This is a genomic window from Nostoc sp., assembly GCF_036917465.1.
Lineage (GTDB): Bacteria > Cyanobacteriota > Cyanobacteriia > Cyanobacteriales > Nostocaceae > Nostoc.
The window spans coordinates 1-57,671 of record NZ_JBALDL010000015.1 but is presented as its reverse complement, the minus strand read 5'-3'; the positions used below and the strand labels follow the sequence as shown (position 1 = coordinate 57,671).

General features: G+C 40.9%; 47 protein-coding genes, 1 tRNA gene and 1 pseudogene (1 of these 49 running past the window's edge). 27 read left to right on the top strand and 22 right to left on the bottom strand.

Translation table 11 applies throughout. The annotated features are described in order from the left end of the window. Both truB and V7K38_RS03140 read left to right on the top strand, forming a co-directional pair. Window positions 1–487: the 3' portion of a tRNA pseudouridine(55) synthase TruB gene (truB, locus tag V7K38_RS03145; RefSeq protein ID WP_334855367.1), read on the top strand. 398 nt of this gene lie to the left of the window's left edge; only the last 487 of its 885 coding nucleotides appear in the window; its start codon lies off the left edge, out of view; the stop codon is at window positions 485–487. Window positions 488–595: 108 nt separating this feature from the next. Continuing rightward, on the top strand, window positions 596–1,444 hold the full coding sequence (locus tag V7K38_RS03140) for an alpha/beta fold hydrolase (RefSeq protein ID WP_334855366.1): 849 nt from the start codon (window positions 596–598) through the stop codon (window positions 1,442–1,444). 298 nt (window positions 1,445–1,742) lie between these two features. On the opposite strand, the gene V7K38_RS03135 is transcribed toward V7K38_RS03140, so the two are convergent. The 5 genes from V7K38_RS03135 to carA all read right to left on the bottom strand — a co-directional run bounded on the left by V7K38_RS03135 (window position 1,743) and on the right by carA (window position 6,112). Then, window positions 1,743–2,045 (bottom strand): DUF1816 domain-containing protein, encoded by a 303-nt coding sequence (locus tag V7K38_RS03135; RefSeq protein WP_334855365.1) that lies wholly within the window; start codon window positions 2,043–2,045, stop codon window positions 1,743–1,745. Window positions 2,046–2,131: 86 nt separating this feature from the next. Then, on the bottom strand, window positions 2,132–3,268 hold the full coding sequence (rlmB, locus tag V7K38_RS03130; RefSeq protein WP_334855363.1) for a 23S rRNA (guanosine(2251)-2'-O)-methyltransferase RlmB: 1,137 nt from the start codon (window positions 3,266–3,268) through the stop codon (window positions 2,132–2,134). 95 nt (window positions 3,269–3,363) lie between these two features. Further along, window positions 3,364–3,879 (bottom strand): Mini-ribonuclease 3, encoded by a 516-nt coding sequence (locus V7K38_RS03125; RefSeq protein WP_334855361.1) that lies wholly within the window; start codon window positions 3,877–3,879, stop codon window positions 3,364–3,366. Window positions 3,880–4,423: 544 nt separating this feature from the next. Beyond that, window positions 4,424–4,789 carry an STAS domain-containing protein gene (locus V7K38_RS03120; RefSeq protein ID WP_334855375.1) on the bottom strand — a complete coding sequence of 122 codons (366 nt, stop codon included), beginning with the start codon at window positions 4,787–4,789 and terminating at the stop codon, window positions 4,424–4,426. A gap of 156 nt (window positions 4,790–4,945) precedes the next feature. Next, window positions 4,946–6,112, bottom strand: coding sequence for a glutamine-hydrolyzing carbamoyl-phosphate synthase small subunit (gene carA, locus V7K38_RS03115; protein WP_334855360.1), 1,167 nt, complete (start codon window positions 6,110–6,112; stop codon window positions 4,946–4,948). Between the two features lie 234 nt (window positions 6,113–6,346). On the opposite strand from carA, the gene V7K38_RS03110 reads away from it, so the two are divergent. Beyond that, window positions 6,347–7,387: a retropepsin-like aspartic protease family protein gene (locus V7K38_RS03110; RefSeq protein WP_334855374.1), complete on the top strand. Its 1,041-nt coding sequence runs from the start codon at window positions 6,347–6,349 to the stop codon at window positions 7,385–7,387. On the opposite strand, the gene trpD is transcribed toward V7K38_RS03110, so the two are convergent. The 3 genes from trpD to V7K38_RS03095 all read right to left on the bottom strand — a co-directional run bounded on the left by trpD (window position 7,317) and on the right by V7K38_RS03095 (window position 9,644). After that, window positions 7,317–8,411, bottom strand: coding sequence for an anthranilate phosphoribosyltransferase (gene trpD, locus V7K38_RS03105; RefSeq protein WP_334855358.1), 1,095 nt, complete (start codon window positions 8,409–8,411; stop codon window positions 7,317–7,319). The genes V7K38_RS03110 and trpD overlap by 71 nt on opposite strands. 83 nt (window positions 8,412–8,494) lie before the next feature. Next, entirely contained in the window at window positions 8,495–9,382 is an 888-nt protein-coding gene (locus V7K38_RS03100; protein ID WP_334855356.1) for a DNA adenine methylase, read from the bottom strand. 13 nt (window positions 9,383–9,395) lie between these two features. Beyond that, on the bottom strand, window positions 9,396–9,644 hold the full coding sequence (locus tag V7K38_RS03095; protein ID WP_334855372.1) for a restriction endonuclease: 249 nt from the start codon (window positions 9,642–9,644) through the stop codon (window positions 9,396–9,398). A 223-nt stretch (window positions 9,645–9,867) separates the two neighbouring features. On the opposite strand from V7K38_RS03095, the gene V7K38_RS03090 reads away from it, so the two are divergent. Further along, window positions 9,868–10,047 carry a high light inducible protein gene (locus tag V7K38_RS03090; RefSeq protein WP_334855354.1) on the top strand — a complete coding sequence of 60 codons (180 nt, stop codon included), beginning with the start codon at window positions 9,868–9,870 and terminating at the stop codon, window positions 10,045–10,047. An 83-nt stretch (window positions 10,048–10,130) separates the two neighbouring features. On the opposite strand, the gene V7K38_RS03085 is transcribed toward V7K38_RS03090, so the two are convergent. The 4 genes and pseudogenes from V7K38_RS03085 to V7K38_RS03070 form a co-directional block, all read right to left on the bottom strand. After that, complete coding sequence (locus V7K38_RS03085) at window positions 10,131–11,222, bottom strand: hypothetical protein (protein ID WP_334855352.1); 1,092 nt, start codon at window positions 11,220–11,222, stop codon at window positions 10,131–10,133. 159 nt (window positions 11,223–11,381) lie between these two features. Further along, window positions 11,382–14,357, bottom strand: a complete 2,976-nt coding sequence (locus V7K38_RS03080) for a molecular chaperone (RefSeq protein ID WP_334855350.1) — start codon at window positions 14,355–14,357, stop codon at window positions 11,382–11,384. Between the two features lie 417 nt (window positions 14,358–14,774). Beyond that, window positions 14,775–15,243, bottom strand: a pseudogene (locus tag V7K38_RS03075) (DUF2887 domain-containing protein). 56 nt (window positions 15,244–15,299) lie between these two features. Continuing rightward, window positions 15,300–17,837: a proteasome protein gene (locus tag V7K38_RS03070; protein WP_334855348.1), complete on the bottom strand. Its 2,538-nt coding sequence runs from the start codon at window positions 17,835–17,837 to the stop codon at window positions 15,300–15,302. Window positions 17,838–18,797: 960 nt separating this feature from the next. On the opposite strand from V7K38_RS03070, the gene V7K38_RS03065 reads away from it, so the two are divergent. From V7K38_RS03065 to V7K38_RS03055, 3 genes are all read left to right on the top strand, one after another. Then, window positions 18,798–22,067 (top strand): PAS domain S-box protein, encoded by a 3,270-nt coding sequence (locus V7K38_RS03065; RefSeq protein WP_442940742.1) that lies wholly within the window; start codon window positions 18,798–18,800, stop codon window positions 22,065–22,067. 268 nt (window positions 22,068–22,335) lie between these two features. Next, window positions 22,336–23,058: a cyclase family protein gene (locus V7K38_RS03060; RefSeq protein ID WP_334855345.1), complete on the top strand. Its 723-nt coding sequence runs from the start codon at window positions 22,336–22,338 to the stop codon at window positions 23,056–23,058. A 300-nt stretch (window positions 23,059–23,358) separates the two neighbouring features. After that, window positions 23,359–24,855: an aldehyde dehydrogenase family protein gene (locus V7K38_RS03055; RefSeq protein WP_334855371.1), complete on the top strand. Its 1,497-nt coding sequence runs from the start codon at window positions 23,359–23,361 to the stop codon at window positions 24,853–24,855. Window positions 24,856–25,300: 445 nt separating this feature from the next. On the opposite strand, the gene V7K38_RS03050 is transcribed toward V7K38_RS03055, so the two are convergent. Next, window positions 25,301–25,441: a hypothetical protein gene (locus V7K38_RS03050; protein ID WP_334712787.1), complete on the bottom strand. Its 141-nt coding sequence runs from the start codon at window positions 25,439–25,441 to the stop codon at window positions 25,301–25,303. Window positions 25,442–25,534: 93 nt separating this feature from the next. On the opposite strand from V7K38_RS03050, the gene V7K38_RS03045 reads away from it, so the two are divergent. From V7K38_RS03045 to V7K38_RS03005, 9 genes are all read left to right on the top strand, one after another. Then, entirely contained in the window at window positions 25,535–25,735 is a 201-nt protein-coding gene (locus V7K38_RS03045) for a hypothetical protein (RefSeq protein ID WP_334855344.1), read from the top strand. Window positions 25,736–26,001: 266 nt separating this feature from the next. Beyond that, window positions 26,002–26,160: a hypothetical protein gene (locus V7K38_RS03040; RefSeq protein WP_334855376.1), complete on the top strand. Its 159-nt coding sequence runs from the start codon at window positions 26,002–26,004 to the stop codon at window positions 26,158–26,160. A gap of 245 nt (window positions 26,161–26,405) precedes the next feature. Next, window positions 26,406–26,849: a hypothetical protein gene (locus V7K38_RS03035; RefSeq protein ID WP_334855343.1), complete on the top strand. Its 444-nt coding sequence runs from the start codon at window positions 26,406–26,408 to the stop codon at window positions 26,847–26,849. A gap of 32 nt (window positions 26,850–26,881) precedes the next feature. Further along, window positions 26,882–26,955: transfer RNA gene (locus V7K38_RS03030), tRNA-Leu, on the top strand. A gap of 392 nt (window positions 26,956–27,347) precedes the next feature. After that, entirely contained in the window at window positions 27,348–28,781 is a 1,434-nt protein-coding gene (locus V7K38_RS03025; RefSeq protein ID WP_334855341.1) for a vWA domain-containing protein, read from the top strand. 122 nt (window positions 28,782–28,903) lie between these two features. Continuing rightward, window positions 28,904–29,392, top strand: coding sequence for a hypothetical protein (locus V7K38_RS03020; RefSeq protein ID WP_334855339.1), 489 nt, complete (start codon window positions 28,904–28,906; stop codon window positions 29,390–29,392). A gap of 158 nt (window positions 29,393–29,550) precedes the next feature. Further along, entirely contained in the window at window positions 29,551–30,288 is a 738-nt protein-coding gene (locus V7K38_RS03015; protein WP_334855337.1) for a hypothetical protein, read from the top strand. Window positions 30,289–30,364: 76 nt separating this feature from the next. Beyond that, a complete protein-coding gene (locus V7K38_RS03010; RefSeq protein WP_334855335.1) occupies window positions 30,365–31,195 on the top strand; it encodes a hypothetical protein in 831 nt (276 codons plus the stop codon). 8 nt (window positions 31,196–31,203) lie between these two features. Next, window positions 31,204–31,842 (top strand): HesA/MoeB/ThiF family protein, encoded by a 639-nt coding sequence (locus V7K38_RS03005; RefSeq protein ID WP_334855333.1) that lies wholly within the window; start codon window positions 31,204–31,206, stop codon window positions 31,840–31,842. 50 nt (window positions 31,843–31,892) lie between these two features. Here the strand turns inward: V7K38_RS03005 and V7K38_RS03000 are convergent, their stop codons facing one another. From V7K38_RS03000 to V7K38_RS02990, 3 genes are all read right to left on the bottom strand, one after another. Continuing rightward, window positions 31,893–32,912, bottom strand: coding sequence for an aldo/keto reductase (locus V7K38_RS03000; RefSeq protein ID WP_334855331.1), 1,020 nt, complete (start codon window positions 32,910–32,912; stop codon window positions 31,893–31,895). A gap of 175 nt (window positions 32,913–33,087) precedes the next feature. Beyond that, window positions 33,088–33,423 (bottom strand): cytochrome c6 PetJ, encoded by a 336-nt coding sequence (petJ, locus tag V7K38_RS02995; protein ID WP_334855329.1) that lies wholly within the window; start codon window positions 33,421–33,423, stop codon window positions 33,088–33,090. Window positions 33,424–33,477: 54 nt separating this feature from the next. Then, a complete protein-coding gene (locus V7K38_RS02990; RefSeq protein WP_334855328.1) occupies window positions 33,478–33,702 on the bottom strand; it encodes a hypothetical protein in 225 nt (74 codons plus the stop codon). 194 nt (window positions 33,703–33,896) lie between these two features. Between V7K38_RS02990 and V7K38_RS02985 the strand changes: the two genes are divergently transcribed. From V7K38_RS02985 to V7K38_RS02955, 7 genes are all read left to right on the top strand, one after another. Next, window positions 33,897–34,697, top strand: a complete 801-nt coding sequence (locus tag V7K38_RS02985) for a histidine kinase (RefSeq protein ID WP_334855327.1) — start codon at window positions 33,897–33,899, stop codon at window positions 34,695–34,697. 615 nt (window positions 34,698–35,312) lie between these two features. Further along, window positions 35,313–36,746, top strand: a complete 1,434-nt coding sequence (locus V7K38_RS02980; RefSeq protein WP_334855326.1) for a carotenoid oxygenase family protein — start codon at window positions 35,313–35,315, stop codon at window positions 36,744–36,746. Between the two features lie 76 nt (window positions 36,747–36,822). Next, on the top strand, window positions 36,823–36,999 hold the full coding sequence (locus V7K38_RS02975) for a hypothetical protein (RefSeq protein ID WP_334855323.1): 177 nt from the start codon (window positions 36,823–36,825) through the stop codon (window positions 36,997–36,999). A gap of 92 nt (window positions 37,000–37,091) precedes the next feature. After that, complete coding sequence (locus tag V7K38_RS02970; protein ID WP_334855321.1) at window positions 37,092–37,280, top strand: hypothetical protein; 189 nt, start codon at window positions 37,092–37,094, stop codon at window positions 37,278–37,280. Window positions 37,281–37,503: 223 nt separating this feature from the next. Then, window positions 37,504–38,154, top strand: a complete 651-nt coding sequence (locus tag V7K38_RS02965) for a response regulator transcription factor (protein ID WP_334855320.1) — start codon at window positions 37,504–37,506, stop codon at window positions 38,152–38,154. 46 nt (window positions 38,155–38,200) lie between these two features. Beyond that, window positions 38,201–40,108, top strand: a complete 1,908-nt coding sequence (locus V7K38_RS02960; RefSeq protein WP_334855318.1) for a sensor histidine kinase — start codon at window positions 38,201–38,203, stop codon at window positions 40,106–40,108. A gap of 53 nt (window positions 40,109–40,161) precedes the next feature. After that, window positions 40,162–40,899, top strand: a complete 738-nt coding sequence (locus tag V7K38_RS02955; RefSeq protein WP_334855316.1) for a DUF928 domain-containing protein — start codon at window positions 40,162–40,164, stop codon at window positions 40,897–40,899. Between the two features lie 151 nt (window positions 40,900–41,050). On the opposite strand, the gene V7K38_RS02950 is transcribed toward V7K38_RS02955, so the two are convergent. From V7K38_RS02950 to V7K38_RS02935, 4 genes are all read right to left on the bottom strand, one after another. Beyond that, window positions 41,051–43,747 carry a CHAT domain-containing tetratricopeptide repeat protein gene (locus V7K38_RS02950; RefSeq protein ID WP_334855313.1) on the bottom strand — a complete coding sequence of 899 codons (2,697 nt, stop codon included), beginning with the start codon at window positions 43,745–43,747 and terminating at the stop codon, window positions 41,051–41,053. A 202-nt stretch (window positions 43,748–43,949) separates the two neighbouring features. Continuing rightward, the gene (gene glgB, locus V7K38_RS02945) at window positions 43,950–46,241 is read right to left on the bottom strand and encodes a 1,4-alpha-glucan branching enzyme (protein WP_334855311.1); all 2,292 of its coding nucleotides are present in this window, start codon (window positions 46,239–46,241) and stop codon (window positions 43,950–43,952) included. Between the two features lie 156 nt (window positions 46,242–46,397). Further along, window positions 46,398–46,730, bottom strand: coding sequence for a hypothetical protein (locus V7K38_RS02940; RefSeq protein ID WP_334855309.1), 333 nt, complete (start codon window positions 46,728–46,730; stop codon window positions 46,398–46,400). A 507-nt stretch (window positions 46,731–47,237) separates the two neighbouring features. Further along, entirely contained in the window at window positions 47,238–47,459 is a 222-nt protein-coding gene (locus tag V7K38_RS02935; protein WP_334855308.1) for a hypothetical protein, read from the bottom strand. Between the two features lie 481 nt (window positions 47,460–47,940). Here V7K38_RS02935 and V7K38_RS02930 point away from each other — a divergent pair, with 481 nt between their 5' ends. The 4 genes from V7K38_RS02930 to V7K38_RS02915 all read left to right on the top strand — a co-directional run bounded on the left by V7K38_RS02930 (window position 47,941) and on the right by V7K38_RS02915 (window position 52,970). Next, window positions 47,941–48,615, top strand: coding sequence for a hypothetical protein (locus V7K38_RS02930; RefSeq protein ID WP_334855307.1), 675 nt, complete (start codon window positions 47,941–47,943; stop codon window positions 48,613–48,615). Window positions 48,616–48,982: 367 nt separating this feature from the next. Further along, window positions 48,983–50,656, top strand: coding sequence for a peptidoglycan D,D-transpeptidase FtsI family protein (locus tag V7K38_RS02925; protein ID WP_334855306.1), 1,674 nt, complete (start codon window positions 48,983–48,985; stop codon window positions 50,654–50,656). Between the two features lie 303 nt (window positions 50,657–50,959). After that, window positions 50,960–52,075: an iron-containing redox enzyme family protein gene (locus tag V7K38_RS02920; protein ID WP_334855370.1), complete on the top strand. Its 1,116-nt coding sequence runs from the start codon at window positions 50,960–50,962 to the stop codon at window positions 52,073–52,075. A gap of 199 nt (window positions 52,076–52,274) precedes the next feature. Then, window positions 52,275–52,970: an SAM-dependent methyltransferase gene (locus V7K38_RS02915; RefSeq protein ID WP_334855304.1), complete on the top strand. Its 696-nt coding sequence runs from the start codon at window positions 52,275–52,277 to the stop codon at window positions 52,968–52,970. A 135-nt stretch (window positions 52,971–53,105) separates the two neighbouring features. Here V7K38_RS02915 and V7K38_RS02910 read toward each other — a convergent pair whose 3' ends face one another. Then, complete coding sequence (locus V7K38_RS02910) at window positions 53,106–56,828, bottom strand: PAS domain S-box protein (protein WP_334855302.1); 3,723 nt, start codon at window positions 56,826–56,828, stop codon at window positions 53,106–53,108. Between the two features lies 1 nt (window position 56,829). Further along, the gene (locus V7K38_RS02905; protein WP_334855301.1) at window positions 56,830–57,150 is read right to left on the bottom strand and encodes a helix-turn-helix domain-containing protein; all 321 of its coding nucleotides are present in this window, start codon (window positions 57,148–57,150) and stop codon (window positions 56,830–56,832) included. Window positions 57,151–57,671: the final 521 nt, after the last annotated feature.

The window sequence follows — 57,671 nt, the reverse complement described above, 5'->3', positions numbered from 1 at the left end:
CCAAGGGAAAACGGTGGAAGTTCCAGTGCGAACAGTGGAAGTTTTTCGGATAGATATTTTAGACTGGAGAGAAGGGGATTTTCCTGAATTGGATGTGGCGATCGCTTGTGGTTCTGGTACATATATAAGAGCGATCGCTCGTGACTTAGGTGCAATCTTAGAAACTGGTGGCACTCTTGCGGCTTTAATCCGCACTGAAAGTAGTGGTTTCAATTTAACCGATAGTCTCACCTTGACTGATTTAGAAGCACAGCTACAAGCTGAAACATTTCAACCCGTTTGCCCAAATGCAGCTTTACAACATTTATCATCTGTTACTTTACCAGTAACATCTGCTCAAAAGTGGTGTCAAGGTCAGCGAATTTCTCTAAATTTCGATGTTCCTGAAATAGTGCGAGTTTATGATGAAGAAACTCGCTTTTTAGGTATTGGACAATTACAAGACGAAGTGTTGATCCCCCAAATGGTTTTTGAACCGATTTTTTAACATTGTGGTGAATTTAAGATTTGAATTTGAATACAGAGTTTGGGCTGAAGCTATCGCAGCTAATAGAGTTGCGATCGCTATATTCACTAAACAGGAGAACGGCAACTAATGAGCGATCGCCATCCTACCACTGCTACACGTCTCAATGTTTACATCCAAGGTCAAGGATTCCCCATTCTGGGCTTACATGGTCATCCTGGTTCTGGTCGTAGTCTTTCTGTATTTACCAATCATTTATCAAAACGCTATCAAACTATTGCCCCCGATTTACGCGGATACGGCAAAAGTCGGTGGAATGGCAATTTTGAGATGAATGACCATTTAACTGATTTAGAAGCGCTGCTAGACCGCTTAAATATTGAAAAATGCCTAGTACTAGGATGGTCACTTGGGGGCATTCTGGCAATGGAATTGGCATTGCGTTTACCAAAACGCATTACAGGGCTGATTTTGGTGGCGACAGCCGCAAAACCCCGTGGTAGCCATCCGACCATCACTTGGCAAGATAATTTATATACTGGCGTTGCTGGCTTATTAAACTATATAAAACCGAGTTGGCAATGGAATATTGAAACTTTTGGCAAGCGATCGCTTTTCCGCTACTTAGTTCAACAACATACATCCACAACTTACAACTATATCGCCAAAGAAGCAGTACCAGCTTATCTACAAACCTCTCCTGCTGCTACTCGCGCCCTTTATAGTGCCATTCAATCGGGATACAATCGGCTTTCAGACCTGCCACAAATCCAATGTCCTAGTTTGGTACTTGCTGGCGAGCAAGATCGCCACATCACATCCGATTCCAGCTTACAAACTGCTCAAAACCTCCAAAATTCTCAGTGGCGGTGTTATTCAAACACCGCCCATCTTTTCCCTTGGGAAGTCCCGCAGGAGGTGCTGAATGACATTGACCATTGGCTGGAAGAACATCCGCAGGTAATTCGTAATTCGTAATCAAAAATCGGGTTAGATTAAAAAACAAACATCTATTGGTCAACTACTTATGGTTGGAATCTAAATACCCATCCATAACGTAATTACTAATTGTTAATAATTCGAGGGCTTTTAACTTTTAACCAGATAATTCGTAATTCCAACTCGAAATTACGAATTACGTTAGCGCAGCGTCTCGTAGAGAAGCGCTAGTGAGTCATCTCCCTTGGCGCTAGCCTTCTCCCAAAGGGAGAAGGGGAGACGCCAAAGGCGAACGAGCGTCATTACGAATTACGAATTATCCTGATTTTCGCCTAACTTAAATCTGACCGCCAAAGGCAGGCTGTACTTTGCGGTCAAATCTTTCCCCCAGGTCTTCAGCAATTGTTAAGGTATTAGGTTTACAACGCTTGACACGCACGGTAATTCCCATAGCTCCTTCGACTTCCAAATCTTCTATATATCCAATGCTTGACAATTTTGCATCAGAAGAAGTCAGAAATGGCCCAAAGTAGTAAGTACACCGGGGATTTTGCGTCACAATCTCTACCCACCAAGCCAGTCCGATGGAGTCGAATGTGTTAATCAACACTTCCTTGAGGTTATGCCAAAGGGTTTTCATGATTTTCGTCGATTTATAAACGTCTACAGGGTGTTAAACGATATGGTGCTTTATTATCTTTTACATTTCTTTATACTCTGTTACTGTTATTTTTTCAAAGAAATTTTTTGTAACTTATCTAAATAATGCGTATTTAGCGATCGCTGGCGATAAACTTCATAAAGCGCCATTCCTGCTGCTACGGAGGCATTCAGGCTGGGAGTCTTACCTTGCAGAGGAATCGATACCAAAAAATCACAGGAACGTTGCGTCAACATACCCAGACCTTCGCCTTCTGAGCCAATTACCAAAACGATTGGGCCTTTGAAGTTTACAGTATGCAAGGGTTCGCTTCCACTTGCAGCAGTGCCGTAAATCCAAAAGCCAGCTTCTTTTAATTCTTCTAAAGCGCGGCTGAGGTTGACAACTCTAGATACAGCAAAGTTTTCTAATGCACCTGATGACACTTTCATCACAGTAGAAGTGATCCCAGATGCCCTTCTTTGGGGAATTACCAATCCTTGAGCGCCTATTGCTTCGGCGGTGCGAATTATGGCTCCTAAGTTTTGGGGATCAGTAATTCCGTCAGCAACTATAATAACGGGATCGGTTACAGATTTAGATTGTTCAATAAGATCGGGCAATTCGATATAGCCGTAGGGAGCAGTTTGTGCTGCCACACCTTGATGATTAGCCCCATTGGTGAGATAGTCTAAGCGCTTGGGTTCAACCTCATCAATAACTGTGCCATTTTCCTTAGCTTGCAGGAGAAAATGGTGAAAGCTGGGATCGTAGCGCAGACGGGTAGTAATCCAAATGCGGTTGAGGTTGCGCTGTTTTTGTAACGCAGTCAATACTGGATGGCGACCGTAGATGAGATCGTTATCTTCTTCTGTGGGTTCTGTAGATACAGGCGACTGGGAGAAGTTGGTATTTCGTTGTCGGAAATTGCCAGAAATGTGGTTACTATCGAATTTCCGGGGATTGCGAGTCGGATTTTCCGCAGAAATAGGATTGCTATCAAATTTCCGGGGATTGCGAGTCGGATTTTCCGCAGAAATAGGGTTGCTATCGAATTTCCGGGGATTGCGAGTCGGATTTTCCGCAGAAGTAGGGTTGCTATCTATTTTCCGGGGATTGCGAGTCGGATTACTAATAACACGCTTACCCTTAATTTTTATGGGTTTCCCACGATTGGCTTCGCTAGTAGAAGTGTTGATGATTTTTCTCGGTTTATTCTGCATTTGATTTATGGATATAGCTTATGGTTGAACATACCGATTACCGTAATTTATGGAACTTCATCTACTGCTGTACCTATTGTTGTGAAATTGAGTTTTCACTCTTTTGCTACATGAAGCATTTGCAACAGTTCGGTTAGACGCTGGTAATCGGTGAGATATAAGTAGCCTATTAGAGTTTCTAGACTAGTTGCCTGTTGATAAATTTCGGGATTAAGTCGCTTAGGGCGGCCTGTAGCGGCATTTCTACCCCGTCGGACAATTTCTAATTCGATGTCCCTCAGAAGAGGAGTTAGCGATCGCAAATGTAGCGCTTGTGTTTCTGCCCTTACCTGCTCCACTACCAGACTATGGTAAATTCCTGACCGCTGCAATGGCAGCAGATAGAACATTCTAACATACAACTCATAAATTGCATCCCCCAAATATGCTAAAGCAGTAGGAGAAATTTGTTGCACTTGTGAGAGGGAAATCTGTTGGAATGGCTCTGTGGTTGCCAAGAGTGCTTGAGTCCAAGATAAACCCTGCTTAGGAGTTCCATCTTGTCCATCTAATAGTTCCTCCTGTGACTTCACAAATAAATCATTCCTTAACGGGCTAGATTTGGCAGGCATTCTTCGCAAAGACTGATTTTTAGGAAGTATGCCATGATAGTATACTTAGCATAATCAATACTATCAAAATTACTTCCTAATTTCATCTTTTTGATTGAGAGTTGGCATTTAAAATCACCCTGAAGTTAACGCCTATGAACCGAGTTTTGCCTACTTGTGATTGTAGTCGGTGTCTAATATCGGGTAGAATTTGAACATCAAATTAACCCTGTTAAGCGATCGCATTGTCATACTTACTTAGTAAGCGACAATTTTTAATTATATAGGATCAAGTCAAGTTTATATATACAAATATGTTAACTTTGTATTTTTTATAACTTTTTCAGACTTGATTATTTATCCGATGTTCTAGCCAAAAATTATGTACTCAACGATTGAGTGTCTAGATATCTAGTTATTGCTCAACTTTAAACATAATTATAGCTCAACTGGCTTTTTGCCTCTCCCACAAGAAGAGAGGTAAAAAACCAGAAGTTTTAAAAATTAAGCTACCCGATGTTGAATCTGGATAGCCAAATTTATCTCTCGATTCCAGCAATCAAGACTACTTGACGTTTTCTAGAGCTTCTTCAACTGATTTTTGCAGGGAGAGAAACTTCTCTAGACGAACAAGCTTGACCGTTTGAGTCACGCGGGCATTCGTGACAATTTGCAAAGTACCCTCAGCAGTTTGAGCCTGCTTGGCCAGCTGCACCAGAGCGCCCAAGCCAGAGCTATCAATAAAGTCGATTTGTGAGAGATCCAAAATAATGTGCTTAGGGCCCTCTTCAATCTTACTGCCAAGCACTTTGCGAAATGTAGGCTCAGAAAAGGCATCTAACAAACCTGTAAGGCGGAATAGCTGGCACTTATCCCGGACTTCACGAGTACCCCTCAGGCTAACGGTTAGATTCAGTGGTTCAGCAATAATTCCCTCCTCATGAGTTAAAGTGAACGCTCAAGTATAGATGGTTTTTGAGCAAGTTGTCTACAATCTTTTGGGGCATTGGAAATTGGGGATTGGGCATTGGGCATTGGGAAAACACCTAGTCCCCAGTTCCTAGTCCCCAGTCCCCAGTCCCCATTTTTACCTCACCTCGGCTGTCGCGGCTTGACGTGCTGTTCGCATGGCTTGAACAAATTGCTCAAACAGGTAATCAGCATCGTGTGGGCCAGGACTGGCTTCTGGATGATACTGTACAGAGAATACAGGTAGAGATTTGTGACGTACCCCGGCAATGGTGCGATCGTTTAGGTTGAGATGGCTGACTTCTAAAACTGCTGTAGGTAAAGAATCTGGATCAATAGCAAAACTATGGTTTTGGCTAGTAATTTCTACCCGTTGTTGTAAACCCGCAGGCTGATTTAAACCACGATGACCAAATTTTAGTTTATAGGTTTCTGCCCCTAATGCATGACCTAAGATTTGATGCCCCATACAAATACCAAAGATCGGCTTTTGACTTAACAAAAGCGCTTTAGCAGTTGCAATCCCTCCAGTGACGGCAGCAGGATCGCCTGGCCCATTAGAAAGAAACACACCATCTGGATTGTAATTGAGGATTTCTTCTGGTGAGGTATCAGCAGGCACAACAATTACCCGACAGCCGTAACTTACTAAGCGTCGCAAAATATTGCGTTTTATGCCAAAGTCAAGAGCTACAACAGTAAAGGCTTCCCCAGGATTTTCCGCAGCCTCAGAGTTGAATTCCCAAGCTGGAATTGTGGGATCAGACCATTCATAAGCTGTTGAGGTGGTGACTTCCCGAACCAGATTTAATCCCGCCATGTTAGGAGCCGCCTGTACCTGCTCTAGCAATTCCGCCTCATCAAGAATGGTTGTGGAAATACCACCGTTCATGGCTCCAAACATCCGAATTTTGCGGGTGAGGGCGCGGGTATCGATGCCGTATATCCCTGGTACTTGGTTTTGTTTGAGGTAGTCTGGTAAGGATTGCGTCGATCGCCAGTTACTTGGTCTGTGACAAATATTTCGGGCGATCGCACCCCGCACCTGGAGGCCATTTGATTCCTCATCTTCAAGATTAATACCAGTATTGCCTAATTCAGGATAGGTAAAAATGATAATCTGACCGCAGTAACTGGGGTCGGTTAGGACTTCTTGGTAGCCGGTCATACCAGTGTTGAACACAACTTCTCCGATCGCGGTTCCCGTAGCACCGAAAGACCAACCGCGATAAGTAGTTCCATCTGCCAGGACAAGTAAAGCAGGTATTGCGTCAGTCAGGGGCATAGTAAATTGGGAATTGGGAATTGGGGATTGGGGATTGGGGATTGGGGATTGGGGATTGGGAAAACTCTTCCCCACCTAGTCCCCTGTCCCTAGTCTCCAGTCCCTAATACTGCGATTGTTAATTATCCCATGAGTTGGGCAATTGGGAGTTTTTTGGATAGTTAATTAAAATTAAATTGGGAATTTAAAGTGGCGGGAGTGGATTTGGCAAAGCTAGGGCGGTTAAAATTAATTATGCTTCAGTCTTTTTTATCCCGTGCAACCCTAATTTTTGTATCAAGCGCTCTAGCGGTTTTGTGTGTTGCCTGTAGTGAAGACAAACGGAACACAGTGACTGGTGGCAATGAGCAACCCGTGCCAATTGGGGATTTGGCATCAGTAGAACCTGCCGTCAAACCACCAACACCAGCAGTCACTCCAGAAGTACAGCCGCTAGAGCCGTCTGAAAGCGAACCAAGTCTTTTTGAACAAGGATTAGACAAAGCGGTTGGCGCTTGGAGTATCAGCCGATCTGCTCAATCTCCAGGTGATTGGATTTTGGTGGCGAATCAGTACGAAGATGCGATCGCGCTGATGGAAAGAGTCCGGCGACAAAGCCCCGAATTTGCGATCGCTCAAACCAAAATCACTGAATATCGTCGCCAAATTAAATATGCTCAACAACAAGCTGCTCCTCGCCCTGTAAGTCTTGCCGAACCGAAGAGAATAGTAGTTGTGGTTCCTCAAACAGCAATTACACCAAAGTATACCTCGCCTCCACAAGAAACAAAACCGTTACCAATAGAGCCAGTTTTACCTTCATCAGTAGTGGTGATTCCAGATCAGCAAGTGTTTACAGCCCCAATTAAAAGGCGACTTGGTGGAACGCCAATTGTGGAAGTCACTTTCAATGGCCAACAACAATTTGACATGATTGTGGATACGGGAGCTAGTGGCACAGTCATCACCCAAGAGATGGCCAATGCTTTGGGAATTGTGACAGTGGGGAGAGCTAAGGCCAACACCGCTAGTTCTAGGGCTGTAGAATTTCCTGTGGGCTATGTTAATTCGATGGCAGTTGGTGGGGTAATAGTGAATAAAGTACCAGTAGCGATCGCAGGTGCGGATCTAGAAACTGGACTTTTAGGACATGACTTTTTTGGTAACTACGATGTCACCATTAAACGTAATGTGGTAGAGTTTCGGCCGCAATTGCGATCGCAAATCAATTCGCCAGAAACTCAACTAACTGCTCCAACTTCGTCCAAGCAGCCCCGCTTTGTAGGATATCCTTAGCGATTTTAATCCCTTGAGCGTGATCTAGGAGTGCGATCGTACCTGCTACTTGCAGCGCCAACGATGCATTTAAGGCAACTGCATCTTGTTGCGCCTGAGTTCCCTTACCTTGCAATACCGCCTTGAGAATCGCCGCGTTCTCTTGAACATCCCCACCCCGAAGCATACCTATGGGAGCAGGTGTTAGATCCAAATCTAGGGGATTAATGGTAGTTACCTGCACTTCTCCATTTGATAAAACTGCTAAGTCAGTTTCATCTCCTAACCCAGCCTCATCAAGTTTTTCTCGTCCATGTAAAACGATCGCCTTTTCTTTGCCCAAATTGTTTAATGCTTGGGCAACAGTCGCCAAAAGCTTAGGAGTAAATAACCCCACCACTTGCCCAGTTGGACGCAAAGGATTTACTAATGGCCCCAGCAAATTAAACACCGTTCGTACCCTGAGAGTCCGCCGCAATTGGGCAACCGCTTTAAGTGCTGGATGCCAACCAGGGGCAAATAAGAAAGTGATCCCCACCTCTTGTAATGCGGCTTGTACCTTGTCACTGGATGCACTCAAGTTTACACCCAAGGCTTCCAACACATCTGCGCTCCCCGTGAGACTTGAAGCTGAACGATTGCCGTGTTTAGCAACGGCTACGCCAGATGCAGCAGCGACAAATGCAACGGCTGTAGAAATATTAAAGGTTGATGAACCATCTCCACCAGTGCCACAAGTATCTATTACAGGGATTAGAGATTGGGTGGATTTTTGCCCAGTCCCCAGTCCCCAGTCCCCAGTTCCCAATTTTGATTGAGATTGTAATACTTCAGCCATGCCGGTTAATTCGTCAGCAGAAATGCCTCTAAAGTTCAGCGCTGTTAAAATAGCCCCTGATAACTCTGGGGGAACCGCTTCACTGAGCCAACCTTGCATCAATTCAGCAGCTTGAGTACGAGACAAGGATTGGCCATCTATTAATTGTTGCAGCAGCATATACCAACTAGCAGAGGCTTCTTGAGCAGAGATTGGAAAAGTTGTCATAGCTAAGGTTTATGGTTTGGTAGGGTGTAGCTAGGTTGAAGGGTATGGGAGCTATCCTACCGGAAAATTGACCGCTATTAAAATTAGGTTGAAATATCAAGGTTCAACTGCAAAGCTGGATTAAGAAGCTTTTGATTTTTTGCTTTTTTATCCAAATAAAGTTTAACTTCATAGTTAGTAATGAATAGCTCTTTTCCTTTCGCTGCACCATTCTGCTTGTAGTTATTCATGCCATACTGCAATTCCCATGCTGAGATATTAGCCCATTGAAAATTTTCTCTAATTTGGGGTGAGTCGTCGTAGGTAATTAGCCAGCGATGATGGCATTGTTGCAAAAATTCAGCAAATCTTTGATGCTCAAAAGAGGTGTGCAAGTCACCATCTTTACCATATAGCTTTGATTTTGTGGCACTAAAGTATGGTGGATCTAAAAATACAAATACATCTTCTACTGTTGATTTTAACAGGTGACTGTAATCGAGATTAGTAATTTGGATATTTTCTGATAAAATACCTTCTAATTTTTCTAATCGTTCTATTGAAGAATCAGTAAATCTTTTATGAAAAGCTTCTTGAGAAAACCCACCTGATTCTACAGTTCCTGAAAAAGTAATTCTATTGAGGACGAAAAAACGAACGGCTCTTTCTAAATCAGATAAATTATTGACATCTACGCTAGTTAATTCTATAAATAATAATTTACCATCTGTATATTTAACTTTAATATGCCGAATTTCTTGAACTAATTGAGCTAGATCGGATTGGGCAAATTTCCAGAATAAAAATAGTTCGCGGTTTAAATCGTTAATCCAAATCTTGATATGCGGAAACTTTTGTCTTAAATAAATGAATACAGAACCACCACCCACAAAAGGCTCTCGAAATTCTGAAAAGCTTTCTGGTAAATATTCAGATATTTGATTTATTGCTTTCGACTTACCGCCAGGATATCGGAGAGGACTTTTGAGCATAATTTAGGAATCGTCATACTTGGGGTAATAACAAACGTCGAAAGCCTTCCTGCTCAAAATGACGATCGACAAATTTTTGGATTTCTGGTCTGCCTACAACATTAGTATTCCATTTTTTGGCTTGAAGATAAACAACATCTAATCCTAATTTATCTTCTTTAATTATACCATCAATTCCACCATCACCCCTCTTACCAATTGCTTTACCAGCATCACATCTTGAACCTCCATAACCCGTTTTTATAAGTAAATCAATGACCAGTCTTTCAAAAAATTATGGCAAGACATTTTTAACATCATTGCCAGAAAATTGGTGAAAAATAAGTTAGGCGATCGCAAACCTGCCATTATAAAATTACGTATCCGTAATATATAATTGCTAACTAAATTCTGTCTTGCTTTCATGTTGCAATCTCGTAAAAATCTGTTACATTACTTTACAGGCAGTTATACCTGTTACAACATAAAAGCTCGGAGTATTATTTATGGCAGACTTTAAAAAGACTACGGGTTCGGTTCCAGAAGATCCTAATGCTTTGCGCTGGGGCTTCACTCCTCAGAGCGAAAACTGGAACGGTCGTTTTGCAATGATTGGTTTTTTATCTGCTGTTGCGCTTGAAGTGTTTTCTGGTCAAGGGATTTTACACTTCTGGGGCATTCTATAGATTTCAACGTTTTTATACCTTCATTGATTAGGCAAGGCAGCGATTTGTAAAATCGTCTGCCTTTCCTTTGTCAGAGAATTCCCTTACCGTGATGAGCGAAATATTACACGACCTGGGGATTCATCCTGATTAATTCGCGCATATACTCGAAGACAAGTTAAGACTTCGCCAGGAATACCACCACAGTCTAGTTGTAAATCATCTTTGGATGAAGCACAGATATCTGCATAAAGTCCCGATAATTGGCGAATTCGCACTTCATTACCTGCATTAATAGCTTCATCAGCGACTTTCTTCAAAATGCGTCGTGATTCATGTTGTAGCTTTCCCCACCAAGAATAGCGTTCAGCCGGTGGTACGAATACTAGGGAATGTATCGCTTCATCCATGTCAATCCAAGCACGGAGAATTGATAGGGGATCGAGCTTTTTCTCAGCTTTTTGGGTGCGTTGGAAGCGATCGCTTAAAGCATCAATATATTGATCGCGCTGTTCTGGTTTAGAGTGCAAGGAAATGACATCGAAGCTAAAAACGCTCTTTAAAGCATGATGTAAATCTGGATCTATTTCGATAAAATTCATATATAAAAATAGAAATGCTGCTGGTAAATCCGATACATTACCTTCTGTCTTTTGAGGAATTGAAAGTGCTTGTTGATACAGAGTCAATCCCTGAGTTTGAACAGTACCACTAAGTCCGGGATAGATAATTTCAGTGCGGATAAAGGGAAGTTGATAGAGGTTAGAATTATCTGCGATCGCACCAACTTCTTGAGCTAAATCTAAAGTGCGCGATCGCCAAGTTGCAGCTAAATCTTCTGGTACTCGCAGCAGCTTGCGTTGAATCTCATTCCACAAATCAGAATCCGTTGTGCTTTGCAGTTGAGAATTACCCAGATAATAATTAAGTTCTGAGTCAGAATCAAAAGCTTCTCGCAGGTGATTTAGTTTTAAATCAACTGGTGGATCTTCCCAACTAGTATCTGGCTGTAGGGGTGCAGGTTGCAACAGGTTATGAAGTTCTTGCAGCATTTCATCGCATATTTTAGATCCTGGATCTAGTGGAAATTTTGTACGAGCCTGATTTAAAGTAGCCTCTAGTCCATACAAACTAAACCGCAGTAACTGGGCTAACTCTGAGTTTTCTATCTCTAATAATTGACGCAAGTGCTGCATGAATATCACCTCCAAATATTACCTCTATGTGATTTGTAGTAAATTAAATTTGCCAAAACTATGCATTCCTTTGCATTCTTCTCTGCGAGACGCTGCGCGTAGCTTGCTATGCAGTTCGTTAAACAAATTGACTTTGACAAAGCAAGTTTAATACAAGAGTTAATGTATGCCGCAAAATGGATCGCGTTCTTTATCTACTTCATTGGGCTGCAATTCTAATTCAGCAATATAAATGCATCCCTCTTCTTTTAAGCATTCTTGATTGCTGGATGTCCAATAAGGCACTTCACCAGCGTGCATTCGTAAAATACCTTGATCGTCTAGAGTTACACGATATTGGCAAGGATAATCTGTTGTTACATCTGGTTTGCTGAGTGCGCCAATTCTTATCCATTTTTTGCTGTTGGTTTCTGCATCTGTTTGATAAATATAGAATGTGTGCTGGCCAGTTTGCGGGAATGGAGGTAAGGGATTACTAATTAACCCAATTCCTGGTTGAGTTACGCCATCACGTAGATAGTGAAATTTTTGAAACAATTTACTACCATCATTTCCTACTTCAAATACAAGATGATAGGCATCTGGTTGATCAACAGTTGCTGACTCAATAACATTGACGGCAATATCACCATCATTTAAATCTTTATTGAAGCCTTCTACAGCAATATTCCAGTTCAATTTACCATCAGCAAATAGCGGCGATGTTTCTGAAACAACCGATTCCAAATCAATGCCGGGAATATCAATTAAATAATGGGGATTTCCCTGACAAAGCAACAAATTAAATTCAAGGGTTTGGTCAATTTCAAATTGGACTTTAATTTTTTTCAGGAACTCTGCTTCTTGCATTCCCAGTTTATTCATGAGGTTTTTACCGTCAAAGCTACCCCATAGCCGTAAATCTCCATCCTCGTAGTCTTGACGGTAAATAATATTAGTTAATTGTATCCCTTGCCATGCAGTACGAACCTTGGCGACAGTTTCCCAAGGTGCAAGTTGATAGAGTTCTTGTCCAGCTTTAAATATAGTTAGTAAATCGTTACTTTGGGTTTTGCGTTTGAAGTTGCAAGGCAAATAATAAAACAGATTTTTGACATCAATTTCTAGTTGATTGGCTCCCTTACGCAGCAAGCTTTTAGACTCTTCTGGATCGAATCTTAATCTTCGCAATTTTTCAGCATAGCAAGCACCGGCGGAAGTGGCTAATTTTGTAAATTCCAACACAAAGGTAATCCGTTCTGGATTCCATACAAAATATGGAGACTTACTAAATTCTTGATAGATTTGGCGCTGCACTATGTCTAAATTACAAGTTTTTCCAGATAGAATTAACCAATCAACTTTTTGGGAATTCCAAGAATCTTTGGTGATATCATCAGGACGCAAGCGACTTTCCATCAATCCTTTGGCAATACCGATCGCTTCTTTAATTCCTGAAAGGGCGGCTCGTTCAAATTGCCGATTATCTAAAGTAATGCAGATGTTATTTGGATCTTTTACTTGCCATTTAACGGCGCTTTGGGTAAGCAATTCGGAAATCTGTTGTTCAGAAAGTGTGAAGGTTAATAAAGAATTATCGGTTGCTGCTTTTTGCCCAAGTTTAAGTTTAGCGGCTTCTGCATGATCCCAGAGAATATAAAATGATTGCAGGCGTTGGGGTGCTTGTTGCCAACGGGTGGGTAATATTTTCTCGGCAGTATCTAGGGCATCTTTATAAGCAATATCACCTTCTGGATTCTCTTTATCTATACATTTTAAAAGACTGCCACTTTTGAATTTGCCTTGTTCTAAAAAGCGCTCGTTTAATTCAGAGGTAATTAAATCTTCTAGCTTTTCATTTTTAATATCACCTGTTGTTACTGCTGCCAATAAAAAGTCTGCGATCGCAACTTTTAATAATCTAAAAATCCGCAGTGTAATTAATTCACCACCTAACTGTAAATGACCAGATGAACCTAATAGTTTGGGAGTAAGTTTATAATAACGTCCTCCTAAACCCCGATCTTCATAATCGGCAAAAGCAGGGGTTTTATCTTCTAAAGTCAGTTCAATTAAAGCTAAGTCTGTGGTTCCCCCGCCGATATCCAAAACGAGAACATTTTGTGACCATTTATTTCCAACTTGACGACAACGAGTTTTGAATGACTCAATGCCAATGTTGAGATTACCACCAAATTCTCGCCATAAAAAGAATATTGCCACAGAAACGGCTTCATCATAAGCAGTTTGGACATCATCGATCCCCAACTGCTCAACTAATTCCTTAACTTCCTTGCGAACAACTGGTGGGGCGACAGTGGGGTAGGTGACAACTGCTGTTAAAAAAGTCCCCTCTGAAAATCTGCGTTGGGCGCGTTGGCGGTAATCTTCAGTTAACTCGATTAAGTGCGCCCAAGCAGATTGAATTAGTTGATTAGCAGTAATTATTTCTTCTTCACCATCCAAAATAATGGAAAACGATCGCTCCTGGCCAAAATAGCGTTTGGGTGAATGGTGAAATCTGCTGATAATTTCCTTTAAAGAATTGCTTGTACCTTGGGCGATCGCTTTTTTGCGATTATCTCTAGCTTCCCTACCCATCCGCAGTTTTAAGTCCCCTAACTGCGAAATTTCTAACTCGCTGGGAATTTCCGTATCGCGGCGATCGATATCCAGCACAACTGGGATCAAATTTTGGGACTCTAGGGTAGGAACACGGAATACTTCATGATAGATTTGGTAAAGTTTTTTGCTGACAGCCCGGCGAAACCTCTCACTGTTTCCTAAAGAAAGCTCAATTTGGCGAATTGCTTCTAAAAATCGCTCTTTATTATCACTTTCAAATACTTCACTCAACTTTGTTGGCTCTATCTCCAGATTTTTGCTAATTTCGGTGATGAATTTTGCCCAATCATCATCGCTGACATCTGGTAAAGCTACTGAAGCGGGAGAACTCAGCCATTGTGATAAGCGATCGCGCAACCGCATTTCTTGTTCTTTGGGGAGAATTTCTGCGATCGGTACTTCAATTGGATCGAAAAGTGTGACTGTCGAATTCGACGTACCAAAATCTAAAGCAAACCATCCCGGAAATCTTTTTTGTTGTTTCTCGCTTGGTTCGCGATCGGTATAGTTGTTCAATTTAAAAGGGTTCATTATAGGATCAAATGATTCTGTTGAGCGATCGCTTTTTTATCTAGGGCGATGTCTACGCTTTTTCATGTAAAAGCGTAGACATCGCTATTAAAATTCCACCAGTTACTAAGTTGATCTTGAAGATTCTTGCGGACTTACAAGTCTTATTTGTTCGACTTGTTCGATAGTTAAATCAAGTAATTTAGCAACCTCTTCTATTGAAATACCATAAGCTAAACACCAAGGTATAAGTTCACGTTTGTTCTATTTGTTCTCGTGCTTGTTTTTTTCATTCTTGTCGCCCTTCTTCTTTAGCTTCTCGATAAACTCTAGTTTCTTGTAACTTAATTTCAAACATTGCCTCTAACTCTTCACAACTTAAGTTGGAAAATTCATAACCAGTAATTGTTGTGATTACTCAGATGCAAGTCTTACTTGTTAAATGGTTAAATTAAGTAATTGGGCAACCTCTTCCATCGACATACCACGAGCTAAGAACTGAGGGACAAGTTCAAGTTTTCCTTGTTCTCGTCCTTGTCGTAGTCCTTGTCGTAGTCCTTGTTCTAATCCTTCTTCTCGTCCCTCTTGTTTAGCTTCTTGATAAACCCTAGTTTCTTCTAACTTAACTCCTAACATAGCCTCTACCTCTTCACGACTTAAGTTGGTAAATTTATAAACAGCAATCGTTGTGATTACATCTATTATCTCCTTCTTAGCTAAAACAGTTATCTGCTCTTGTTGCACCCGGTGGAGGTAAAAATACCCCATCAATCCGAAATGTTGGTTCTTTAACTTCAACTGATTCAAAACGATAGTTAGCAGCTTCGGTTGGTGGCTGTTCTACTAACTCGAAAAACAAACCGGGGACACGCTTGAAAATTGGATAAAAAATCGCATCTCTTCTCATAAACACATCCTCATATTCATACCCGATCGCAATCAGTCATTCTGAGTTAGCTCACCTCAAACATCTAAGTAAGAAACAGCAGCAATTTCAGAAAGAATCTGCAACCAAGTAGGAATTGCTATTTCAGATGGTAAGTCTCCAGCCGCTAAATATCTCAGCAATGTTTCTTTTTTTGAAAGGTTTTGCAAACTAGGAATAATTTGATCTAAAATACCTTCTATTTCCGAATTAATTTGCTGATTGACTTCGCTAACATACTGCACAAGATGGAGACTAGCGCTAGCAGTGATTTCATCTCGTAGCCGCAGTACTAAAAGTTGGTGATTGCTCGATCTAGATAAACCCTGGTTTTTTTCTGTGGCCCAGTCAAAGATTTGACCAACGTTGTGTTTCTCGTCTTGACGCGCTAGGGGAAAGATGGTTTCAGGTGCAACATTTTTATCTTTACTATTGATTTCCGAGATGATTGCTTCCTTCCATTCGTTAGGATCGCACCCTAGTAATAACTTGTAAAAGAGATCGGCATCTTCAAAACCAAATTTCTCTTCAATTTCTTGTTCCATATCTGGATGGAAAAATGCCTGTAATTGTTCGCGTTCTGGGGCTACATAATTTGACAATTGGTTCAACAAATCTACCACTGCTTGATGGATGCGATCGCGGGCAAAATCTTCTACTTCCTTAACGGTTTTTTCAAATACTGGATAAAAATCATCGCTCTTAGTCGGGAGGGAAGTATTTACACGGTTTCCCCGATCGAATAATTTCCCAGCTGCACCTTTAGATTCTGCCAGAGCGATCGCCCCATTGTTGGCTTTGTTGAAGAGTAAAGTCCACTGGTTCCAATTAAGAATTCTAAAAGTGAGTTCGTCTTTAACTATATCGCTAACGACAATACCGCGTCGGTCTTTGAGTGGTTCTGTCCCTAAATCTTTTTGAAAATTCCTGTAGATTTTATCCAAGCTTTCGACCACATAGCGCAACTCAAGAAAGGCGGGGCTGTCTCCTGTAGGGATACCTTGCTCGTGAATTTCATCTATGATGTCTTTCAAGTGGTCTTGTTGCTGACTCACTACATCAGAAGCTCTGCGAGTATCTTCATACAGTTGCTTCAAACCGTGATCTGCTACGTGAGTTTGAATCACTTCCCGCAGCTTACTAAGTCCGCCATCTTGACCAAAGTAACCTAGCTGTTTGCCTAAATTACTGCGGGGATCGGTGTCTAACAGCCGTTCACTTAATAACTCCCATTTATCTTGTAGCCGTTTAGACCGATCTAGGTAATCAGGATAGTCCAAGTTAGCCAAAAAATCTGGTGAGCCGGCTTTGACTGTACTAGAACGTTTTGCTAATTCAGCCAGTCCCAACAGTGGCGACAGTAAAACGATGCGGTCTTTTTGGGTTGTAAAGGCTTCTGCACCGTCAATGGTAGTTTGCAGAACTTTGAGTTTTTGGAGAACGGTTTCCTCTTTTAAATGTGAACTATCTTCAATCAGTTGGTCGAGTTCTCTCTCGCCGCCTTCACTATCTAGGGGGAGTTGATCGAAGCGACCCACACCGACGAGAATTAAATCTTTCAGGTCTTGTCCCGGTCGCTGCTGCTGCATCATGGTGAAAATTTTGTTGGCGCGATCGCTACCGGGAGATTTACCATTTAGCAATACCAAAATTGTTTGCACTTCTGCCAGTTCTCGCAGTGACAAAAAGGTATCCCTAGCCCCCGAATTAGCAGCCCCCAATCCTGGAAAGTCAATCAGAATAAATTTAGATCCACCTGTAAAATCCCAAATTTCCCGTGAGATTTTCACATCGATATCTACGCGCCGGATCAGTGGAAAGCTATTCTGCAATAACTTTGTTGGTAGTCTTTGGGGTGGACTTGGCAATCGGATATGGGCTGGCGGTAAATCCTCAAATTTCAGACTTTGGATTGCCATTGGCTGTTCAACCAGTTGTAGCCCTTCACGGGCGGTAATAGCATCAATCTGGTAATGCCCACCACACATCACTTCCCCATAAGCTTGATAAGCCCGCAAGAATAATACCAACTCCCGGAGTAAATAACGTAACTCTAAATTGTTACTACTATTCCAAGCTTCCTCACACCAACCAATAATATCTTTGCCAGAGTTGAGTTTTGATACTGGTATCGGAGGAAGCCCTGCTGCTGTCGTGCGTTTATGGGCTTCCCCCAGCATGAAGCGTAGACACTCATGTACCCCTTCGTGAGAAAGATACTCTACAGTAAAATTACTTAATTGAGTAGTTGCAAAGTCGTCTTGCGGGATGATATGTATTGCGGTAACATTACCTGTAGTGGGGTTTTCACTGACTGGTAAAGCATCTGCATATCCAATCAGACTGCCTAAAAGTAAAGTTTTCCCACTACTGAATTCCCCCATCACCCCAATTTTGACAGGTGAAGTTGCAAGGTCTACAGTTTTCTGGGCAGCCGATCGCAGACGCAGGAGACAGTCATCAAGACTAGCTGGAACCCAATCTTCTTTTTTTGAAGGGTGCTGGGGCACAGAATCTATCTTTCGGAGGATGAATTCGCCGTACTCCTTAAAACGGCCTAGTTTATCTGGTTCCATAAAGTAGTTCCCGCCTAACATTAATTTCTGTGAGCTTTATAACATATAAAATGCGATTGCTAGCCATTGTTGCAAGGTGTTGATATCACATTTAGCATCTCTCTCATTTAATTTGCGATTTTGGAATGAAGCATTTTGAACGGCCAAGACAATTTTGAAAAATTAGGTTTTGCTGGGAAGATTGAATAAGGATTCAGAATTCAGAACTCAGAATAGAGAAGGCAAAGTTTTATACACAAACTGACTGAAAACTGCTTAGTATGGATGTGGGCATTAAATCCTTTTAGACCAGTGATCTTAAGAGGATTACCGAAAATAATTAGGTGAATATAATAGAGCCTCCGGTACGCCTGCCATAGGATGCCCAAAGGGCTGTAGAGCGAACGCTACTACACAAGCAAAAGGGAAAACATGGAAAATCAAAGATTTCAAATCCATAAGGGTGGGTTTTGTCTATATAGCAGCGACTTATAGTAGCCAAGACTTTAATTCATGCTGAATTCTTCTTGATAAAAAATCAATATTTATTTGATATGAAATTACCGATTATTATGAATTTATGATAAAGATGTAAACGCCTCATAGCGAGTCATATAGTTTTTGTGAAGCTAAATAAGGTTTTGGACAATGTGATTACATAGCTTAAATGAATTTAAAGGTAATTTTCAGAAGAAACATAGTTAAATAGTTTTCCTGACAGATGAATAGTTTAAATTTCACCAAAAAACATGAAGCTGATCTTAATGATGGCTTCATCTTTTTTTTAATTTATTTATAATGAAAGAGGAATTATTCCATATATAAAAATAAATAAAGTATTAAGATAAATAATATACCGCAAATGAAGATGATATCGATTTATTAACAAATTCTATTTTCAGACTATTCCCTTCATAATTTAGGCAGAGCAGGCAGGCAAAAGTGTTTTCTAAAAAGGTGCAGAGCTACATTAACCAAATCATGGTCGAAGCAGAAGAAATACCACAGGATGAAAAAGTATTTTGCCGACAGACAGAAACTGCTCCTCTAATGATTTGGATGGCTGGATACACTTCACTTTACTGTTATTTAAATTCCAACTGGCTGGAATTTACTGGAACATATTCAACAACGGGCGGGTCTGCATCTGCACGAGAACAGGAAATAGGCAATATCTGGGCTTGTAGCATCCATCCAGAAGACAAAGAGCGATGTGACAATATATATTTTGAAGCATTCGCTGGACATGATTCCTTTCAGAGACAATATCGCTTGCGTCGGGCTGATGGTGAATATCGCTGGATTTTAGATACAGCCGCACCACGATTCGCCGTAGATGGTAGCTTTGTCGGTTACATTGGTTATTGTGTGGATATAACAGAAGTGCTGATAGTGGGAAGTCAAACTACCCTGAAAGAAAGCTCATCAGCATCTACAAATTTATCTCTTTTTCTAAAAAACCTTACATCCCCAAAAAGTAACGGAAAGTTAACAAAAGTACTGAAAAACCTAGAAGCGGAAACTGCAAAACGCCAAGTAGTTGAAGCCCAGTTAAGCCAAAAAACATCGGAATTGACAGCAATTTTGGAAGTGCTTCCTGATCTATACTTTCGTCTTGATGCTGATGGATGTATTTTGGATTATAAGCCAGGTAAGATAGAGAATCTGTATATTTCCACAAGAGATTGTCAGGGCAAGAGTTTGCGAGAATGCCTGCCGACTGCTGTCAGCGATCGCTACCAGCAAGCAATAACTCAAGTACTTGAAACTCAATCTTCAGTCAGTTTTGAATATACCTTACCTCTCTTACAAGGAAATAATAATTTTGAAGCTAGGTTATTGCCGTTACCAGACCAACAAATTATAGTTCTTGTCCGTGACACCAGGGACAAGGTACAAGCAGCATTAATAGAAAGTGATACCAAGTTTCGTACCATTATTGAAAACGCCAATAACATTATTTTTGCGCTGACCCTTGAGGGGATATTTTCTTACGTTTCTCCTAACTGGACTGAAACTTTTGGGCATGAGGTTGCAGAGGTTGAAGGCCAATCCTTTGTTCCCTTCATACATCCTAACGATGTGCATATCTGTGTAGATTATTTCCAAAAAATTGCGACAACAACCGAAAAGCAAGACGCAATTGAATACCGAATAAAACATAAAGATGGCACTTGGCGATGGCATACAAGTAACTCATCTGCTATTAGAGATGCCAATGGTAATGTTATAAACTTCGTTGGTATTTGCCATGACACCACTGACCGCAAACAAGCAGAAGAAGCTTTAGCAGAACGGGCGCGTTTAGCAAATTTTCGTGCCGAGGTAGACGCGGCCCTGACTCAGAGTGACAGCTTACAAAACATGATGCGGCGCTGCACTGACGCTTTAGTTGAACATATTGATGCAGCCTTTGCTCGCATCTGGACGCTGAACAAAAAAGAGAATGTATTGGAGTTGCAAGTCAGTTCGGGAATGTACACCCACATTAATGGGCCCCATAGATGTGTGCCAGTCGGTCAATTCAAAATTGGTTTAATTGCCGAAGAGGGCAAACCTCACCAGACGAACTCTGTGCAGACAGATCCCCGCGTGGCTAATAAAGAATGGGCAAAACAAGAGGGTATGGTTGCCTTCGCTGGCTATCCCCTAGTTGTTGAAGATCAAACTGTAGGGGTAATAGCGATGTTTTCTCGCCAAACGCTGACAGAATCAACTTTTAAAGCCCTAGAATTTGCTGCCCAGGAAATTGCTATTGGCATCAAGCGCAAACAAGCAGAAGTTGCACTCAGAGAAAGTGCCCAACGGGAGGCATTACTCAATCGTCTTTCTAACCAGATTCGAGCTTCCTTGGATCTTAATTACATTGTAGAAACGGCAGTGCAGGAGATCCGTAACTTATTCCAGATCGATCGCTGCGCCTTCTTTTGGTATCGGCAAGAGGCTGAGGTTCCCTACTGGGAGAGAGTATACGAGGCGAAAAGTTACTTTTTACCCTGTCTGCTTAACGAGCAAGAAGCAACGAATGCAGAAATCGAACTCATCGCCGCCAAAACCTTGAATAGAGAAATCATCCGCATTAATGATGTTGAGACTGTGGGCGATGGCATTGCACAGCTATTTTTGCAGGATTTTGGTTTCACTGCCTTTATGTCGTTACCCGTACACACCCAATCTGGCGAAATAGGTGCATTTAGCTGTGGTTCTTATAGTGGCTTTCGGCCTTGGCTGGACAACGAAGTAGAATTACTACAAGCAGTTACAGTTCAATTATCGATCGCTATTGACCAAGCCAAACTCTACACCCAAAGTCGCATTGCTGCCCAAACAGCCCAAGACAAAGCCCAGCAACTAGAAGCAGCATTACTAGAACTTCAACAAACCCAAGCCCAACTGATTCAAACTGAAAAAATGTCCAGTTTGGGACAATTGGTTGCAGGTATTGCCCACGAAATCAATAATCCCGTCAATTTTATCTACGGCAATATTACCCATGCCCGTGAATATACCAAGGATTTGTTGCACTTGGTAGAACTTTATCAACAAAGTCACTACCCACCAACACAAGAGATTCACGAACAAATCTACAACATTGATTTAGACTTTCTCAAGCAAGATTTGCCTAAAATTCTCGACTCTATGAACATGGGAGCCGAACGCATTCGGCAGATAGTCCTATCTTTACGCAATTTTTCTCGCCTTGATGAAGACGGCACCAAAGCAGTAGATATTCATGAAGGTATTGATAACACCTTACTGCTGTTGCAAAATCGTCTGAAAGCCAAACCAGGACATCCCGAAATCCAAGTAATCCAAGACTACGGCAACCTCCCATCAGTGGTCTGTCACGCTGGAGAGATGAATCAGGTGTTTATGAATTTGTTGGCAAATGCGATCGATGTTTTGGAAGAGTCATTTGTCATTAATCATTTGTCATTAGCAAATAACTCTAAACAAAGGACTTCTCCCCAAATTCGCATTCGTACCTTCATCCAAGAAGACAGTGTAATCATTAGCTTTGCCGACAATGGTTTAGGTATGACTGAAGAAGTACGCAAACGCTTATTTGACCCCTTCTTTACTACAAAACCCGTGGGTAAAGGCACGGGTATGGGGTTGTCAATTAGCTACCAAATTGTTGTCAAAAAACACGGCGGACAAATCCAGTGTATTTCAGCACCAGGAGAAGGTGCGGAGTTTGTCATTATGATTCCACTACATGGGCAACCTTCAACATCAATAAAACTTTAATCTTTTCTTAATCAAAAAGTTAACCCATTAGTTGTTAACTAAGATTAATTCACTTTTTGCTGCAACATTTGAACCCCCCAAAAACCTAAAGTTTACAGGAGTTGGGGGGATTATTTGCACTAGTATAGGGAGTTAAGACTAGAAATATTACAGTTCAATTGATTGAAAAACGTTGTAATAGTATTACTATCTTTGCGTCGGCATAGCCCAACCCAGATGATAGCGCCTTAAAACAAATCCCTGAATATAACTAAAGTAAAAGGCTGGGATGATACAACCCCAAAGTCAAAATAGTATCACCTACACACGAGTTATCCATCTAAGTCACGTAATTGACATAGATATTCCCCAATGGTCTGGAGATCCCACAGTAGAATTTGAAACTGTGGCTGAACTTAATAATGATGGCTATTACCTCCGACGTTTCGCCTTGGGGGAACATAGTGCTACCCATATCAACGCCCCTAATAGCTTTCATAGCTATAGTATGGGAATTGACCAATATCCCGCCCAATCTCTGGTTGTACCTGCGGTGGTTATAGATATTCGCCAAGCCACAGCCGTTGATTCTGATTATGCCCTGACTGTTGGCGATGTTGTGGCTTGGGAAGAACAATACGGTGAGATATCTAAAGGTTGCGTAGTTATACTTAATACTGGTTGGCAAAAAAAGTGGTTTGATAAAAGTGCATTTCTAAATCATGATGCTCAAGGCATTGCACATTTTCCAGGATTTGGTAGCGATGCAACTCAATTCTTGCTGAAGGAACGGCAAATCGCTGGAGTCGGAATTGATACTCATGGTGTAGACCCCGGACAGGATAACACTTTTGCTACTAATCGTTTGGTATTGGAAAAACCGCGGATTGTTTTGGAAAATCTCACCAATTTGGATCAGTTACCACCTAAAGGTACTACTTTAGCGATCGGGATTCTTCGGTTGCGTGGTGGTTCTGGTTCTCCCGTGGGTGTATTAGCGTTAGTGCCTTAATTTTTATATCGATATTTGCTTCTCACACCAATTTTTTAAACTTGAGGATAACCTAGAAAGCAAGCAAACTTAGTACAGCTTTGTGTAAAATCGTAACGTTTTTAAACCAGAGTCTTGCCAAATTTTTTTGGCTTCTTATTTCTTTCTTTGTGTCCTTTGCGTCCTACCCTGCGGGAAGCCCTTCGGGTTCAGCAGTCACTCATGGGGGAAACCCCCAAGACCGCGCTGCTTCACCGCTCTGCGTCTATGCGGTTCGTTCTTCATATAGAAGTTGTATTAGTACACCCAGGGATTTTTGAGATGACAACTCCGCTATCTTGCCGCAATTATATCAATGGTCAATGGTTAAGTGCTGTAGGGGAAGCAACTTTAGAAAGTCGCAACCCTGCGGAAAAAACCGAAATCGTTGCCACATTTCCCCGATCGCAAGTTAATGATGTAGATACAGCAGTAGCCGCCGCCCGTAAAGCCTACCGGAGTTGGCGTATAGTCCCGGCCCCAGCTAGGGCAGAATACATCTTTCGCGTCGGGGAAATATTACTCCAGCATAAAGAAGAACTTGCCCAGTTAATCAGTCGGGAAATGGGTAAACCTCTGACAGAAGCTAGAGGAGATGTGCAAGAAGGTATTGACTGTGCCTTTTACACTGCTGGCGAAGGACGGCGACTATTTGGGCAAACCACACCGTCGGAAATGTCTAATAAATTCGCCATGACTGTGCGGATGCCTATAGGAGTTTGTGCCTTAATTACTCCCTGGAATTTCCCTGTGGCAATTCCTTGCTGGAAAGCTATGCCAGCCTTGGTGTGTGGCAATACAGTCATCCTCAAACCTGCCGAAGATACCTCCGCCTGTGCAACTAAATTGATTGAAATTTTCCAACAAGCAGGTTTACCACCAGGAGTAATTAACTTGGTGCATGGTGTCGGAGAAGAGGCGGGGAAAGCTTTAGTTGAGCATCCCAATGTAGATTTGGTATCCTTTACTGGTTCTTCAGAAACGGGTGCTTTTGTCGGCGCTACTTGCGGACGCACTCACAAACGGGTCTGTCTAGAAATGGGTGGGAAAAATGCCCAAGTGGTGATGGAAGATGCCGATTTAGAACTTGCCTTAGATGGCGCAGTGTGGGGAGCATTTGGAACCACCGGTCAACGGTGTACGGCTACGAGTCGCTTGATTTTGCATAGCGATATTAAGGAAAAATTTACCACCATGCTTTATGAGCGTACTAGTAAGTTACGCTTGGGTGCTGGTACCGACCCGAATACAGATATTGGCCCAATTGTCAATGAAAAGCAACTCCAACAGGTGAGCAAGTATTTGGATATTGCCCGTGAGGAAGGAGCAAAGGTTTTAATTGGTGGGGAAATTGCTAGTGAAGGCAAATTAAAAAACGGTTACTTTTTTCAACCAACTATTTTGGATGATGTAACTCCTGATATGCGGGTTGCCCGTGAAGAGATATTTGGGCCAGTGGTGGCATTAATTGAGGTTAGTTCCTTTGAGGAAGCGATCGCAATTCTCAACGATAGCAATTACGGACTTTCTTCTTCAGTTTACACCCGCGATATCAATCGGGCTTTTACTGCCATGCGCGACATCGAAGCAGGTATCACCTATATTAACGGCCCTACTATTGGTGCAGAAGTACACTTACCCTTTGGTGGCGTGAAACAAACCGGTAACGGACACCGCGAAGCCGGAACTACTGCCTTGGATGTTTTCACAGAATGGAAAAGTGTTTATGTTGACTTTTCTGGAAGTTTGCAACGCGCTCAGATAGATAACCGCAGTTAATTTTGTAGTACAGCGATTTTTCAGTTGAGTAGACTATAAAAAAGACCTAACCCCCAGCCCCTTCCCTACAAGGGAAGGGGAGTAAGCCTTTTAGAAGAGAGAATCTAACTAACACGCATTGAAATACGAAATCTGTAGTATCCCCTTGACATCATGAAGTTTTTATACTACAAATGTAGTATGAAAAGAAAAGCCTCCTCAAAAGGCAAAACTAAAACCTCTCAGAAGCTTGACAATTGCATAGATGCGACTTTTGGGGCCGCGATTGGTGTTCGACTGCTCCGAAGCCAACAAACGGACGGTTGCAGGATTCGGGTACCCTGCGGGAAGGCAAAGCCTACGATTCCCGACGGCTCCACCAGATTTTGCTGCGCTTGAAGTTGTATAGACGCTTCCTTGGCAAGATTGAGAGCATCGCAATTATACTTTCCTTGGGTCTGTAGCTCTAACGGTAGAGTTCCCAGATGTCACTTGTGCCCTGACAGAAAAAGCTTACATACTTGCTCAATGGTAGAGCGATCGTCTCTAAAACGATAAGGTGCAGGTTCAATTCCTGCGGTGTTACCACAGCTTTTTCAACTTGCATGAGGTGTGAGTGTAACTCTCACAGGGAGGGTATCGGTTCAATCCCGATCAGATCCACTTATATCAATTCGTAATTAAAAAAGAGGTGATTGCAATGGTTCATATTCGATTTGAAGGACGTTCTGTTGATGTCCCAAAAACCCAATTGGGAATTGCAGCAGGGATGAATGATGTAGCGGTGAAGGAGTGCGTTGCTCGACATTTAGATGTGAATAGCGATCGCCTTTCTGCTTACGTAATCGATCGCCGTCCTAGTGGTGATTTGATCGTCCGCCCTGAAGCTGTCTATGGTTGAATTTTATTCCGCGCCCTAACTTGTGAAGTCTACACACTCCGGTAACGGAATGCAGGTTCGACTCCTGCCGCTCCCTTTAATGGGAGCGTAGCCAAATTGGTAAAGGCAATCGTGAAAACTGCTTTGCTAACTTGTGCGGAATTTAAATTATTTAAATCGTATTTATCTATAACCTTTACTCAATACAGAGGTGAGTTCAATGATGTTAGCTAACTCATGTTTAATAACAACTCAATTAGAACAACTGAATTTAAACAACGTGAGATATGAGCGAACATCGTTTGAGCGAGATTGTGATTGAGCGTCCTCGCGGTGGGAGGAGAATTAGCCTCAAAAAGGTGACTGGCTTTAAGAAGCAATTATACAAAATCACCGAGGATGCAATTCAGGATGGATTGTTTAATTCTTATACCAATTCTGTATGAAGATGCGCCTATAATGCAAAAAATAAAGAACGAACCGCCAAGAGCGCCAAGTACGCCAAGAAATAAGAAATTAAGAGATTTAGCGCAGTTTCACAAAGAAATGGTATTACCTGATTAAACCAATAAATAAATCCAAGTATCTTTCGGATCATCTCGGCCCCCTGCGTCGGTTTTTGCGATCGCAAGTCGGACAGCCTTGGAATGAGGTTTACAGTCAACTGTGTCAACGATTAGATCCCAACACAATGGCAGGACAGCATGTTATCGATCATGTGTGGGACTATGTTGAACGGCATGTAGAAATAATTGATGGTGGTTTCTATAGCAAGGCTTACCAAGGGTATCGAAATCAGCTAAATACAAACCACCGCGATCGCTTCTATATCCATCCTGAAACCGGAATTCTTTGTGCAGTCGAGAAAGTACCTCGAAAGCAGAAGCAAAAACCGGAACAAACCGATATTCTCATCATTGATAATTATCATGAATACCAGAAGCTAAATGAGATTTGGTATTTAATTACCTTTGAAGATTTGCCATTGCCACCCACTCATTATGTGACGGATGCTGTCAAAGGTATAATTCATCGTTCTGTGGCATATAGAGGTCGAATGATTTACGCTATTAGTAAAAAGCAGTGTAACAAGAAAGAAATTCGATTTATTTTAAATCAACTTTCTAAAACATAAAATTTTCACTTCGTGCCCTAACTGAAAAAGCTTACATACTAGCCGAATGGTAAGGCACTTGACTTAAGAGCAAGCAACTACGGGTTCAAATCCCGTGTGTGAACCAACAGCTTTTTCGACTTGCATGAGGTGATTTTATTTCATTTAAATATGGAGGTGAGAATGATGAAAAAGATTAATTCTTTCAACATCGAGCCTGTGAAATTACTTTTTTAAACGAACCGCAAAGGACGCAAAGAGCGCGAAGTGAAGAAAAAAGACAGAGAATTTCACAGATTAATTAGGACTGCTACATAGAAATTCCAATTTATCGGCAGTTGTTGCCGCGCCCCGATCGCAGAAGCTTACATAATTTTGCACAAATTATACACGATGCTTCTACAACTTGCGCGGTGACTTTATCGCCCCGCGTGCAACATCTGCCTCCTTCAATTTTGGATTTTAGATTGCAATCCAAAATCTAAAATCCAAAATCCAAAATTCCTAAAGGAGGTTCTCATGAATATTGCAGAACGCGATCTGCGTTTAGAAATGCTCAACAGTTTGCTCACAACTCCTCACCGCAAACTTGAGCAAGTCGCAGAAATTCACAAGTTAATTGTTGAACTCGATCCCCTTTTCTACGGACATTTAGCAGTCTGGTATCAGCGTCATGGCGATGTCCGCGACCATAAAGAAGTATTCCTAGCTCATTTACTAACCAGCAATTTGATTGAACACCGGGATGCTGGATTTATGATGCTGCAAGAGTTTCCACCCTATCAGGTGGCTCGTGTGGTGGACTTCATGAAGCAGCAGCAAAATAAGCTACCTCGTTCCGCTCGGACTGCGGTACGGCGTTACTTAAAGGTACGGGAGAGCAATCCGGCTCTGTTCGATCGCGCCGCTTTGCGAGGTCGTAAGGCAATGAAGCACTTATATGCTTCACTGCACATCAAGCCAAATGAACGGGCAAATACGATTTTGTTTGGCGATACTCCTCCAGAGGGTTCCTTAGCAGATGTGCTGAAGCAGCTTGCTAAGGCAGAAAATGCCGCAGAACAGGCACGGCTGATTGTGGAGTTCAAAATTCCCTATACGATCGCAGTTGGTGCAATCAAGCAACTCACACCAGTTGTCTTGGTGGCGTTAATTAACAGCATGACTCCTCAAGAAGCGATCAATAACCTCAAGTCTCTCCAGACTAGAGGTGCAATGGATCACCCAGAAGTCAAAAAGCTGATTGATTCCAAGCTGGAAGCAGCGTCTAAGAGTACGCGTGTCTCAGCGTTCAAAGCACAGATTGCGGCAGATGCAGGAGATTTTGACGCAGACACGGTTGCCCAACTGGAAAAGGTGACAAATGAACAGGTAAAGCGGCGTGGTGCGATCGCTCGTCCAACTGCTTTATTGGTAGACAAGTCTGGTTCAATGGAAAATGCGATTGCGACGGGTTTGCAACTCGCTGCCCTAATCTCTGGGATCACTAAGGCAGAACTGTTTGTCTACGCCTTTGACACCATTCCTTACGCTATTACAGCAAAGGGCAAGGAGTTGACCGACTGGGAGCGTGCCTTCCAGCACATCAATGCAGGCGGTGGTACTAGCATCGGCTGTGCATTGGAAGCAATGCGGAAGAAGAAGCAGGTAGTTGACCAGATTATCATAGTGACGGATGAGGGCGAAAATGCGGCTCCTTACTTCGGTGAAGTCTACAAGACTTACTGCCGGGAGTTGGCGATAATGCCCAACGTGGTGATTGTCCGTGTAGGTGGTCATTACGACTGGGTGGAGAGTCAATTGAAGCAGCAACAAGCACCTGTAGATACGTTTACTTTTGCGGGTGATTACTACAGCTTGCCGAATCTCGTCCCACTCCTAACGCGCCCCTCTCGTCTGGATTTGCTGATGGAGATTTTGGATATGCCGTTGCCTGTGCGATCGGATAAGTGAGGTTAGAATATGGCATTGCTTATTATTTTTACTGATAAGCAATGCCTAATTTACTTTGATTAATGGTATCAATATATATACCATAAATTAGCTAATGTAAACTTTACATATAAATATGAAGTATGTATACAACTAAAAATAACAAACTTAATCATCAAGTTATTTTTGAAACCTTTAAGGATATATTGGCAAGTATCAAAGACAAGTTAGATAACGAAAGTATAACAATTCAACACATCAATACAGATAATGTAGTTCAAGATATAAAGTTGCAAGACATCCCAGTCGATCTGTTAATCGACTACGATCAAAGGATGAAATTAAGGCAGATTTCGCAAGCTTTTCTAAAAATTCAAAATTTAATTGGTAGTGTAGCAGATATTTCTGTTTATAATTACCTATTGAAATTGCTAGGAAAGAAAGAAGTATGTACAAACTTATTATTTAATATTTCAGATACTTGTCTTTTATTATCAGAGCTTCAAGAGTTGGTAGATAATGAAATTTCAACAACAAAAATATTTATTATTCCAGTAATTGGAGGATATCTGAGCAAAGGAGAGAAATGTGATTTTGTTCAATTGAATTTGTTAATACATCAGATTTTTTAAATGAATATTTTCAAGTATTTAATATTTTACAAAAAGATGAAGAACACATTGAATTTTACAATACTTTTGAAGAAGTATGCCAAAACTGCCAATTAATAGCAAAAGTTAAGATTAAAAATAAAGATGTTGATATTGCTCAAGATATTGCTCAAGAAGCAATGAAGAGAATTTATGCCATAATTAGATCCACACTACCAACAATAGCAGGAAAACACGTATTTTTTGGAACAATAGGTGAAAAATATTTAGCTAGAAAACATTCCTTTTTATTAATTGTTAATTCAAACAATGAAAGTGACATTAAATCTATAACAGTTAGTTCTAGTCGTAATCATTTCGTTGAAAATGATATCAATTTACTTCAGCATATTACTATACTTAAAACTAGAAATGCTTGGTTTAATCATTGTGATTTAATAATCAATAAATTTATTAGTGATGAAAAGTTAAGTAGTTTTGAAGAGCGAGTTTGGACTGCAATTTACTGGTTTGGAGAGGCAATGAATGAAAGAGAGCTAAGTGCAGCTATTATCAAATATTCTACCTGCCTTGAAGCTCTATTCAATAACCAAGAAGGAGGAATCAGCCAACAAGTACCTGAATTTACAGCCTACATTGCTGGTGATGAGGAAAACCCACAAATTGAAATATATAGAAAAGTTAGAGAATTATATAAATTGAGATCAGAAGCAGTGCATGGAAAGAAGTTTGCGAAGAGTATTGACACAGAATTTATGTTTTATATACATGAGATATGCCGCGTTGCAACTTTTAGAATGGCAATATACTCCGGGGTCAAAGACTTTCCATCCCCTGGAGGTTATCGGGGATTTGTAAACTATATTCTTGAGGAATATAGATTCTCACGTAAGAATATGCTCAACCCAACGAGATGAGATTGATGAGCTACATGAAAAGGGCGGATGAAGTAACAGCGATCGCTCTAAGCCAACTTGCACGCAGTAAATAATTATGACTAACATATTTAAGCTAATCAACCAAATTGCGATCGCAGAAGCACAGTTACATACCACCCAATTCCTTGCACCCTGCGTTAAAGGTGGACGAGTTCGCACACGAGTAGCTGGGATGGTTTACACCTTCACGCCAAAGCCTAGTAAATTTGAAGGCTGGGGCATCTTTCAGCCTGTGGATCAAAAAACAGCAACGGTTGTAGAAGAAGCAGACTTACCCCAAATTACCGAATACTTACAACACTTTCCCCAAATACGGCTGCGATTAGCACACCAACTACAAAAACAAAGCTGGTTAGCATACCCCGTAAATGAAGCAGATGTGCGTCAACGGTTGAAAGTAGTTAAACCGATCGCAGTCCACTTAGTTACTGAGGGTATCGTCTTTGAGCAAATCATTGCCCGATGGAATGGACAGTCTTGCTGGTTTGAGGAAGTAGATCGCCGTACCGATCCGGTAATTGTTGAAACTCTGCAATCTGCCGTCAAACAACTCATTCCGGCTGAAGAATTACAGTTTAAAGACATTACTCCAGAAATCCGTACAGTGTATGAATTAGCGACTCGGCGCATTGAGGGATTTACTCAACCGCAACAGGATGAAAAGCGACTTAAAAAGGCATTGCAAATGGGCGGCGGTGAATTAAATCAATTCCACGATCGCAGCGACTACTGGACAGTCGATTGGACAACTGCTGATGGTGTTCGCCATAGTAGTGCGATCGCTAAAACTGATTTAACTGTTGTTAGTTCTGGTATTTGTCTGAGTGGACGCGATCGCGATTTTGACTTGCAATCCTTAGTGGCTGTGATGGAACAACAAGAGTAGTGAGAACAATGAGTGTCTTTTTTCACGAACAGCTTTACCGCAGCAATGCTGTGATGACAAAGCTGAAAAACTATCCTGTAACCATTTGTGGCGCTGGAGCATTAGGAGCTAACATTGCAGAAAACTTAGCTCGGTCTGGTTTTGATAAACTTACAGTGATTGATTGCGATCGCATTGAGGAACGTAACTTATCGACTCAGCCTTACTACCGTTCTGATGTGGGAGCGTTTAAGGCGAAAATCTTGGCGAACAATTTATACCGAGCAATTGGTACTAAAGTTGATGCTAAGACAAAGGAGTTAACACCAGCAAATACAACTCAATTACTCAAAGACAGCCAGTTAATTGTCGATGTGTTTGACAATAGTGTGGCGCGTCAAGCAGTGAAAGATTATGCTGACCAATTAAGCATACCTTGTCTTCACGCTGGACTATCGGCTGATTATGCAGAAGTGATTTGGAATGACGTTTATCGAGTTCCTTCCGAAGTGAATGATGATGTTTGCGATTATCCATTGGCGCGAAACCTGGTGATGTTAACTGTTGCTGTGGCGTGTGAGGCGATCGTTTCATTCATTACCACAGCAGAACAGCGTAACTCTAGTATTACCCAAAAGGATCTGACTATTCAATCTCTGTTTTTGTAGATGGTGTAGACGCTCTTAGCCGCTTGTTGCAAATATTTTTTCGCTAATAATTATCGCCGATATTCGTCGCCACAATCGCCGATTAGCTGATACAAATCTCGTGATTGGCGAGATACGGCAATGATGCGATCGCGATCGTCATCATCTAAACTAAAACTAAATACTTTGGCGTTATCTTCTATATGTTCAGATACACCAAGTCTGGCACCAACTATCACACCACCGACCGTTGGCTGGTCTAAAATGTAACGAACCGCTATGTTGGCGATACTCACTTTATGCTTATTAGCAATTTCCTTCAAGATAGCTAGTAATTCTTGAAATAATCGCCAACCACCCCAAGCATCGATCGTATTTTTATACTTTTTCAAACTGGCTGTAGAGAGATCAAATCCTTGCGGTTCCGGTTTACCCAAATAGTTTTCTGATAACAAACCACCGCACAGTGTACCGTAAGTAAAAAGTTTGATGTCATGCTGTTGACAAAACTGTACCATATTAACTTCGGGACGGCGGTCAACCAGAGAAAATTGCACTTGGTTAGAAACAATTTTGATGCCTGCTTCAGTAATAATCTTCAGGTTTTCTGTGTCAAAATTAGTTAAACCTAGATGCTTAATTTTACCCTCAGTCTGAAGCTCTGCCATATATTTAAGGGCATCCAGGTAATTTTTATCCTGATATTCCCACCAGTGGAATTGCATCAAATCTAACGATTTAACATTCATTCTTCTCAGAGAAATATCAATATTTTCCTCAACCAGTTTTTTTGTCATTTTGCCTGGACGAGGAACCCATTTTGTAAAAGCTTGCACCTGAGATAAAGCATCTTTCCCACGAGTATCAATTAGTTGACAGCGAAACTCACCAATAAAGTCTTCTGCGGGGCCATAATGGTCTGCTAAATCCCAAGTGGTAAAGCCTGCATCTAAATATTTGAACATAGTCTCAATGGCGGCTGTGGGATTTATCTGTCCGTGTGCGCCGGAAACTTGCCACATACCATTTAAGATGCGGCAGATATTTAAATCAGGAGTGAATTGGAGACGGCTAGCTGTGGGTAAGTTCATTTTCAAGTTTAGGAGTGAGAAGAGTTAATAATTAGTGAGTTGACAAGCAGATTTTGACAGCCTTTTAACTTTTCTACTTTATTATGAATGATTTAGGACTGGTAGAGTTAATAACCGCTAATTTTTTAACTTATAACTCCTATACAGGCAAAGATTTTTCGCGTCTCCTAATTTTCTAAGGCCAGCCTTTTTCAGCTTGTTCGAGAACGTAAGCAGCAACGTCTTGAATTTGCTGTTCAGTTAGACGCTCTTTGTAGGCTGACATATTATTTTTACCATTGGTAACTATAGATGTAACTGCCTCTATTGAATCCATACCATACTTTTTCAAAGCTTGCTTTTTGAGATTTTTACCTCGCCTAACGATGTTGCTACCATTGATATGACAACCAGCACATTGAACACTAAATATTTGTTCACCATTAACTGTATCTGCTGCACTGGCGGGTAAAGTAAAAGTACCGAGTGATAACACAAATGTTACTAATATTAATGCGAGTATTTTTTTCACTTCACTTATCCTGATTGTGAGATACTAGTTACAGGTATATGTCAACAAGCAATCTTATAGGGATTCAAAGTCAGTTATAAATCCAGCAAGATTTCCACACTCTTCTTGAAAGGTTTCTGCATCGCTAACATCCTCAATTTTATAGGACATGATCCGTGTACCATCTGGCATTTTTTTGGAACCAATTAATTCACCTTTGTACTTCTGGGCGATCGCTTTAAAATCAGTACCATGAAGCTTCCAGTCATCAGCCGAACAAGTAATATTTACTCGCCACATATTTCCGTCTCAATTACTGCCACTAAATATTCATCATCTCACAAATAGGTAACATCTCTTTAAATATCACCTCTCTAGGGTTGGAGTTTTCTATCTAAAGGAAGTACCAAGCCTAATTTAGCTACGCCATAATGTGCATGTAAGAACATTTCTACAAACTTTTATCCCAATTAGTTAAATTTCAAGAGTTGAAAATGCCTAACAATATCAAAGAACAAATTCAAGCAGACTTGCAACAAGCAAAAGAAACCGGACAATTAAGAACTGAGCGGATTCGAGAAATTGTCAAATCGGCAGTTTCTCAAGTAGGTTCAGAGTTTAAACAAGGTTCTAGCGAACTTCGTAGCCTTGTTAGAGAAGCTGTTTCTGCTGTAATTGAAAACTTCCAAGAAAAAGGTAGCGAACTCAAGGATGAAGTGGCAGCTTCTATTGAAGGGGCGCTGGAAGGAATTAATAGCAAAAGACACGAAAGCATTGCTAAAACTCAAACAGATATTAAGCGGCTACAGGCTCAACTGGATGGCGAAGAAGATCAACTCCAGCAAGAGGTTGATGTAATTTTGGCAGAAATTGAAGAGACGGGTAAGGAAAAACCAGCTAGTACCAAAACTGCCATTGATTCTGCTGTCAATTCCATTAAAGATAGTGAAGAAGCAGCATTGTTAAAGAAACGTTACGCGCAACTGCAAGCGCAGCTAGCGATTGTTCGCGCTAACTTAGCTGCACGCTATGGCGGACGCTCTATGGAAGTTCAAGATTATCTAGACGAGGCTAAACACTGGTATGATAAAGCCCGTCCCCAAGCCGAGTCTATGGCTGTGCAGGTAGAAGAGAAGCGATCGCAGCTAGAAGATAAACTAGGAGAAGCTGGTACATCTCTGGCGAGAAAAGAGCGTCAAATCAAACAAACATTGCGAGAATTACTCTTAACAGCAGCTGATTTGTTCAAAGATAAGGAACCTGCTAAGAAAGAACGGGAAACTCTTCACAAATAGACCAGATTGTTTCTTCACAAAACCCTAATACATATTTTTTCGTAGGGTGCGTTAGCCAAAGCTAACGCACCTTGTTTCAAGTTAAACTGTGTTGAAGTTCGTGTGCTGAACGCGGAACCTTTAAACGCATTTGAAAAGTCTATAATTACTCTCAGCCTCGCTGCAATCTACTGTAATACTCAAGATGATTACTCATCCAATCTGCCACTTTGCGATATTAGCGGATTTGATCTAACAAACACTCAAGCTACTATAAGAACAATTTAAGCTGTTGTTATAAAAGCATAAGTTGTGGTAACAACAGCTTATGTTTTTGTTATGACACTAAGTTTTCTCGTTAGCAACCTTGAAGTTGTCGTAACAACAGCTTATGCTTTTGCTATGACACTAAGTTTTGTCGTTAGAAATACACAAGTTGTTGTTTTCTCGCTTCACCTATAGCAATCCTGAATTAAACCCGCAGAAACTAGATCCCCGACTTTTTTGAGAAGTCGGGGATCTATGGGTGTTATCAATTACAGCAAATACAGACCTAACAAGAACAGCCCCTTCCCTACTAGCGTTGGGGAGTAAGATTCAAATCCTCTCTCGTAAATTTCTCAAACAACACTTGACATGCATATTATTAATAAAAAGTCAACAACAAAAGCCTGGGCAGGTGCGAACGCACAACCAGCAAAAGAATTTCCATCTACGCAATTGCCAACAATCTCTGGCAAAATCCCAGATGGCTTGCGTGGCACTTTTTACCGCAATGGCCCCGGACGGCTAGAACGCGGTGGCATTGAGATAGGACACTGGTTTGATGGAGATGGGGCAATTCTGGCGATAAATTTTACCGATGCAGTTGCAACTGGAGTTTATCGCTACGTGCAAACCTCTGGCTATCAAGAAGAAGCCGCAGCAGGTAAACTACTCTACGGCAATTATGGGATGACTGCACCAGGGCCAATTTGGAATCAATGGCAAAAGCCCATCAAGAACGCTGCCAACACTTCAGTATTAGCACTTCCAGATAAACTTTTGGCACTGTGGGAAGGTGGTAAACCCCACGCCCTCGATTTACAAACTTTAGAAACTTTGGGCGAAGATGACTTAGGAGGATTAACTAAAGGATCAAACTATTCGGCGCATTGTAAGCGGGACAAGCAAACAGGGGAGATTTTTAACTTTGGCATCAGCCCTGCACAAAATGCGACGCTGAATATTTACAAAAGCGATTCCACTGGGCGGATTATCCAACAAGTCGCATACCCATTAGATGGTGTACCATTCGTGCATGATTTCGTTTTAGCAGGACAGTATCTTGTATTTTTCATTCCGCCAGTGCGGTTAAATATCTTACCCTTGCTAATAGGGATAAACAACTATAGTGATTCTCTCAAGTGGGAACCTAAATTAGGAACTCAGATTTTAGTTATCGATCGGGAAACTTTGTCTGTGGTGAGTCGTGGAGAAACCGAACCTTGGTTCCAATGGCATTTTGCCAATGGTTATGTTGATGATAGCGGTTCAGTGATTGTAGATGTTGCCCGTTATGAAAATTTTGAAACTAACCAATATCTCAAGGAAGTACCAACAGGTAAAACTCACACCCCAGCTAAAAGCACACTAACACGAGTTTATTTACATCCTCAAACTGGCAAAGTTACGTCAATTCAGCAACTATTAAACGGACATTGTGAATTTCCGAGTGTACCACAGCAAAACGTGGGGCAGGCTTCTCGGTACACATATATGTCAACATCCCGTTCAGGAACAGATATTAGCCAAGAAATATTAAATGCGATCGCTCGTTTTGATCGCAATACCGAAACCTTTACCGAAGCAGACTTTGGAGAGAACCGTTATCCTTCAGAACCCATCCACGCCCAATCTACCCAAAACCCTGAGCAAAGTTGGGTGCTAACCGTTGTCTACGATGGTAATTCTCATCGTAGCGAAGTTTGGGTATTTGATAGCGATCGCCTAGATGCCGAACCCGTTTGCAAACTAGGATTACCCAGCGTTATACCCCACGGTTTCCACGGCACTTGGAACCCAGCCTAGTAAACCTTTTGAGTAAAAACGAATAGCATTGATTAGACATATCTAGCCAATGTTAAATCAAAAATCCTAAAGAGCCTTGGCAGATGCAATTACAAGAAAAACGCGACTACTCTCCGATTCTAAAACTGATGATAAAAAATGGATTTTCTCCGAGTATGAAGAAGATAACAGGATAGTAACATTATCTTCTATTCAATTTCAAATTTCTATCTCAGGTATTCATGATAAAGTTGAATTTGAGGCTAGAGAATAACCCCACTCTAATTGCTTAACTAAGCAACAACATAAATATCGCCATTAGTCAAATAAAGGCAGCTCTGAATATTGACCATTTAGATTTTGGCGATGGCGTACCTGTTTCATCTGGAACGAAGAAGCATTATTGGCTTACTTTTTATACTGATTGGTATACAAGATTGCAGAAAACTGTATTGTTTTTTGACAGATGTATTGCCAAAATTGCAATACGATATCAAAACCAGTCAAGCAATTTTAGATTTCTTCTGCCCACTAGAGGCGGCGGATGAACCATAAGGAAAAAATATCCGGTGATTTATAATCACCGCTATGCAAACAGAACCCGCCTACGCGGACTTGGTTTGTATAACCCTAAACTTCCTCTTTTAGTGCAAGGTGGAGAACATTCCCATTGCATAAAATGGATTATCTAAGTGTCTACAAAAGTTAAAGATATGGTTGAAAATAGTTTCGTATTAATAATTTATGAGAAGTTAATATTTACCTAGAATCACCAGTCATGAAAATCCTACTTATTGATGACCATCAATTAATTTTAACTGGAACCTTTAATTTACTCCAACAACAATATCCACAAGCAGATATTGTCAAGGTAAAAACAGTATATGAGGCGCTAGAAGAGATTGCTACTTCTTCCTTTGACCTAATTTTCATGGATTTATCAATACCTGAAAAAACAGGGATGACAGCCCAAATTGATACAGGTATCAACTTACTTCAACAGTTACTTCAGAAATATCCCCAGCAAAACTTTTTGGTACAAAGTAGTTATGTAAAGGCATTAGTCAGGATAAAATACGAGATTGATGAGCATCAAGGTGGATTTGCGATCGCTGATAAAGGATTATCAGAACAGGAAATGTTAACTCGTGTCTATATAGCAATCCAAGGTGCAACTCACACACAAGACATCAAAAATGGTTTGGAACTAAAGCCAGAGTGGTTAGATGTTTTGAAATTGGCATTTGAAGAAGGATTAACAGATAAACTAATATCCGAACGGATGTTTAGGTCTGAACGTGCAGTGCGTACATACTGGACAAAAATTCAAGATGTTCTCGAACTTTATGCAGAAGATTGTAAAAAAGAGGGGAAAAATATTCGGATTCAAACAGAGATTCGCGCTAGAAAAGAAGGGTTAATTGATTAATTATTCACGATCGAGTATGGGATTTTAAACAAAATCTCAGATGCTTATGGTATGGATTAATTGGAGAAGAATTCAGGCTGAAATAAAAATTTTGCTCCTAGCGTCACTTCCAGGAACAGGATTTTTGATAATCATAGTAACTGCAAGGTTATGTGGTTTATTGCAAGATTATGAATTGATCGCGCTAGACACATTTTTGCGTTTACGTCCTCTAGAAGCAACTGACGATAAAGTTGTAATTATTGGCATTAATGAAGAAGATATCCGCAGTGTAAAAAGCTATCCAATTTCAGATAGAGAAATTGCCACACTAGTTAAAAAAATAGAAAGATATAAACCTATCGCAATCGGTCTTGACATAGTTCGAGACTTACCTGTTGAACCTGGTCATCAAGAATTAATCCAGGTATTTCATGACTATAAAAATCTAATTGGTATTGAAAAAATATTACCTCCAGATACAATTTTAGCACCGCCACAACTATCGCCCAAGCAAATAGGTTTTTCTGACATAGTAGTAGATAAAGATAGTAAATATCGCCGCTATCTACTTTGGACAACATCACCTCTTAACCCTAAAAATCCTCAACAAGATAAATATTCTTTTGGACTCCAATTAGCAAAAGCTTATTTATCTGCCAAAAATATTAATATTGAAACTGGGATAATTGACCAAGCGACAATCAGATTTAAAACCACAGAACTCCCTCGCTTCTTATCAAATTCTGGAGGATATGTCAACGAAAATGCTAGTGGGTTAAAGATATTAATGAATTTTCGTAATAGTAACAAACCATTTAATATTTTATCGTTGAATGATATTAAGAAGGGTAATTTTAATCCCAATTTACTACAAAATAAGATAGTTTTGATTGGTATTGTTGCTAGCAGCACTACCGATTTTGTAAATAGTTCTGCAATTGCTCATCAAAAGATTCCGGGACAAATCTATGGAGTAGAATTTCATGCTCATGCTTGTTCCCAGATAATTAATGCAGTGATTAACGGACGACCATTATTAAAAGTTTGGTCGGACAAGTGGGAATATTTATGGATAATAGTTTGGGGTTGTTATCCAATAATTATTTTTGGGATCACACAATCTTTATGGAAGAATTTATTAGCTGTAGTTGTAGTAGCTTTTGCCTTATTTGGTATTGGTTACTTACTTATTTTATACGGTTGGTGGATTCCCATAGCAGCGAGTTTATTGACCTTAACAGTAAATGGGTTAGGGTTGAGTGGATTCGCATTCGCTTTATATCAAAACAACCAAGTATTTAAAATTAAGATGAACGAACGTCAACATACAATTGAATTTGCATTTACTGTGATTCATAATGGGCCTCTACAAACTTTAGCAAACGTCTTGAGACAGATGCAGGCTAAAGACTGGTCACACGAGGAATTAAGATCGCAGTTAGAAAAGCTTAATTATGAAATTCGAGAAATTGGCGAATATTTAAAGCTAGAGGCTTTATCTCAAGATGAAAGTCTCCGTTTAGGTAGCGGGTTAAAAATTGACTTAAAATGCCCGATCCATGAACTTTTTTATGTAGTATACTCTAGTACGTTAGAACGATCGGATTTAGAATATTTAAAAAATATCAAAATCAAAATTCGTACATTTGAACCAGTAGATGAGAAGTATTTAAGCATTCAGAATAAACAGGAACTTTGTTTATTTCTGGAAGAAGCTTTATGTAATGTAGGTAAACATGCTAAAGGTGTCAAATGTATTGAAGCTATTGGGAAGAAAGACAATGATTCCTATACTCTTAAGATTCAAGATAATGGATCTGGGCTAATTTCATATTTAGAAAGCAAAGGGACAAAACAACTTAAAAATATCGCCAAAAACTTGGGTGGTGATTTTAAACGTGAAACTCTTTCTCCTAAAGGAACTCTCTGTCAAATAACTTGGAAATTAGCAAATAGTAAGAGTAGTAGTTAGGGTTTAATACAAAAATTAAATATTTTTTCATAAGAAAGAACATGAGATATCAAATGTCAGCGTCAATTAGGCAATTTATCAATATTAGATTCGTAACTAGTTCTATTTTGGGCTTATTATGGTTTTTAACACCAGTTGCGATCGCTGATTTTAGTCCAAGCGATCGCAAACCTGCAAGCGACTACACCAGAAGCGGAGGTAGTAGAGGGTGTCCCAGCTTAGGTAATGAAATTCCTCTGACATTACTTGCACCTAAAACATATATTGGATATACAGCTTCTACCCATCCTACTTTTGTAGGTTATCTATCAAGTTCTCAGGAAATAGAATTCCAAATTTTTGAGTTTGTTTCAAACAAAAATGTCAGATCATTAAATGATCCCATTAAACAACAAACTGCACCAGGTATTTTTCAGGTGTCTTACCCTGAAAGCTATCCAAAATTAACTCCAGGTAAAAAATATGTTTGGGAAATAGCAATCAGTTGCCCAGGAGGTGATGTAGTAGAAAGATCAGAATTTATCGTTGTCCAAATGCCATCTACACTCAAAAATAAATTATCTACTACAACGAATAGTTTACAAAAAGCAAATACTTACGCAGCAGCAGATTTCTGGTATGAAGCCTTAGCTGAAGCTTTAAAGTCAGCCAAACCTGAAAAATTGGGACAGGTAGGTTCAAACCTTGTACAAGAGTTTGCCAAATATGAGTCACCAAGACTCAAAGATAGCGAAGAACTAGTGAAAAAACGAATACAACATTTACAAACAATTGCAAATCAAGAAAGGTGATATACAGCGTTTTTCACGTAAATGAAGTATATAGCTAGGCGCACAGCAGTGCTATGCCCTTAAGATTATCTACACCTCACCAAGTCACAATCTGTTGTAGCAATCTATATGAATATCCCCGACTTCTTAAAGAAGTCGGAGATATTTTAATTTATAGCCAATTTCCAATGATAATAAACGGTGCCCAGTAATAAGGGTGATTATATTGGATATCAATCCCCGTTTCCTTTGTATTAATAAGCTTTAATTGGGCAGCTTGTAATGCTTGTGCTTTACTAATTCCCGATTCGCGTAACTTACTATAGAACTCTGCCACCAAATCTGCTGTAGATTCGTCCCCCACAGACCATAGTGAAGCCATTGCACTTTTAGCGCCAGCTTGCAATGCTACACCCGCCAACCCTAACGTTGACCGATCATCGCCAACTGCTGTTTGACAAGCAGTTAGTACTAATAATTCAACTAAGTTAGAACTCTTACCAGTTTGACGCAGTAAACTTTCTAGCTGATTAATTGTGAGTTTGTTATTATTACCTGTGACTAAGAATGTATCTTGTGGAATGATACCAAATTGTGCATGAGTTGCAACGTGAATAATTGGATAGGATTTATCTTTAATTTCTTTTTCTAAATTATTGATAGTAAAATCCTCATTTTCTAGATTTTTGCTATTAGGAAATTGTTGTTTAATTGCTTTAATTTCTGAGCTAACACTCGTCAATTGCTCAAATAACTGATCGTCAATTTTTGCTTCATGACTCACAGCTAATACTAATGCTCGACTTGATTGCATATTGACTTTTTGTGCTGAAGTCAATTGCAAACTGGGAGTAGTAGCGATCGCATATTTTTGGATCAGATATTTATGGTCATTTTTATCGTAAAGTGCAGCCATAGGCACATTACGCAAAAAGCTGTCTTGGATAAATACTAAAGTTTTAATCTTATTAGAGCTTAAATATTCATCAAACGGACGAATAATTAATTCATAAAGGTTTACTGCATATTTTGGATCGTAATTAATATCGCGTTTTCCCCGAATCAATCCAGTATAAAAGTTTGTAATTTCTTGCCGAAGAGTTTCTTCATTTTGATCTATCCATTCTAAATGTCTTTCTTGATTAGGTAAAATTAAGATAACTCCAGTCTTACCTTCTAGAACAATTGAGCTAATAAATGCAGTATCTTTTTCTAAAACCTCAGTGACATTTTTATTGTTAATGGCTGTTAAGATACAATCATTACCAAAGTAATTTTGAATTTCTGCTAAACGCAGTGAATTTATAGTAGTTAATGCAGCATTTAAAACTGGACTACTAAGTTGCTTATTACTGGGATTGCTTGATGAGGCTAACTCTAATTGAAGCTGTGCTAGCTGGCGATATACAGGCTCAATAATATCCCGAAAATCAAATTGAAAATCGCGATCTGCAATGAGAATATCACTGCGTAGTTGTTCTAGAATATTGTATGCTCGTTCATAAAAAGGAAGTGATTCACCATTCTTTTCCTGCTTTTCTAAAATTCTTCCTGCTTGCCATTCCCATAAATATAAACTATCTTTAGCTTTTAATTTTTGGTCTGCTAACCAAATTGCCTTACTGGTTAATTTCCAAGCTGATTGATATTCTTGGTGACACTCATAAAAATGTCCTAGCGCTCCTAAAGCATAAGACTCAGAACGCGAGTCTTGCAGTGCTTGGGAAATTGTTATAGCTTTGTTAAATAATTTCTTTACTTCTGCTTCTGGTAGTTTTGGCTTTGCCAAACATTGAGTTAATGGTGAAGTTGATTCATCATCAACGGCAGACAAATTTGCTAAATCGATCGCTGCATATACTTTGTTAACAGAATCTGGTAGTTTATCCAGCAGTTCCAAAGCTTCTTGAATATTGATATCAACCTTAGCTGGCTCAATAACATTTATTTCTCTGGAGCGATAAAGAAGCTTAATGAGATTGAGAATACTTCGCATCTCTCCAGATTTATTATCTTGTTCATGAGCTTCTTTAATACTTAACTGAAAATATTCTAGTGCCTTCTGATAGTCATTTTTGGCATTTATTTGAAACTTCCTAACTTGAGAGATATTCTGCTTTTTAGCAGACTTGACACGAAGATTCCAAAGTTGGGCGCGACTGGCGTGGGCATTGCCTAAACTATTTAATATTGCAAAATTGTATATTTTATTATCAATATTTTTCGCATTTTCAAAATATTTAATTGCTATATCATAATTACCCCTAAGACGGTAAGCTTCCCCAAGACTTCCTAATGCTGCAATTTTTCCTTCTTTATCCTGTTGTTCGTCAGCTATTTGTAATGCGCTTCCTTGCTGACATACTAGTTTTCCGATATTTTTGGCATCAGAGGCATCACATAAAAAACCAATTGCTTTTTTTGTCTGTCCTAAACTACTATAAGCTTGCGCTATCTCTGTCAAGATTCGCCCTACTTTTTCCGAGTCATTTTGGACACGATAGGAAGCAATTACTTTTTTCCAATAGCTAAGTGCTGCTTCAGTCTCACCTAATTGTTGATACGCTCTTGCTAAATTTTCATTAGCGATCGCCACATTAACATTATTATCATTGTTACTGTTTTGATATAGTTCCAAAGCCGATTGCCAAGATTGAATAGCATTCTGAAAGTTTCCCTTTTTGTAACTTTCAACGCCTTGATTAACTAATGTAACAGCATTAGGGGTTTGAGCATTGACTAACTTTCCTATAGTTGCTTGTAGAGTTGTCAAATGCACATCACCTAACCATAAACAGACTGTTAAACTGCTAGCAAATAGCACTTTGAATAAATAACGAGTAATTAATTTATAAATTTTATTTAACACGTGGTAAGCAAAGATTATTAAATAATTCTAAACGCAGAGGTAATACTCTTTCACTTTAAAGCCGATACAAATACATAGGTAGGATAGCACATATCTGCTATCCTACCTATGGAAAATCTATTGTAGAGGCAATTCATGAATTGCCCCTACAGAGTTGACCATCAAAAAATAGTCTTAGGTGGGCAATGCCCACCCAAAATTGTTATCCAATCACCTCAGCAGTCTTCTTCTTATCCAATTTGAGAATCAACACTCCCAAAGGTGGCAAACATAAATCCAACGAATAGGGATGACTGTGCAATGACCAATCATCTGTCCACTTACCGCCTAAGTTGCCCATATTGCTGCCGCCATACTGACGCGCATCACTATTGAACAACTCAGTATAAAATCCCTTTTGCGGTACACCAATGCGGTAGTGAGAATGGGGTTGCGGTGTAAAATTACAAACCACGATCGCAAAATCATCAGAATCTTTGTCACGACGCATGAAAGAAACTACACTATGGCGATTATCGCTACAGTCAATCCATTCAAACCCCGCTTGGGCAAAATCCTGAGTGTATAAAACTGGTTCAGAACAGTAGAGATGGTTCAATTCCCGGAAAAACGTTTTTAACTTTTGGTGAGCTTCATTCTGCAATAAATGCCACTCCAAATCTGCCCAAGCATTCCACTCACTCCACTGCCCAAACTCCATACTCATAAACATGGTTTTCTTACCTGGGTGAGCAAACATATAGCTAAATAAACAACGTACATTAGCTAACTTTTGCCATGTATCCCCCGGCATTTTACCGATGATATTCTTCTTGCCATGCACCACTTCATCGTGAGACAAGGCCAGCATGAAGTTCTCACTGTGGTTGTACCACATACTAAAGGTGATATTGTTTTGGTGGAACTGACGAAACCAGGGATCCATGCTGAAGTAATCCAGCATATCGTGCATCCACCCCATATCCCACTTCAAGTTAAAGCCTAATCCGCCTGTGTAGGTGGGCCAAGATACCATTGGCCAAGAAGTAGATTCTTCAGCAATTGAGAGAATGCCAGGGAAATAGCTAAAGATAGTGTGATTTACCTGACGCAGAAAATCTGCTGCTTCTAGGTTTTCTCTGCCACCATACTGATTTGGCAGCCATTCTCCTGGTTCGCGGCAATAGTCGTTATAGAGCATCGAGGCAACAGCATCGACACGAATCCCGTCAATATGATACTTGTCAAACCAAAAGAGGGCATTTGCTGCTAAGAAATTACAGACTTCATGGCGACCGTAGTTGAACACCAAAGTACCCCATCCTTTGTGTTCGCCTTTGCGGGGGTCAGCGTGTTCGTAGAGGTGGCTACCATCAAAGAAAGCTAAACCATGTCCATCTTTGGGGAAGTGGCCAGGAACCCAATCTACAATTATCCCTAGATCATTTTGGTGACACTTGTCAATAAAATACATGAAATCTTCAGGGCTGCCAAAACGGGAGGTGGGGGCATAGTACCCAGTTACTTGATAACCCCAAGAACCATCAAAGGGATGCTCCGCAATAGGAAGTATTTCTATATGCGTGTATCCCAATTCTTTGATGTATGGAATGAGTCGCTCGGCTAGTTCCCGGTAGGTAAGGAAACGTGCGCCCGGCTTAAGTTCAGAAACAACAACTACCGGTTCAGTTTCACCATTTGGCAGTTTAGCAGGTTCAGCACTGGAAGCGTGCAACCAAGAGCCTAAATGCACTTCATAAACTGAGACAGGCTGGTTAAGTGGTTCAGTGCGCCGCCGCTTTGCCATCCAGTTTTCGTCATCCCAACTGTAGGCATCTAAATCAGTGACAATAGATGCCGTTTTTGGGCGGGGTTCCTGCTGGAAACCGTAGGGATCGGATTTTTCGTAAATGTGTCCTTCAAAATTTTTGATTTCATATTTGTAATGCTCTCCCACACCGATTTCAGGAATAAACAACTCCCAAATTCCGGTGGGGCCTTTACGCATTTGGTGTTTCCGCCCATCCCAGAGGTTGAAATCTCCGAGCAATGAAACATTACGGGCGTTGGGTGCCCAAACTGCAAAATAAACACCTTTAACACCGCCTATTTCCGTGGGGTGCGCTCCCAATTTTTCGTATATTCGGTGATGGTTCCCTTCACTAAACAAATGCAAATCAAAGTCTGTCAAGTTGGGAGAGCGGAAGGCGTAAGGATCATAAGTGACACGCTCATTTTCCCCTTCTTTAATCCGTAACTGGTAGTTTGCCAGTTCTGAGGTTTCAATAGTGCATTCAAAAAAATGGGGATGATGCACTGCTTGCATTGGGTATTCTTTCCGTTGTTCAGGAAGAACCACCCATACTGCACTTGCATTTGGTAGGTAGGCCCGCACAGCCCAGACAGTTTTGCCATCTTGTTCTATGGGATGAGAACCTAGTATTTCAAAGGGATCGTTATGCTGATTCCAAACGATGCTGTTAACCTGTTCAGGGGCGATCGTGGTCATTGACATGAAGCTACCTAAGTGAAATAACGTGATTGACTGGATCTACTTTTTTAATATCTATGTATATTCTTTACATTTATTTGCAATTTTGTCGCCACCGTTATCGTACATCAGAATGGGGCATTGGGCATTGGGCATTGGGCATTGGGCATTGCTAATCTATCAAAAATTTAAAAATGGGAAAAACTGAAGTAATGTTTTACGTAGGCGAAGCAAGAAAATCTGATCCCGAATTTTTGGGTCTAGTTTTGGTGGTGGGACTTCTTGAAGCTGCGCCTGTAATTGAATGTATTCAGCTGCCGTTAGGAATTTTCCATCAATTGGCGATCGCGCTTCTATGATAATCTCTGTCCTTAATATTTCCTCTGGCGTATCCTCTGGTGGCGGTAATGCTATGACTATTGCTCCCCAATCGCCACTTACCACAATAAAAGTTGCAATAATCACAATCAATCCAAAGATTTTTACTGCCTTTCCCGCTTTAACTCTCCCCATCGCCTGAACTGCGTTTACAACGCAGCATGAAAATCTGTTTCCAAATTCCAAATTCCAAATAAAAATCTGGCAACATCAAGGCATATCACTATGTCTCTTCTAACACAGAATAGACTACAGGGAATGCTCTTGAGCAATTGCCAGCGATCGCAATGAATTATTTTTTCCTCTCAAAACTCAGAAGTCTAAGCCATTCCAAACACTAAATCAGGGAAATATTTTACCCCCAAGATGGCTTAGATATATGCAACTTAACTCCCTTTTCCTTGGAATAAGGTTCGGTCAGGCGAGAATTTCAGGCGGACACTGGTTGAGGAAGTAATCCTGATCACCAGTGTCCTTTACTTGCTGCCCTACTTAGCTGATATTTGAGCAAACTCTGGGCTTCTGATACACCAATAGAAAGAATATAGGTTTCTAGATGAACCTCATTAATCCAAGCTATATGGTGACGAACGTTCTTACTAAGCTGTTTTGGGCATGATTTAAACTAAAGCTTAAAATGCCTTATTTAGGAGTAGCAGTAGGAGATTTAGGAGTTGCTGCGGGGGTAGTTGCGGGGGTAGCTGGGGTAGTAGCAGCAGGTGTAGACCCAGCAGGTGCATCAGTTGGTTCACCTGTAGCAGATGGAGCACTAGTACCACCACCACCAGTACCACCGCCTTCACAGGCACCGAGAATTGTAGCGAGACTTAACATTAGAGCAAAACCAAAGATTTTTGTTTTCATAACTCCTCTTTCACCAATTGTGGCTAGAACAATTTTTCGCCTGTTGAATACGATACCGTATTTATTGCTTTTTTTTAAATGCTGGAAGATTACATGCTTAAAAAAACAATCCCTTGGGGTATTATTTTTCAGATTATTTGTCATTCAGCCATCTGATTAGTTTCTCTTAACTCAGGAGCAAAACAGAAATTACCGAGTTTTCTAGCAAACCGAGCTATCATAGCAAAAATTTTATTTTTTTCATGGAGTATTGCACCTTGCTGCCCCGCATTGCCATACTTTAAGTGCGATACCTAAAGGGGAAGCTGTCCAGTTGCTACTTACTGATTGCAAACATTGGTACAGCTACCTATTAGAACAGTTAAAAGGGTGTAGTCTGTTCTGTGTGCTTATTGCCCACAGAAAGGGATCATAACCTTAGCAAAAATAGACAATCAAGAAAATCAATCTAAAGTACAGTATTTTTCATCTAAAAAAATTTATGGTAGTTGCTCGTAAATCTGCTATTTCTACAAAGGGTAATTGGTTCCGGCGAGATTCTATCCTTTCTTTAGGGAGGCGACGCTCTAAGGCTATGGAGTCGGCAGCAAGGAACGCTTCTACACCAGCGACTCCAGCCACACCCGCATCCTCTAGAAGACAACAGCGTTCCACAAATCAGGCAGCTATACCCAAATCGGTGAAAGAGTTGGGTAAACAACAAATGCCAAATCTCAATGAGGAGTCCAGCGCAACTCAGAAGAATTTAGGGGTAGATTTTCTTCGCCTTCCCACAATGCCTAATTCTGGAACAGCACCCTTATGGTTGTTGCGCTTGTACACCTTTCATCGTTATTCGACAGTTTTGGCGTTCTTGTTAGTAGCATCGACACTTGCTGTTTATGGCTGGACGGTATATTCTCAAGAGCTTTGGGGTAAGTCATATCGCAGACTGCAAAACCTCCAACGTCATGAACGGATGTTAACGACAACCAATGCCACGTTGACAAATAAAATGGCTAAGGAAGCCGAACAACCAGCAACAGGGCTTGTATCGCCAACTCCTCAAGGGATGATTTTCTTGTCTCCACCATCTCACAGTCCTAAGCCAACATCGTCTGACATAACGCCAAGTTCCCAAACGCAACAGCAAACGCTCTCGCCACTGGGATACTAATCGTAATTCGTAATGACGCTCGTTCGCGCCAGCGTGCCGTAGGCAAGACTCGCTAACGTAATTCGTAATGATGCTTGTTCAGCTTTTGCGCTTTATTTTGAAGAATTGGTAACAGGCTAAAAGTCATTAGTCATTTGTCATTAGTCGTTAGGACTCAGACTTGTGGCTTATGACAAAAGACAAATGACAAAGGACAAACTTAATGCAGAAGTCACCAAGCAGAACAAAATTAAGAAAGTTTCGGAATCCAGTATTCAAAAGGCAACCGAAGGGTTCTAAACAAGGGTTGTTGAGGACACTTGTCTCTAATATCCAAAACCAAACATCTAACACCAAGTCCCGACTGTTTATAGTCTGGGGCGTATTAATGACAGCAGGATTGGGGCTGGGTATCAACTTATATAATCTGCAAATTGTCAAGGGGTCAAAGTTAACTCAGCAGGCACGAAACCAGCAAATGGTGAATTTGCGACCTTTTATGCCCCGTCGCCCAGTGGTAGATCGCAATAATAATCTGTTGGCTATTGACCGTCCTGTATATACTTTGTACGCTCATCCTAAGCTGTTTAATAAGTCTAATGAAGAGATGGCAGAGCGGCTTGCCCCAATATTGGCAAAAGATACTGCTGACTTGGTGAAAACTTTTGAAAGCAAAAGAAGCGGAATTATACTTGCTCCAGCCCTACCAGAAGAAATTATCGACCGCGTGACTTCTTTGCGCTTAAATGGCTTAGAGTTAATTGAAAAATACTCCCGATTTTATCCGCCAGACGATTTGGTTTCTGACGTGGTGGGCTACGTGAATCTTGACCGTCGTGGTCAAGCAGGGGTGGAATACTCTCAAGAGAAGTTATTAGAACGTCCTGTGCAAACGGTACGGCTCAGTCGTGATGGTAATGGGGTTCTGATGCCTAATCATGCCCCGGAAGGTTTTTTGCATTTTGATGATTTGCGACTGCAACTCACTATCGATAGCCGTCTGCAACGAATTGCCCGCGTTGCGCTCAAACAACAAATGGAGAAGTTTGACGCTAAACGTGGGGCGGTAATTGTGATGGATGCCTTGGATGGTTCCTTACTCGCCCTGGTTTCTCAGCCTACCTATAACCCTAATGAATACGCGAAAGCTAATATTTCGCTATTTAAAAACTGGACAGTGGCGGATCTTTATGAACCGGGATCGACTTTTAAGCCTTTGAATGTGGCGATCGCTCTAGAAAATGGCATCATCAAGCCAGATGATATGTTTAATGACTCCGGTTCTATCCGAGTAGCTAATTACACCATCAAAAATGCGATGAATAATGGTAATGGGCGAATCAGCATCGCTCAGATTTTACAATATTCCAGCAACATTGGCATGGTGCAAATTATCCAACGCTTAAAGCCTTCAATCTACTACAACTGGCTAGAACGCTTGGGGCTAGGACAAAAAGTTGATACAGATTTACCTTTTGAAGTTGGCGGGCGGCTCAAAAGTCAAGAAGAATTTATCGCTTCGCCAATTGAAGCAGCTACTACTTCCTTTGGGCAAGGCTTTTCTATGACACCGTTACAGTTAGTACAAATGCACGGTGCTTTAGCCAATGGCGGTAAGTTGGTTACACCCCATGTAGTTCGAGGGCTGATTGATACCAAAGGGCAGATGCATGATTCACCAGATCGCACTATACCACGCCAAATTTTCTCAGCCGCAACAGCCCAAAAGGTTGTAGAAATGATGGAAACTGTGGTTAATGAAGGCAGTGGTAAGGCGGCACAAATTCCCGGATATCGCATTGCTGGTAAAACTGGTACAGCCCAAAAAGCTAGTCCTAATGGCGGCTACATCAAGGGTGCTAGAATGACCAGCTTTGTGGCTATTTTACCAGTGGAATCTCCTCGCTATGTAGTGTTCGCACTGGTGGATGAGCCAAAAGGAGAAAGTGCTTATGGTTCTACTGTCGCCGCACCAATTGTAAAGTCGGTAATCGAAGCACTGATTCCTCTTGAAGAGATTCCGCCTAGTAAGGCAGTTGAGCAACAGCCGAAAACGCCATAGATAGTGGGGAGTAGAGGTAATACGGTTCGGTTAAGATCCCCCCGCCTACAGCGACCCCCTTAAAAAGGGGGTAAAAGATGGTTATAAGCCCCCCTTTTTAAGGGGGTTAGGGGGATCTTCGAGGAATAAACCGTATTGGGAGTAGAGAGGCACAATAATAACAATTCCCAATTCTGAATGCCCCATTCTAAACTTAATCTTTGTCTATAACCAGGGAAAGAGGTAGAGAAAGCTACTCGTGTGGGAAGTTAAGTATTACAGATGAAATTAATTTCTGACTTTTCCATAGCTACCGAAGATTCCATGCAAAGCAATTTAGTTATATTTCCTAACGCTGGAACTGCGAATAAAATCGCCCAAACAGAACAAGAAACAATTATCAAATACGACCGGGCTGAGGAGCAATTTATAGAACTGCTAGCAATGGAGGATTTGGATCGTCACCTGGATGTAAAACCTGCAATAGCTAGTGAGTTTGAACAGGCGCTCTCAACGGCAATTCACGCCGCCTATAAAAACGATCGCTCTGATGAACAGGCTCACCGTTTTCTCCAGCGCATACTTTATCGAATTAATCGGCTCAAGCTGTTTTGGTACGACGATTTGCGGCACTATACCAATGAGCGATCGCTTTATTTATGCTTATGTCTTGACAAAATCGAAGCTGCTTGGCAAAGCTGGGAGCTGGCGCATATCGATGTAGCAGCGCTGCAAGAATTGGATGTAAAACATGCTTTAATTGAGCGTGCATCTGCCGATTTAAATCCGCCTTTGTCGGAGAGTAGCCGCTATATCCGTGAGGAAATGACTGAAGTTGGTTATCGTCGCCTGCTAGCGATCGGTTCCTTTGATGGCTTGGTTGAAGGTAGTCGTCTTTGCTATGTATTGGGTGGTGCTGCTAATGAAGTGCAGTGTACGCTGGTGCGAGTACTACTAGAAGAATACGGTAATGGTCGTTTATCCCGCAAGCACTCGACATTTTTTGCCCAAATGCTGGCTGAGTTTGGGATGAACACTGAACCAGAAGGATATTTCGATTTAGTGCCTTGGGAAGTTCTAGCTTGTGCTAATCATAATTTTTTGACTACCGATCGCAAACGCTATTTTCTCCGTTACAGTGGGGCGTTGACATATTTTGAAGTGGCTGGCCCTGCGGCTTACAAAAACTATCTGGCGGCAGCGCAACGATTGGAACTGTCTGAGGCGGCAATGGGTTATTGGGAACTGCACATCAGGGAAGATGAACGCCACGGTCGTTGGATGTTAGATGATGTAGCTTTGTCTCTAGCAGAAAAGTATCCCAATGATGCATGGGAACTGTTGCTTGGGTATGACCAGGAGAAACTAATGGGCGATCGCGCCGCTAATGCTGTTGTGCGATCCATACGCGAAGCAACACAATCTCCCTCACTCATCTGAGAAATACCAAAAATTAGAAATTACAAATAGCAGGTTATTTTTAGGATTTTAATTTGACATTTCTAAGTCCTTTTATATCTAGTTCACCTGCAAATCTCTTTATTGAGCAACATCTTGCTAAAGGAACAGTTTTTTATTGCCTTAATGGTAGTAAAAAATTTTCTCTGCTGATTACACATTACAAATTGATTGCAGTCAAATGAAAGATATCTTTTTTTGCCCTGAAGAATCTAATTTCTACTCAAACTGTTTAGAAAGCTTTGTGATCAGAAATTGTAAAAATTCTGAATCTATTGTAGAGTTTGGTTCAGGAGATGGTAGCCCTGTAATCAACTCCTTATTGAGAAACAAATTTAATGGCGTAATTCAAGGATTTGAATTAAACACTTCTGCCTGGAAAGTCGCAAATTCAACCATTGATGAATACAATCTCACGAATAAATATATAATCCATAATTCATGTTTGTTTAATTCATCTCAACCCGATGCCGAGTATCTTGTAGCCAATCCACCCTATATACCCGCACCAGATGACGATATTTATATGCCGCTCTTATTTGGGGGCGTAGATGGAGCCACACTTACCAACGATCTTTTATCGTTAGATTACGAAAATGTCTTGGTTCTAATATCTAGCTTTTCTAATCCAATAAATACGTTGAAGATCGCAAAACAAAATGGTTATTATGTTCAAAATTTCATGGTGTTACCTTTGCAGTTCGGCTACTATAGCTCTGAGCCTAAAGTCAAAAAACACATAGAAGAACTCCGAAAGCACAAAATGGCATTTTATTCTGGCAATTATTATTTTTTAGCTGGCGTTTTATTTACAAAATTCCAGGATTCTATAATTGATTTATCTAATCAATTAGCTCAGGTGATGACTAGTTTGTGAAAACTGACAACGATCGCCATCATCACTGGTAAAGTCAATATTCTGTCTCGAAATTGTTTTTTTTCTTCGTTTTTATACAACCTAACCTACAAATGTTCAAAACCTACGCAGTATTGAAAAGGATTGTAAGTTAGTTCACGGGTTGTTACAACTATAAATCAGGTTTGCGATCGCTCGAACTAATTTAGCTGGTTCCACAGGCTTGGTGATATGCTGACCAAATCCGGCGGCAATTGCTTGTTGATAGTCAGCCTCACTAGCATAAGCTGTCAGAGCGATCGCTGGAATTTTCCCCCCTTGTTCTGGTGACATCGTTCTGATTTGACGCATTAACATATAGCCATCTATTTCCGGCATTCCAATGTCGGTTAACAGCAGATTTGGCTGGAACTGAAGCAAAGCTTGTAATGCTTCTACAGCCGATGCTACCTGAGTTACTACCGCGCCAGATTGTTCCAGAATGAAAGCAATTAACTCTCGCGTATCACGCTCATCGTCTACAAGCAGAACTTTTACCCCATTTAGATCGGGTAAATTATCAGGTTGTCTATCAATTTGCTGGCTATCTGGATGAATCTTAATTATCGGTAGCATAACTGTAAAAGTTGCTCCCTGTTCTTCCCCCAAACTTTCTGCCTTAACTATGCCTCCATGTAGCTCAACGATGTGACGAACAATAGCTAATCCTAATCCTAATCCCCCAAATTTTCTGGTAGTTGCACCATCAGCTTGGCGAAAGTAGTCAAATACGAATGGTAAAAAATCTGGACTAATTCCCTTACCTGTATCACTGACTTGAAGTTGAGCCTGAGAACCAACAGACTTTAAACTAATTTCTACCTGTCCACCTTCGGGTGTAAACTTAATCGCATTGGAAAGGAGATTCCAAATAACTTGCTGCAAACGACTGGAATCACCTGTTACTAGTAATTTTGAATTACAACTTTGGGGCGCTGGGAGTGCAACTTGAATTTGGGATTTGAGATTGTCGGCTTGGTTGTTAAAATCGATAGATTCTAAATTTCTCTGAGAATTTTCTAATCCCAAATCTAAAATCGTAAATCGCAAATTGATAGATTTAGCTTGGGCGGATAGACGTACAGTTTCTATTGCTGCTGCGATCGCAGTTTCTAGATTCACAGGAGCAATATTCAAACTCAGTTTACCTTGCAAAATGCGAGAGACATCCAGCAAATCTTCAATTAGTTGAGTCTGAAGCTTGGCATTGCGCTCAATAGTTTCGAGGGCGCGAGTGGTGGTTGCTTCATCATACTTTTTAGTTTGCAGTAACTTCGACCATCCCAAAATCGGGTTTAACGGCGTGCGAAGTTCGTGAGAAAGAACCGCCAAAAATTCATCTTTAATCCGGTTAGCTTGGACTAATTGCTCTTTTTGCTGCTGTAATGAATCCATCAACTGAGCGCGTTCCAGAGCAACCGCCACCTGATCGGAGGTTGCTTGCAGTAGGGCAATTTCCCCAGAGGTGAAGCGGGTACGAGTGCGGCTGGCAAAGGAGAGGACACCAAGCAGTTTTCCCTGAGCAATTAACGGTTGCCCTGCATAGGCTGTGATTTGCAAAAACTGGAGGAGGCGGATGTGGGCATTTGGATGAGTAGAGTTCAACACATCATTAATGACAATTTGACGGCGTTCTTGCGCTATTAGTCCGCACATTTCTTGATTAAATTCCAAGTATTCAATTGCTTGAAATACTTCATCAGTAATGCCGTTCCAAGCTACTAACCGAAGTTTCTGCTGATTTTCGTGCGTCTCAATTAGATAGTGGAAGTAGAAATGCAAATCCATCTGCGCCGAGAGTTTGCTAAACAAGCTGTTCATTAAATCCAATGGGCGCTCGGTTGAAAGCAAATCACTGGTGGTTTCAGAGAGCAGTTTGAGTCTTTCACTACGCTCTTGCAAAGCAAGTTCAGCAAGCTGACGTTCACGAAGGATGCGTTCGCGTTCGGTGATGTCAACTGCAACCCCTCCGACAAGACGTTGCCCAGATGCATTTGCAATGGGAAACTGGTATACCAAAAATTCTCCCAGAGTGCCATCTGTGCGTGGGGCAGACTCGATGGTTTGAACAACCTGATTCGTCTGGGCAACTATTCTAATGTTATCGATAAAGGGTTGAGCGATTTCGGCTGAGTATAAGTCAAAAATATTTTTATTAATCGCTTTATTTGTTGCTACATCAAATATGCTCCGATAAGTTGGACTGAGATAAAGTACACGCCCGGCTGCATTGGTAATCCATGCTGCGGCTGGAATATTGTGCATAAAAGCTTGAAATTGCTCTTGACTCTGACTCAGCGCTTTTTTAGCTTGCTTGAGATCGCTAATATCGAGAATGAATGCGACTGAATTCTGCCGAGATTTTCCTAAAAGGGAGTAGCCAACTACAACTGGGACAATAGAACCATCTTTGCGAATACATTCTTTTTCATAAGGTGTACAGGTTCCCTTTGCTGTGGCCTCGGCAATAGCCAGTTCATCTAAATATTGGTATTCAGGAAGAGTGATATCAGTCCACCGCAATCTCCCAGCTTTGATATCTGCTTGGGTATAGCCCACAATTCGTAAGAATTCGTCGTTGGCTTCAGTGATGCTACCTTTGACATCGCCAAAGATAATGCCAACTATATTTGCTTTGACAAAACTTCTGAGCCGTTCTTCACTTTCTTGGACTGCTTTTTCTGCTTGCTTGCGTTCACTAATATCTGTAGTGCTACCAACTATACGTACTGGTTTTCCATTAGCATCCCGTTTTACCACTATTCCCCGATCGAGTACATGTATGTACTTGTTGTCCTGGTTGCGAATACGATACTTAGCAGTGTAGCGATCGCCATTTGCCAAAGCAAGTACCGTTTCCTCTTCTACACGCTGCAAATCTTCTGGATGAACAAGTTCACGCCACCAATTAGCTGTTGGTTCAGCAATGCCGAGGGAATAGCCCAAAATTCGGGTTAATCCATCGGTTCTTTCAACTGTATCCTGTTCTAGATTCCAGTCATAAATAAGACAGTTTACCGCAGATGCTGCTAATTCAAAACGCTCGTTAGCTAATCTCAGCCGTTCTTCTTTCTCCCGCAAGATTTGTTCGGCTTGTTTGCGTTCGCTCAAATCAACAACAAAGCCAATGACACTTTCTTCACTATCTTCCACAAGGACAGAACCGAGCAAAACGGGAACTCTTGTACCATCTTTGCAGATATATTCTTTCTCAAAAGGTTTACAGACTCCAACCGTTCTCAGTTCTTCCACTGAACGTTCACTCAATAGAAGATACTCAGGTGGGGTAATCTCACGCCACTTCATTTGGTTAGCAGACAAATCTTCTCGCGTATAGCCGACCATTTTCAAAAAACCATCATTGGCTTCGATGATGGAGCCGTTGTTTATATCAGTGACAATGACTCCAATGATGTTGGATTCTGCCAGTCGCCTAAACTGCATTTCGCTATTTTGCAACAATTTCAGGCTTGTCTCTGCCTTGCGTCTAGCAGTTCGCAACTTTGAAGAGAGGGCGGTAATTAAGAAGGATACTAGTGAGAATGTGGTTAATTGTACTAAGACCTTCAGGCTGAGAAAATCGAACGAGTAGATTGGCTCGATTAAAAAATAGAGCGCGGTTATAACAGATAATGCGATCGCTAATACTCCAAGTTCCATGCCGCCATAACAGGCGCTGATTGCCACAGCAGCATAAAATAATGTAAATACGCTCGGCTCGAAGACTGGTAGCAATAGTCCCGTTAGCAGCAGTGCCGCTATGACTGCCACAACCATCACACCATAAGTTAGTAACCAAGAGCGCATTATCAAAATTTTTTCTGGTACTTTCAACATCATCTTAAGAGTCCTCCGATTGCTCTGCTTTTAGGAGATACTCGTTCAGTAGTCTTTTGCCTGGTTCACCCATCTTTTGTAACATTTCTTCAATCAGCTTGAGTGCCATCTGTGAAGGCACTGTAGATCCGTTCTCCCAGCGATTGACTGTTCGCAGCGAAACTCCCAACTTAGCTGCAAACTTCTCCTGGGAGAGATCGAGTTGCTGCCGAAGTTCACGGATTAAATCTGAAATTTTTAGTGGCTTTCCTAATTCCATAATAGGAAGATTAAGACAGGTGTCTCGCCATTTGGCTCCAACTTTCGGAGGAATTTGAAGAATCATTAGTTAATATTAATTTCATCTTTTGGCGAAATCCAGTATCATTCATTAGCCTTCATTGGCTGCTGTCCACTGATTTAACATCCTCTGGGATATCGCAGTCTGCTTTGATTGCTGAATTTATTTGTGTAAGTAGCCAACAGGCAAGAGATATAGGAATAATATTTGATTTTTGAAATATACGTAGGGTGCGTTATGCCTCTGGCTGAGGTGAGGTTAAGCTGTACCTCAGTTGCTTAGTAAGCGCTATACAGCAATCCTATTTGATTTGTGAAAATTGAGAGGCTCAGATCCCCGACTTCTTCGAGAAGTCGGGGATCTTGTTGTTCACGAATGATTTAGGACTGCTATAGTGCAAATTTAAAAGAGGCGTGTTAAATTATTATCCTTCATACTGAAACTTAGTTTTTTATATTATAAATACTCTCCTTACTGGAGTTTAGACTAAAAGCGATATGAGAGAACGCAAACCAAATGGAATTAGAGGTTAAAAATATTATCTTGTCAGTCTCAAAGCATCCGCG

Excerpts from the sequence above, each read along its gene's own strand:
- V7K38_RS03140 (WP_334855366.1), top strand. The coding sequence starts at position 596 with ATGAGCGATCGCCATCCTACCACTGCTACACGTCTCAATGTTTACATC.
- V7K38_RS03135 (WP_334855365.1), bottom strand. The coding sequence starts at position 2,045 with ATGAAAACCCTTTGGCATAACCTCAAGGAAGTGTTGATTAACACATTC.
- rlmB (WP_334855363.1), bottom strand. The coding sequence starts at position 3,268 with ATGCAGAATAAACCGAGAAAAATCATCAACACTTCTACTAGCGAAGCC.
- V7K38_RS03125 (WP_334855361.1), bottom strand. The coding sequence starts at position 3,879 with ATGCCTGCCAAATCTAGCCCGTTAAGGAATGATTTATTTGTGAAGTCA.
- carA (WP_334855360.1), bottom strand. The coding sequence starts at position 6,112 with ATGCCCCTGACTGACGCAATACCTGCTTTACTTGTCCTGGCAGATGGA.
- V7K38_RS03110 (WP_334855374.1), top strand. The coding sequence starts at position 6,347 with ATGCTTCAGTCTTTTTTATCCCGTGCAACCCTAATTTTTGTATCAAGC.
- trpD (WP_334855358.1), bottom strand. The coding sequence starts at position 8,411 with ATGACAACTTTTCCAATCTCTGCTCAAGAAGCCTCTGCTAGTTGGTAT.
- V7K38_RS03100 (WP_334855356.1), bottom strand. The coding sequence starts at position 9,382 with ATGCTCAAAAGTCCTCTCCGATATCCTGGCGGTAAGTCGAAAGCAATA.
- V7K38_RS03090 (WP_334855354.1), top strand. The coding sequence starts at position 9,868 with ATGGCAGACTTTAAAAAGACTACGGGTTCGGTTCCAGAAGATCCTAAT.
- V7K38_RS03085 (WP_334855352.1), bottom strand. The coding sequence starts at position 11,222 with ATGCAGCACTTGCGTCAATTATTAGAGATAGAAAACTCAGAGTTAGCC.
- V7K38_RS03080 (WP_334855350.1), bottom strand. The coding sequence starts at position 14,357 with ATGAACCCTTTTAAATTGAACAACTATACCGATCGCGAACCAAGCGAG.
- V7K38_RS03070 (WP_334855348.1), bottom strand. The coding sequence starts at position 17,837 with ATGGAACCAGATAAACTAGGCCGTTTTAAGGAGTACGGCGAATTCATC.
- V7K38_RS03065 (WP_442940742.1), top strand. The coding sequence starts at position 18,798 with ATGGTCGAAGCAGAAGAAATACCACAGGATGAAAAAGTATTTTGCCGA.
- V7K38_RS03060 (WP_334855345.1), top strand. The coding sequence starts at position 22,336 with ATGATACAACCCCAAAGTCAAAATAGTATCACCTACACACGAGTTATC.
- V7K38_RS03055 (WP_334855371.1), top strand. The coding sequence starts at position 23,359 with ATGACAACTCCGCTATCTTGCCGCAATTATATCAATGGTCAATGGTTA.
- V7K38_RS03050 (WP_334712787.1), bottom strand. The coding sequence starts at position 25,441 with ATGCAAGTTGAAAAAGCTGTGGTAACACCGCAGGAATTGAACCTGCAC.
- V7K38_RS03045 (WP_334855344.1), top strand. The coding sequence starts at position 25,535 with ATGGTTCATATTCGATTTGAAGGACGTTCTGTTGATGTCCCAAAAACC.
- V7K38_RS03040 (WP_334855376.1), top strand. The coding sequence starts at position 26,002 with ATGAGCGAACATCGTTTGAGCGAGATTGTGATTGAGCGTCCTCGCGGT.
- V7K38_RS03035 (WP_334855343.1), top strand. The coding sequence starts at position 26,406 with ATGGCAGGACAGCATGTTATCGATCATGTGTGGGACTATGTTGAACGG.
- V7K38_RS03025 (WP_334855341.1), top strand. The coding sequence starts at position 27,348 with ATGAATATTGCAGAACGCGATCTGCGTTTAGAAATGCTCAACAGTTTG.
- V7K38_RS03020 (WP_334855339.1), top strand. The coding sequence starts at position 28,904 with ATGTATACAACTAAAAATAACAAACTTAATCATCAAGTTATTTTTGAA.
- V7K38_RS03015 (WP_334855337.1), top strand. The coding sequence starts at position 29,551 with ATGAAGAGAATTTATGCCATAATTAGATCCACACTACCAACAATAGCA.
- V7K38_RS03010 (WP_334855335.1), top strand. The coding sequence starts at position 30,365 with ATGACTAACATATTTAAGCTAATCAACCAAATTGCGATCGCAGAAGCA.
- V7K38_RS03005 (WP_334855333.1), top strand. The coding sequence starts at position 31,204 with ATGAGTGTCTTTTTTCACGAACAGCTTTACCGCAGCAATGCTGTGATG.
- V7K38_RS03000 (WP_334855331.1), bottom strand. The coding sequence starts at position 32,912 with ATGAACTTACCCACAGCTAGCCGTCTCCAATTCACTCCTGATTTAAAT.
- V7K38_RS02990 (WP_334855328.1), bottom strand. The coding sequence starts at position 33,702 with ATGTGGCGAGTAAATATTACTTGTTCGGCTGATGACTGGAAGCTTCAT.
- V7K38_RS02985 (WP_334855327.1), top strand. The coding sequence starts at position 33,897 with ATGCCTAACAATATCAAAGAACAAATTCAAGCAGACTTGCAACAAGCA.
- V7K38_RS02980 (WP_334855326.1), top strand. The coding sequence starts at position 35,313 with ATGCATATTATTAATAAAAAGTCAACAACAAAAGCCTGGGCAGGTGCG.
- V7K38_RS02970 (WP_334855321.1), top strand. The coding sequence starts at position 37,092 with ATGGCGTACCTGTTTCATCTGGAACGAAGAAGCATTATTGGCTTACTT.
- V7K38_RS02965 (WP_334855320.1), top strand. The coding sequence starts at position 37,504 with ATGAAAATCCTACTTATTGATGACCATCAATTAATTTTAACTGGAACC.
- V7K38_RS02960 (WP_334855318.1), top strand. The coding sequence starts at position 38,201 with ATGGTATGGATTAATTGGAGAAGAATTCAGGCTGAAATAAAAATTTTG.
- V7K38_RS02955 (WP_334855316.1), top strand. The coding sequence starts at position 40,162 with ATGTCAGCGTCAATTAGGCAATTTATCAATATTAGATTCGTAACTAGT.
- glgB (WP_334855311.1), bottom strand. The coding sequence starts at position 46,241 with ATGTCAATGACCACGATCGCCCCTGAACAGGTTAACAGCATCGTTTGG.
- V7K38_RS02940 (WP_334855309.1), bottom strand. The coding sequence starts at position 46,730 with ATGGGGAGAGTTAAAGCGGGAAAGGCAGTAAAAATCTTTGGATTGATT.
- V7K38_RS02935 (WP_334855308.1), bottom strand. The coding sequence starts at position 47,459 with ATGAAAACAAAAATCTTTGGTTTTGCTCTAATGTTAAGTCTCGCTACA.
- V7K38_RS02930 (WP_334855307.1), top strand. The coding sequence starts at position 47,941 with ATGGTAGTTGCTCGTAAATCTGCTATTTCTACAAAGGGTAATTGGTTC.
- V7K38_RS02925 (WP_334855306.1), top strand. The coding sequence starts at position 48,983 with ATGACAGCAGGATTGGGGCTGGGTATCAACTTATATAATCTGCAAATT.
- V7K38_RS02920 (WP_334855370.1), top strand. The coding sequence starts at position 50,960 with ATGCAAAGCAATTTAGTTATATTTCCTAACGCTGGAACTGCGAATAAA.
- V7K38_RS02915 (WP_334855304.1), top strand. The coding sequence starts at position 52,275 with ATGAAAGATATCTTTTTTTGCCCTGAAGAATCTAATTTCTACTCAAAC.
- V7K38_RS02910 (WP_334855302.1), bottom strand. The coding sequence starts at position 56,828 with ATGATGTTGAAAGTACCAGAAAAAATTTTGATAATGCGCTCTTGGTTA.
- V7K38_RS02905 (WP_334855301.1), bottom strand. The coding sequence starts at position 57,150 with ATGATTCTTCAAATTCCTCCGAAAGTTGGAGCCAAATGGCGAGACACC.